This window comes from Streptomyces sp. NPDC090127, assembly GCF_044746945.1.
GTDB lineage: Bacteria > Actinomycetota > Actinomycetes > Streptomycetales > Streptomycetaceae > Streptomyces.
This window is the reverse complement of sequence record NZ_JBIVDE010000009.1, coordinates 261,050-317,531: the sequence shown is the minus strand read 5'-3', so window position 1 is coordinate 317,531 and position 56,482 is coordinate 261,050. Positions and strand designations below refer to the sequence as shown.

Here is a 56,482-nt window from a genome sequence, read left to right as displayed (position 1 = left end):
CCGCTCGCTACTCGCCAAGCACGGCACGATCCTGGCCCGCGTCGAGTACACCAAGACCTCCGGCGCCCGCCCGGTCGCCGTCACCCACGCGGGCGTGCAGGTGGCCACCCGTACCGTCTACGACCCCGTCTCCTGGCCGCTGCGCGTCCTCGCGTACGACTCCGAGGGCCGCCCGCGCACCGGGGAGGAGACCGTCCAGGACGTGGCCGGGCCCGCCTGCTTCGCCGGGGACCTGCTGGCCACGGCCCGCTCGCTGCCGCTGCTGCGGCCGGCCGACATCGTGGCGGTGCCGGACACCGGGGCGTACTACTTCGCCCACCCCTACGCGTACAACAGCCTGCCGCGGCCGGCCGTCCACGGCTTCACCACGGACGCGCCGGACGCCGAGGGCGCGGTGACGTTCTCGACCGTACGGAGGGCCCAGACGCTCGACGAGATCGTCGCGGAGGCGGGCGGTGGGATGCCGGACGCCCTGCTGGGCTGACACCACGGGCGGGTGTCCGACCCCGGTGCTTCCATGGAGCCATGGCCATGAAGAGCATCGTCGTCGAGCGCCGGATCCAGGCCCCTCCCGGTCCGGTCTGGGAAGCGATCACGGACCTGGAGGGCATGGAGCGGATGCTCAGCGGGGTGGAGCGGGTCGAGGTGCTCACCGAGGGCGTCTTCGGCGTGGGCACCCGCTGGCGCGAGACCCGGCGGATGATGGGCAAGGAGGCCACGGAGGAGATGACCGTGACCGAGGCCGAGCCGCCGGACCGCTACGTGACGGTGGCGGACTCGCACGGCATGCACTACGTCTCCGAGGTCGCGCTGCGCCCGGACGGCGAGGGGGCGACGGTGGTCCGGATGACGTTCTCCGGGGGCCCGGCGGAGGGAAACCGGCTGGGGTTCCTCGCCCGGCTGCTGAGCGGCCTCGGGGCCAAGGCGGCGAGCAGGGCGCTCGCCAAGGACCTGGACGACGTGGCGGCCGCGGTGGAACGACGCATGTGACGCGGGGAGGACGGCGGGGCGGACGGGGGAGGACGGCGGACGGGGGAGGACGGCGGACGGGGGAGGACGGCGGGCGGGGGAGGACGGCGGACGGGGAGGCGGCCTCGTCCCGGACGAGCGCCCGCGCCTCATCCCGCACAGCCGCCGTGGCAGCCTCGCCCCGTACGGCCACCCGTGGACGCCTCGTCCCGTACGGCCGCATCCACCCCTCCCCGCACACCTGTTCGCTCGAACGAGTGATGGCGACGGGGGCATCACGTGACGCTCACCAGGGCAGTCGTTTCCTGACGCCAGGGGAGGCCCCATGACAACAGCACCGCGGTCCGAACAGCCCGCAGACGAGCCGGGTTCCGGGCAGCCCGCGCTGAAACGGGCCATCGGGCCCAAGCTGCTGATCCTCTTCGTGATCGGCGACATCCTCGGCACCGGCATCTACGCGACGACCGGCAAGGTGGCGGGCAAGGTCGGCGGCGCGCTCTGGCTGCCGTTCGCGATCGGGTTCGTCGTCGCGCTGCTGACCGCCGCGTCGTACGTGGAGCTGGTCGGCAAGTACCCGAAGGCGGCCGGCGCGGCGCTCTACACGCAGAAGGCGTTCAAGGTCCCCTTCCTCACCTTCATCGTCGCCTTCATGGTGATGTGCTCGGGCCTCTCCTCCGCGAGCGCCGCCGCCCGCGCCTTCAGCGGGGACTACTTCCAGGAGTTCACCGACGCCGTCCCGGCCACGCTCATCGCGGTCGTCTTCGTCCTCGCCCTCGCCTGCCTGGCGCTGCGCGGGGTGTCGGAGTCGGTGAAGACGAACGTGGTGCTCACCCTCGTCGAGCTCACCGGCCTGCTGGTCATCCTCGGGATCGGCGCGTGGGCCGTCTTCGGGGGCGAGGGGGAGCCGTCGCGGCTGGGCGAGTTCCAGGCGTCGGGCACCGGATTCGCGCTGATCACGAGCGTGCTGGGGGCCACGGCCCTGGGCTTCTTCGCCTTCGTCGGCTTCGAGGACTCGGTCAACATGGCGGAGGAGACGCAGAATCCGTCCCGCACCTTCCCCCGCGCCATCTTCACGGGAGTCGCCGTCACCGGCACGGTCTACGTCCTGGTCGCCCTGATCTCCTCGCTCCTGGTCGACCACCGCACCCTGGAGCAGTCGAGCGGACCGCTCCTGGAGGTCGTCAAGGCCGGCGGGGTCGACTTCCCGCCGAAACTCTTCGCGCTGATCGCCCTCTTCGCGGTCACCAACTCCGCGCTCATCAACATCATGATGGCCTCCCGGCTCTGCTACGGCCTCGCCAACGAGCGGGTCCTGCCGAGCGTGATGGGCAAGGTCCTGAAGAACCGCCGCACACCGATCACCGGCATCGTCTTCGCCACGATCCTCACCCTCGGCCTCGTCACCACCGGAGAGATCGAGGGCCTCGGCGACACCACCGCCTTCCTGCTCCTGTGCGTCTTCGCCGTGGTCAACATCGCCGTCCTGGTGCTGCGCAAGGACCGCGTGGAGCACGCCCACTTCCGTGCGCCGACGGTGCTCCCCGTCCTCGGCGCCGTCACCGCCCTCGTCCTGGCGAGCCCCCTCGCCGACCGCGACGCGGACGTCTACGTCCGGGCCGGTGTGCTGCTCGCCCTCGGGATCGGGCTGTGGGTGGTCAACAAGATCGCCCTGCGCGTTCGCGGCGAGGACTGACCGCGCGGGGGCGAATTCAAGCAAGCCGAGGGCATGTTCCGATGGAAAATGCCAGAACTCCTGCCCGGGACGGAAACGTTGAGTAGCGTCACGGTCACTGCCGTACGCCTGCGCGCCGCATCGGGAGGGGAACCCGCGTGCCCGGAATCGACGAGTGCCTGTTGGAGGCCATGAGCCTGCCGGGCGCGCGCGGAGCCTGGCTGGTCGACTGGACCAGCGGGCTCGCCCTCGGCGCGGCGGGCGAATCGCCGGTCGGAGACCACGAGACGACCGCCGCGGAGGCCGCCGAACTGGCCCGCGCCGCAGCGGAGTACGACTCCTTCGCGGGCACGGCCCCGCCACCGAGACCGGTCGCCGACCCCGTCGTCCCGCCCGGTCCGCCGACCGCCGATCCCGTCCCGCCGCCGAGACCGATCACCGGGCCCGTCCCGCCCGCGCCCACCCGGCCGCCCCTCACCCCGCCCGCGAGCCAGGCCCCGACCGCAGGGGCGGCCGTCCCCGCCCAGGGCACGGGCCCGGCCGCGGGCGGCCCCAGCGCCTCCCGCACGGGATCCCGGGCCGCCTCGCGCACGGCAGCGCGCCCCAGCACGGAGATAGCGCTGCGCCCCGGCACCGAGGTCGTGCTCCGCGAGCGGGTGCCCAAGGGGCCGCCCGTCGAGGACCTGATCGTCACGACCCGCGGCGGCTACCACGTCCTCCGCTTCGTCGAGACCTCCTTCGACAGCAGCGTCTTCCTCCACCTGTGGCTCGACCGGGACACCGGCAACCTCGCGCTGGCCCGGATGCGGCTGCGCGACCTCGCGGAGAAGCTGGTGCTCGGATGACCGTCTCCCCCATGCTCGTCCGCCTCGCCGCCGAGCGCGCCACCGGCGCCCTGCTCCGCGACCACGGCACGCTCTACCTCGTCGACGGCCGCGTCACGCACGCCGAGAGCCCCGCCGCGCCCGGGCTCGACGTCCTCCTGACCGCCGGCGGGCGGCTGGCCCGCGAGCGCTGGGACGAGGCCGTCGACCGGGCCGGGGCGCGGCGCGAGGTCGGCAGGTTCCTGGTGGAGAGCGGCCGGCTGCGCGACGGCGAGCTGGAGATCTGCCACCTCGGCGCGGTCTACGACGCCGCGTTCTTCGCGCTCGCCCCCGCCACCGGCCCGACCCGCTTCCGGTACGGCGTCGCCCACTGGTTCGGTTCGGTACGGCCGGTCTCGACCGAGGCCGTCGAGCGCGAGACCGTACGCCGCCGTGAACTGCTCGACAGCGTCTGGCCGTACGGCTCCGTGGACACCGCCCCCGTCGTGCCGCGCGCCCCCGCACCGGGGCAGACGGTGAGCCTGCGTCAGCGGGCGCTCCTCGCCGCCGCCGACGGGGTCCGTACACCGGCGGACATCGCACGGGTGCTGGGCCGGCCGGCCTTCCACACGCTCCTCGAGGTCCGCCGCCTCGCCGCCGCCGGCCTCGTGGAGACCCCGCCCGAACTCGTGGCGGCCGCACCGCCTCCCGTCCCCACCTGGGTCGGCGAGATCGCACCCGACCCGGACATCGCCCTGCTGCGCCGGCTCCGCGACGCCCTGGAGGCAAGTCTGTGATGAGGCGTGCCCTGCGCCTGCGCGCCGAGAGGAGATTACTGATGTCCGCAGAAGCCGAGGTGCTCGGCGAGCTGAGACGGCTGCGGGCCCGACTGCCCCAGCTCACCGGGGCGCTCGCGGCCAGCGCGGACGGCCTGGTCCTCGCCCACGACACCGCGGACGCCGAGGCGGAAGGGGTGGCCGCGCTGACGGCGGCGGCCCTCGGTGTCGCCCAGCGGCTGACCGAGTCCACGGGCCAGGGCGGCTTCCGCGAGCTGCTGGTGCGGGGCGACGACGGCTATGTCGCCACGTACGCGGCCGGCGGCGCCGCCGTCCTGACCCTGCTCGCCGAGCCCCGGATCAACGTGGGCCGGCTGCATCTGGAGGCCCGGCGTTCGAGCGCCCGGATCGGCGACCTCGTCGACGGGGCGCTGGAGCGCAAGGACCTGAAAGACCTGAACAGAAACCCCTCGTAGCTCAGACCGACGCTCGACCCGAAACCGAAAAGGAAGTGCGACACCCATGGCGAACACCGAGACCGCTCTCAAGGAAGCCGCGACCATCGACGGCGCCATCGGCGCCGCGCTGGTCGACTACACCAGCGGCATGGCCCTCGGCACGATCGGCGGCGGCAAGGAACTCGACCTCACCGTCGCGGCGGCGGGCAACACGGACGTGGTCCGCGCCAAGGTCAGGACGATGGAGATGCTCGGCCTCCAGGAGGACATCGAGGACATCCTGATCACCCTCGGCACCCAGTACCACCTGATCCGGCTGCTGAAGGGACGCGGGACGAACGGCCTGTTCCTCTACCTGGCGCTGAGCAAGGACCGGGCGAACCTGGCGATGGCCCGCCACCAGCTGAAGAAGATCGAGGCCGAACTGGAGATCTGAGCCCGCCCCCGGCCCCCGCCCGGGTCCTCGGCCCCGCTCTCCGCCTACTCCACGAACAGGCCGCGCGCCGCCGCCTTGGTGTCGAACTCCTCCAACCGTGCCTGTGCGTCGGGGAGTTCGTCGGCCATCGCCTCCAGGAGCACCCGGCCGAGCAGCATCGGCGCACAGGCCGTGTCGAAGGCGAGCCCGGTGCCGACGGCGGCCGGGATCAGCAGGTCGCTGTGGGCGGCGACCGGCGCGAACGCCGACTCGGCGACCGTGACCACGGTGAGCCCGGCGCCCCTGGCGTACTCCAGGGCCTCCACGACCTCGCGGGGGTGGCGGGGCAGCGCGAAGCAGAGCACGGCCGTGGCCCCGGCCCGTACCGACGCGTCGATACGGTCGGCCAGCATCGAGCCGCCCTCGTCGAGGAGGCGGACGTCGGGATGGACCTTGGCGGCGAAGTACGCGAAGCCGCGCGCCTGTGAGGAGGCGGCCCGCAGTCCGAGCACGGGCAGCGGGCGGGAGGCGGCCAGCAGCCGCCCGGCGCGCTCGACGGGTGCGGGGTCGGCGAGCAGTTCGGCGAGATGGCGGAGGTTCTCGATCTCGGCGAGGACGGCCTGCTGGTACTCGTTGTGCTCGCCTGCCTCGCCCGCGGCCTCGCCCGCGGGGGCGACCTCGCGCAGGTGGCGGCGGAGCGCCGGGTAGCCGTCGAAGCCGAGGGCGACGGCGAAGCGGGTGACGGAGGGCTGGCTGACTCCGGCGAGCTCGGCCAGCTCCACGCTGGACAGGAACGCCACGTCACCGGCGCGGCGCACCATGCAGTGCGCGATCCGCCGCTGTGTCGGTGTCAGCCGGTGCCCCTCGAAGAGCGCCTGCAGCCGCCCGGCCGGGCTGTCACTCACGCCGTCCCCCTCCGCTCGTCCCGCCTGCCTATTCATCCACATCGAACTCTGCATGAAGATATGCAGCAGGGCAAGAAAAGCCGGGGGCTAGCCCTACCGACGTGGGGAGCCGTGGCTCTCTACGGTGGCGAGCATGGACGAGCTCAAGAGCGAACTGGACGCCACCCTGCAGGCCCGCCGTGAGCTGGGCACGGAGTACGAGGCAGCCCTCGTCGACTCCTTCCTCGGCAAGGTGGAGCAGAGCCTGGACACGGCGATCGACCGGCAGGTCCGGCGACGGCTGGGCGAGCAGCAGGTGGCGAGCGCCCGCGGCGTCCGCCCCCGCGGTCCGGGGGCCGAGGGCTTCGGCGCGCGGTTCGGCTTCGGGATCATCTCGCTGGTCCTGGCGGTCCCGCTCTCCGCGATCGCCGCCGCGCACGCCGGTCTGGCGGGCCTGGTGGTGGCCTGGCTCGGCATCGTGGGCGTGAACGCGGTCCACGCCTTCCGGGACCGGCTGCCGCTGTCACCACGCGACGAGGACAGGCACTGAGAGCAGGGCCGACCGGACGGGGCCCAGCTCGGCGACCGGGGCCGTAGCCCGGGCCCCGCTCGGCGGGGCCTGAGAAGAAGGTGTGGCGCGGGGACCGCCGCACCCCCGGTGAACCGGGGGGCGGGACGACGGCGGTCCCCGCGGGGGACACGGGCCCGGGTCAGGGCCGGTCTCCGCGTCCGTGGCGTCGCGAGGAGGTCCGGGAGCCGCTCCGTAGTCCTTGACGCCGACAACCACCACTGTGGCGGACGCGTGTTAAGCGGGTGCTGCGCGGACGTGTCGCGCTCGTACCGTTTGCGCGAACGCCCGCTCGAAGACCGTTCGGGCTACGTGACGACGTTCACCGCGCCGCCCCGCACCCCGCCGTTCGCGAGGAAGGCGAGCAGGTCCTGGCGGCTGACGACACCCGTCGGCTTGCCCTCCACCAGCACGATCGCCGCGTCCGCCGCCTCACCGAGCACGGACATCAGGTCGGCGACCGGCTCGCCGGAGCCGACCTGCGGCAGCGGCGCGCTCATGTGGCGCTCCAGCGGGTCCTCCAGCGAGGCGCGCTGGGTGAACAGGGCGTCGAGGAGCTCCCGCTCGACGACCGAGCCGACGATCTCCGCCGCCATCACGTCCGGGTGACCGGCGCCCGGCTTGACGATCGGCATCTGGGAGACGCCGTACTCGCGCAGCACCTCGATCGCCTCCCCGACCGTCTCCTCCGGGTGCATGTGGACGAGGGAGGGCAGCACGCCCTCCTTGTGGCGCAGGACGTCGGCGACGGTGGCGGTGGAGGTGTCCTCCAGGAAGCCGTAGTCGGCCATCCACTCGTCGTTGAAGATCTTCGAGAGGTAGCCGCGGCCGGAGTCCGGCAGGAGGACGACGACGACGTCGTCCGGGCCCAGCTCCCTGGCGACCTCCAGGGCCGCGACGACCGCCATGCCGCAGGAGCCGCCCACCAGGAGACCCTCCTCCTTGGCGAGGCGGCGGGTCATCTGGAAGGAGTCCTTGTCGGAGACGGCGACGATCCGGTCGGTGACGTCCCGGTCGTACGCGGTCGGCCAGAAGTCCTCGCCCACGCCCTCCACGAGGTACGGCCGGCCGGAGCCGCCGGAGTAGACCGAGCCCTCGGGGTCGGCGCCGACGACGGTGACCTTGCCGGAGCCGACCTCCTTCAGATACCGGCCGGTGCCGGAGATGGTGCCGCCGGTGCCGATGCCCGTGACGAAGTGGGTGATCTTCCCGTCCGTCTGCTCCCACAGCTCGGGACCGGTGGTCTCGTAGTGGGAGCGGGGGTTGTTCGGGTTGGAGTACTGGTCCGGCTTCCAGGCGCCCGGGGTCTCACGGACGAGCCGGTCGGAGACGTTGTAGTACGAGTCGGGGTGCTCGGGGTCGACGGCGGTGGGGCAGACGACGACCTCGGCGCCGTACGCCCGCAGCACGTTGATCTTGTCCGTGGACACCTTGTCCGGGCAGACGAAGATGCACTTGTAGCCCTTCTGCTGGGCCACGATCGCGAGGCCGACCCCGGTGTTCCCGGACGTGGGCTCCACGATCGTGCCGCCGGGCTTGAGCGCGCCGCTCTCCTCCGCCGCCTCGATCATGCGCAGGGCGATACGGTCCTTGACCGAGCCGCCGGGGTTGAAGTACTCGACCTTGGCCAGGACGGTGGCCTGGATGCCTGCCGTCACGTTGTTGAGCTTCACCAGCGGGGTGTTGCCGACGAGGCTGATCATCGAGTCGTGGAATTGCACCGTAATCTCCGGGGTCTCCGTAATGGTGCGTCCAGCGTATGCGTAGTCGGAGCGGGTTACGGGGCAGTTAGATCCTGAACGGCTTGAAGGAGGTGACTGCCCCTATGTCGAGGGCGAGGGTGGCACGGCGGATCGCGGCGGGCGCGGCCTACGGCGGCGGCAGCATCGGGCTGCTCGGTGTGGCAGCGGTGGGTGTGGTCCTGGCCGAGGTGCAGCTGGCGAAGCGGAACGTGGGGGGCGGGGTCGCGCCCCTGCCGCCGGGGGCGGACGGGTTGTACGGACGCACCTTCGCGGCCTCGGAACCGGGTCCGGGCCCGCTGCGGCTGGCCCTTCTGGGTGATTCCACGGCGGCGGGCCAGGGGGTGCGTCGGGCGGGCCAGACGCCGGGGGCGCTGCTCGCCTCGGGGCTGGCGGCGGTGGCGGAGCGGCCGGTGGTGCTGCGGAACGTGGCGCTGCCGGGGGCGCGCTCGGACGATCTGGAGCGGCAGGTGTCGCTGCTGCTGTCGGCCCCGACGGGCCCGCCGGACGTCTGCGTGATCATGATCGGCGCCAACGACGTCACGCACCGGATGCCGGCCACGGAGTCGGTGCGGCTGCTCGCCGCGGCGGTGCGGCGGCTGCGGACGGCCGGGTCGGAGGTGGTCGTGGGGACCTGCCCGGATCTCGGGACGATCGAGCCGGTCTACCAGCCGCTGCGGTGGATGGCGCGGCGGGTGTCGCGGCAGCTGGCGGCGGCGCAGACGATCGTGGTGGTGGAGCAGGGCGGGCGGACGGTGTCGCTGGGGGATCTGCTGGGCCCCGAGTTCGCGGCGAACCCCCGGGAGATGTTCGGGGCGGACAACTACCACCCGTCGGCGGAGGGGTACGCGACGGCGGCGATGGCGGTCCTGCCGACGGTGTGCGCGGTCCTCGGCGTGTGGCCGGAGACGGACCGGCTGGAGCCGGACCGTCACGAGGACATGCTGCCGGTGGCGAAGGCGGCGGCGGAGGCGGCCCGCGAGGCCGGTACGGAGGTCACGGGCGCCCGCGCTCCGTGGGCCCTGCTGAAGCACCGCCGCCGTCGCCGCCTGACGGCCACGGAGCCCCCCGCTCCGGCGCCGTCCGACGCGGAGGAGACGGAGGAGGACGCGGCGCGCAGGACGTGAGGGGGCGCCGCGGAGGGAGTCGGGTGTTTCGGGGTGGGGTGAGGTGGGGGATCACCCCGGACGCGGGCCGAACTGAGCGCTCGCTTAGAAAAGAGGTCCGCGTCACACCGTCAAGGCGGTGACCCGTGCCGTACGTACAGGTAACTTCCCGTTCTGTCCGCCCTCTCCGCACCCCTTGGAGCCGTGATGCCCGAAGCCGTCATCGTCTCGACCGCCCGCTCCCCGATCGGCCGGGCCTTCAAGGGCTCGCTGAAGGACCTGCGGCCCGACGACCTCACCGCCACGATCATCCAGGCCGCGCTCGCCAAGGTCCCCGAGCTCGACCCGCGCGACATCGACGACCTGATGCTCGGCTGCGGCCTCCCCGGTGGCGAGCAGGGCAACAACCTGGGCCGGATCGTCGCCGTCCAGATGGGGATGGACCACCTCCCGGGCTGCACGGTCACCCGGTACTGCTCCTCCTCGCTGCAGACCTCCCGCATGGCGCTGCACGCCATCAAGGCCGGCGAGGGCGACGTCTTCATCTCGGCCGGCGTCGAGATGGTCTCCCGCTTCGTGAAGGGCAACTCCGACTCCCTGCCCGACACGCACAACCCCCTCTTCGCCGACGCCGAGGCCCGCACCGCCGCCGTCGCCGCGTCCGAGGGTTCCGCCTGGCACGACCCGCGCGAGGACGGCCTCGTCCCCGACGCGTACATCGCCATGGGCCAGACCGCCGAGAACCTGGCCCGCTGGAAGGGCGTCAGCCGTCAGGAGATGGACGCGTTCGGCGTACGGTCCCAGAACCTCGCCGAGCAGGCCATCAAGAACGGCTTCTGGGAGCGGGAGATCACCCCGGTCACGACCCCGGACGGCACCGTCGTCTCCGCGGACGACGGCCCGCGCGCCGGCGTCACCCTGGAGGGCGTGCAGGGCCTCAAGCCCGTCTTCCGCCCCGACGGCCTGGTCACCGCCGCCAACTGCTGCCCGCTCAACGACGGCGCCGCCGCGCTCGTGATCATGTCCGACACCAAGGCGGCCGAGCTCGGTCTCACCCCGCTCGCCCGCATCGTCTCCACCGGCGTCTCGGGCCTCTCCCCCGAGATCATGGGCCTCGGCCCGGTCGAGGCCTCCAAGCAGGCCCTCAAGCGCGCCGGCCTGACCGTCGGCGACATCGACCTGGCCGAGATCAACGAGGCCTTCGCCGCCCAGGTGATCCCGTCCTACCAGGACCTCGGCCTGGACCTGGACAAGGTCAACGTCAACGGCGGCGCCATCGCCGTCGGCCACCCCTTCGGCATGACCGGCGCCCGGATCACCGGCACGCTCATCAACAGCCTCCAGTTCCACGACAAGCAGTTCGGCCTGGAGACCATGTGCGTCGGCGGCGGCCAGGGCATGGCCATGGTCATCGAGCGCCTGAGCTGACCGGGCCCGGTCCGAGCCTCGCCAACCCCGTCGCGTCCCAGCCGTGACCGAATCTCCCCCAGGATGTGACCTATGTCCCGGGGGAGAGTCATAACCGCAGGTCATAGCCGGATTGGGACTAAACACCCGGCCAAAATACCTGTCCAATTCGTGACGTAATGCACTGACAGGACGCGCACCGTCGGGACAAGCTGATGTAGGAAGTCGGGGGATCGACTCGGAATCGGGAGTACGTCAGTGAGCGCCATGTCTCTTGCCCTGCTGGTGACCACGGCCGCCGCCACGGTCGTGGGCGCCGCCGCCCTGCGCGCTGCCCACGGTCTCCGTAAGCAGGTCGTCGCCCTGCGTGGCGAACTCGCCACCGCCCACGGGGTGTCCGTGCCGCACGCCCGCCAGACGCCCGCGGCCGAGATACGCGCCGCGGTCGCCGAGGCGCTGGCCGAGGAGCGCGAGCGTGAGCTCGCCGAGGCGCGCGCCTTCTGGGCGGCCCAGGAGGCCCGTGACGCGGCCGACGCCCCCTCCCTGCTCGGCAACCTCGGCGGGAGCGCCGATGACGGCCCCTTCTACGTGCCGCGCCAGGCCGACTTCGCGGGCCTGGAGGCCATGGCCCTGGAGGCGATGGAGGCCGAGGCGGCCGCGCTCGACGGCGCCGGTGTCGAAGGCGTCCTTGAGGAGTTCCCGGAGCTGACCGAGTACGCCGAGGACTCCCCCGAGCTCGCCGCGGCCCGCCGCCGCCACCCCTCGCACCCGGACTTCGTCCCGGTCCAGACACCCGTCGTCACCGACCATGAGCGCACGGTGGCCCGCCTGGAGGAGCTCGCCGACACGCGCACCGCGCTGACCGACGTGCGCCCCGGCCCGCTCGGCACGCTCGACGTGTACGTCTTCGCCGACGGCACCACGCTCTGCATGACTCCGGGCCACCGCGAGACCGCGGAGCGCCTCGCGGAGGCCCTGCGCTCCGGCCGTACGCCGGTCCTGCTCGGCGGCTCGGGCGTCTCGGGGGCGTACGCCCTGACGTTCTCGTTCGGCGAGGCGGACGACGAGAACGTCTACATCCTCGCCGACCGCGTGATCGCCTCCCTCTGACCGGGAGACGCGGTCCGGGGCCCCTAGTTCCCTAGGCCCCTAGACCCCCGACCGCGCCGCGCTCTCGCGTACCAGCCTCACGGCCTCGCCCAGTTCCCGCTCACGCGGACCGGCCGGGGCCGTTCGCAGCGCTTCAGCCAGATCGGTTCCGGCGACGAGGAGTTGGTCGGCGACGGCGAACACCCCGGCGTCCGGCATGACCCGTCCGCCCGACTCCCCCTCCAGGCCCTCGATCCGCTGCGCCAGGAGCGCCAACTCCCTGGCCAGCGCCAGCCCTTCGGCGGCGGCGCCGCGCTGGAGGCGGCTCTGCGGGGCCGACCGCAGCCGGTCGGCGAACCGCTCGACGGCGGCGCTCAGTTCACTCGTATCAAGCACTCCGCGACCCTACGCGCCGGTCCGGCACTGTTGCCAACGGGCCGACGGTCAGGCACGGTGCAGGGAAGGAGCACACGGCAACACGCGTCCGGAGGCGCCGATGTCCCACGTATTCTCCGAAGAGACCCACCGCAACCTGCTCGCCCGCATCCCGCACTGCACCGGTCGTGAAGTCTCCGACTGGCTCCGCACCGTCGAGGAGGGCCCCTCCCTCGTCCGGTTCGAGGAGAAGGTCAGCTGGCTCCGGGGCGAACACGAGCTCGCCTACGGCCACGCGAAGGCGATCGTCCACGAGTACGACCTCCGCCGGGCCGCCCGCAGACTGCTCTGACGCTCACCCGGGTAGAGTGGGAGAACGATGGTTCTCCCACCTCCGGGGGTGAGCGACGATGGACACCGACACCGCCGAGCAGCGGCTCCTCGAAGCCGCGGAGACGCTGTTCGACGAACGCGGGGTACAGGCGGTCGGCATGGACGCGATCCGCACCGCGTCCGGCGTCTCGCTCAAACGCCTCTACCAGCTCTACCCCTCCAAGGACCATCTGGTCTGGGCCGTCCTCAACCGCCGCGACAGCGCCGTACGGGAGGCCATCGCCGCCCACGGTGCCGCGCACGCCACCACGCCGTACGACCGCGCCCTCGCGGTCTTCGACTACCTCGGCGCCTGGTTCGCGGACCCCGGCTTCCGCGGCTGCGCCTTCATCAACACCTTCGGGGAGATGGGTGGCATCTCCCCGGACGTCGCGACCATCGCCCGCGGGCACAAGCAGGCCCTGCGGGAGTACTTCGCCGAGCAGACCGCCGCCCTCGGAGCGTCCGGGGAGCTGGCCGACCAGCTGGCGCTGCTCGCCAACGGCGCGATGGCCGTCGCCGGCATCGACGGCTCCCCCGAGCCCGCCACCCGGGCGAAGGACGCGGCACGGGTCCTCCTGGACGCTGCGCTCCAGGCGTAGGGAAGGCGGAAGGGCCCGCCCGGCGGAAGCCGGACGGGCCCTTCGTCACCCGGGTGCGTCACGCGGAGGCGTCACGCAGGGGTCGTGCGTCAGTCGTTGCCCTGGAGGATCGACAGCACTCGCAGCATCTCCAGGTAGATCCACACCAGCGTCAGGGTGAGGCCGAAGGCCGCCAGCCAGGACTCCTCGCGCGGAGCGCCGTACCTCACGCCGTCCTCGACCTGCTTGAAGTCGAGGGCGAGGAAGCAGGCGCCGAGGATGATGCCGATGACACCGAAGAGGATGCCGAGGCCGCCGCTGCGGAAGCCCAGGCCGTCACCGGCGCCGTCGAACAGTGAGAACAACAGGTTGACCGCCATGAGCAGCACGAAGCCGATCGCGGCCGCCATCACGAAGCCGTAGAAACGGCGGGTGACACGGATCCAGCGCATCTTGTAGGCGATCAGCACGCCGGCGAAGACCGCCATCGTGCCGAGGACCGCCTGCGCGACCACACCGGGCGAGATGTAGGTCGAGACCGTGGCCGAGATGACGCCGAGGAAGACACCCTCGAACGCCGCGTAGGCCAGGATCAGCGCGGGCGAGGCCTTGCGCTTGAAGGACTGCACCATGGCCAGGACGAAGGCCACCAGGGCGGCGCCGATGGCGATGCCGTACGACGTGCCGAGGTTCGCCTCGTCGACCGGCAGCAGGAACCAGGACAGCGCGGCGGTGATCACGACCGTGCCGAGCGTCATGGCCGTACGGCTCACGACGTCGTCGATCGTCATCACGTCGCCACGGGCCTGCTGCGGGGCTCCGAGCTGGGTGTCCTGCGCGTACGGGTTCGTCGCGTAGGGGTTCGTGGTGCCTTCGGCGTACGGGTTGGTTCCGACGGCGGGGCCCCCGGCCTGCGGCTGCTGCGCGTTGTAGCCGGCTTCGCCGTTGTCGCGGCTGAACCCCCGTCGCGAGAAGACCGGGTTGCTGCTCCTCATCTCACTCCTCCATGGCCGCACTGCGCGGCCTTGCGTCAAGAGTAATGCGGAAGCAAAAGAAACTCCCTAGTGCTCGGGGAGGATCTTTCCGAGATCGTCAGGGAGGACACCACGGGCCGGCGGCCGGCGACGGGTGAGTTGTGCCCGGAACCGGACTCGAACCGGCACGGCCCGAAGGCCAGCGAGGTTTAAGCTCGCCGTGTCTGCATTCCACCATCCGGGCATGGCGCGCGGCTCCGCGTTGGCACATGAGCCTATCGGGGCGCTTCGCCCGTTCAGCGGAACGATGGCCCGATGTTGTCTTATTTTATTGACGTCTGAGGGTGCGTCAGTGCAGGTGGGGCCTGTTTCGACGAACTGTGACGCGGGTCGCGCCCGCAAAGCCGCGCACACCGGAATGACGGAAAGTCGCCGCACCGACACCGCCGGACCGGGCAATCCCCCCGGGGGTACCGCGTCTCAGGGATCCCGTCATACCTCAGGAGGAGGGCCGGACTCCCCGGTCCGACTCCAGTCGCCCCCGGGAACGGGCATGTGGGCGGACGACCCGGGCCTCAACGCTCGACACGATGGAGTGGTTCCCGAACGTCCCGCAGTGACAGGAGTCCCCTCGTGACCACCACCCCCACCGTGTCCCGCGCCACCGCGGTGGCCGCCCGCGCCACGGATCTCTCGAAGGTCTACGGACAGGGTGAGACCCAGGTGGTCGCCCTGGACAAGGTCACCGTGGACTTCCGGCAGGGCGAGTTCACCGCGATCATGGGCCCGTCCGGGTCCGGCAAGTCGACCCTGATGCACTGCGTGGCCGGCCTGGACTCCTTCAGCTCCGGCTCGGTGCGCCTGGGCGACACCGAGCTCGGCGCCCTCAAGGACAAGCAGCTGACCCAGCTGCGCCGGGACAAGATCGGCTTCATCTTCCAGGCCTTCAACCTGCTGCCGACCCTGACGGCGCTGGAGAACATCACGCTGCCGATGGACATCGCGGGCCGCAAGCCCGACAAGCAGTGGGTGGAGAAGGTCATCGACATGATCGGCCTCTCCGGCCGGCTGAGCCACCGCCCCACCCAGCTCTCCGGCGGCCAGCAGCAGCGCGTCGCCGTGGCCCGCGCGCTGGCCTCCCGCCCCGAGATCATCTTCGGCGACGAGCCGACCGGAAACCTGGACTCGCGCTCGGGCGCCGAGGTCCTGGGCTTCCTGCGCAACTCCGTCCGCGAGCTGGGCCAGACGGTCGTCATGGTCACCCACGACCCGGTCGCCGCCTCCTACGCGGACCGTGTCATCTTCCTCGCCGACGGCCGGATCGTCGACGAGATGCTCGACCCGACGGCGGACGGCGTCCTCGACCGGATGAAGGCCTTCGACGCCAAGGGCCGCACGAGCTGAGGCACCCCGGGGCTCCGCCCCGGTCCACGGCCCTTCGACGTTCAGCCCCCGACCGGGGGCTCCCACTCCAGGACACACCCATGTTCCGTACCGCCTTGCGCAACGTGCTCGCGCACAAGGCCAGGCTGCTGATGACCGTCCTCGCCGTGATGCTCGGCGTGGCCTTCGTCTCCGGCACCCTGGTCTTCACCGACACCCTCTCCCAGGCCTTCCGCAACCAGTCGGCGAAGAGCTACGACGACGTCGCCGTCGCCGTCAGCATGTACCCGAGCCCCGAGGAGGCCGCCAAGACCCCCGGCCTCTCCCAGGCCGTCATCGACCGCATCGGCGAACTCGACGGCGTCGCCTCCGTCACCGGACGGGTCGACGGCTTCGCCGGCGTGCCCGACAAGGACGGCAAGCTGATCGGCGTCGGCTGGTCCAACAAGGGCACCAACTTCGCCCCAGGCCCCGACGGCAAGGACCGGGCCTACGCCTTCGCCCAGGGCGCGGGGCCGCTCCAGGACGGGCAGATCGCGCTCGACAAGGACACCGCGGCCAAGGGCGGCTACCAGGTCGGCGACACCGTCCGCGTCGCCACCAACGGCCCGGTGAAGGAGTACGCCCTCTCCGGCGTCTTCACCACCGACGACGGAGCCGTCAGCGCCGGCGGCAGCCTGGTCCTCTTCGACACCTCCGTCGCGCAGCAGCAGTACGTGAAGGCGGGCTTCTACCGGGACGCCACCGTCGTCGCCGCTCCCGGCACCGACGCGAACAAGCTGCTCGACGCGGTCCTGAAGGTCGTCCCGAAGGACGCCACCGCCCAGACCGGCCAGGCGCTCGCCGACCGGCAAGCCGAGGACATCGAGTCCGGGCTCGGCGCGCTGAAGCAGGTGCTGCTCGGCTTCGCCGGCATCGCCCTCTTCGTCGGCGTCTTCCTCATCGCCAACACCTTCACCATGTTGGTCGCCCAGCGCACCAGGGAGCTCGCGCTGATGCGCGCCGTCGGTGCCTCGCGCAAGCAGATCACCCGCTCCGTCCTCGCCGAGGCCGGTCTGGTCGGCCTGATCGCCTCGGTGGTCGGCTACGGCCTGGGCGTCGCGCTCGCCGTCGGGCTGCGTTCCGGCATGAACGCCTTCGACCTGAAGGTGCCGGGCGGCCCGCTGGTCCTCTCCGCCACCCCGGTCGTCGCCGCGCTCTCCGTCGGCGTCCTGATCACGATGTTCGCCGCCTGGCTGCCCGGCCGCCGCGCCGCGAAGATCCCGCCGGTCGCGGCGATGAGCAGCGTCCACGCGGCGGCGACGACCAAGTCGCTGGTGGTCCGCAACTCCATCGGCGCGGCGATCACCGCCCTCGGCGCGGTCCTCATCGTGCTCGGTGCCGGCAAGGGCGGCGAGGACGGCCGGATGCTCATCGCGGGCGGCGCCTTCACCACCCTCATCGGTGTGATCGTGCTGATCCCGCTGCTCTCCCGCCCGGTGATCGCCCTGATCCGGCCGCTCTTCGTGGGTGTCTTCGGGGTCTCCGGCAAGCTCGCCGGTCTCAACGCGGTCCGTAACCCGCGCCGTACCGGCGCCACCGCCTCCGCGCTCGCCATCGGTCTGACCCTGGTCACCGGCCTCACCGTGCTCGGCACGACGGTCGGCGCGGCGCTGGACAAGATGACGACGGACCAGATCCGCGCGGACTACATGATCTCCATGGCCAGCGGCGACGGCATGAACGAGGAGGCGCTGGCCGCGATCGAGAAGACCCCGGGCGCCACGGCCGTCTCGCCGCAGCTGGCCGGCTGGATGACGCTGAAGGGCAAGGACGTCTCGGCCTCCGGCGTCACCCCGGGGGACATCGAGAAGCTGATCAAGCTCGACACGGTGAACGGCTCGCTCGGCTCGCTCGGCGAGGGTCGGATCGCGATCGCCGAGAAGACGGCGACCAAGCAGGGCTGGAAGGTCGGCGACACGCTGCCGGTCGAGTACGGCGACAAGAAGAAGGGGAAGCTGACGGTCGGCGCGATCTTCGAGGACAGCGAGTTCGTCTCGCCGGTCGTCGTCGACGCGGAGATCATCACCGCCCACGAGCAGCAGTCCTACATCCCGCAGATCTTCGTCGCGATGGACGGCGGCGCCTCGGCGGCCGGCGAGAAGGCGCTCGCGAAGGCGATGGGCGACAATCCGGCCGTCACCGTCATGGACAAGAAGGACATCCGTGACCTGTTCGGCGGGCAGATCAACCTGCTCCTGAACATCATGTACGGCCTGCTGGCGATGGCCCTGATCATCGCGATCCTGGGCGTCGTGAACACCCTGGCCATGTCCGTCTTCGAGCGCCAGCAGGAGATCGGCATGTTGCGGGCGATCGGTCTGGACCGGCGCCGCGTCAAGCGGATGGTCCGTCTGGAGGCCGTGGTCATCTCGCTCTTCGGCGCGGTGGTCGGCATCGGTCTCGGCGCGTTCCTCGGCTGGGCGATCGGCGAGACGTTCAAGAGCACCCTGCCGGGCTACGCCCTGGTCCTGCCCTGGGACCGGATCGGGATCTTCGTGGTCCTGGCCGGACTCGTCGGTGTGCTCGCGTCCCTGTGGCCGGCCCGCTCCGCGGCCAGGCTGAACATGCTCACCGCCATCAAGACCGAGTAACGGCGGTACGGACACGGCGAAGGGCCGGACTCCCCACGCGGGGAGCCCGGCCCTTTCCCGTACCCGGGTCCGTCGGCTACTCGTTCCAGACCCGCGTGCGCAGCGGCAGGCCCGCGTCCCCGGTCTGCCGGGTCTTCACGGCGAGGAACTGGTTGACGCCGATCCGGTTGCGCTCGAAGGAGACCGCCGACGCGGCCATGTAGAGCCGCCAGATCCGCGCGCGGCCGGGCGAGGTGAGCCGGACGGCCCGGTCCCAGTCGGCCTCCAGATTGGCCACCCAGCGGCGCAGCGTCAGGGCGTAGTGCTCGCGGATCGCCTCCACGTCACGGACCTCGAAGCCGGCGTCCTCCAGTGTCGTCAGCGTGCGGCCCATCGGGGCGAGTTCGCCGTCGGGGAAGACGTAGGAGTCGATGAACGGGTCCACCTCGTAGGCGGCCTCGTTCGGCTCGGGGCGGCGCGAGATCTGGTGGTTGAGCAGCCGGCCGCCGGGCTTGAGCAGGGCGTGCAGTATGTCGGCGTACTCGCGGTAGCGGACCTCGCCCACGTGCTCGGCCATGCCGATGGAGGAAATCGCGTCGTACGGACCGTCCTTGACGTCCCGGTAGTCCTGCACCCGGATCTCGATCCGGTCGGTCAGGCCCTCCTCGGCGATCCGCTTGCGGGCGAACGCGGCCTGCTCGCGGGAGAGGGTGATGCCGACGACCTGGGCGCCGTACTCGCGGGCCGCGTGGATGGCCATGGAGCCCCAGCCGCAGCCGACGTCGAGGAGGCGCTCGCCCTCCGTCAGGTGCAGCTTGCGGGCGATCAGGTCCAGCTTGTCGCGCTGCGCGTCCTCCAGGGTCCCGCCGTCCGTCCAGTACGCGCAGGAGTAGACCATCGAGGGGCCGAGGACGAGTGCGTAGAAGTCGTTGCCCACGTCGTAGTGGTGGCTGATGGCCTGTCTGTCGCGGCGCTTGCTGTGCCGGGAGCCGGTGCGGCGGCGCATCTCCTCGGCGGGCGGCGCGGGCGGCGGGTAGGGCCCGGCCAGCTTCGCCAGCGCGGCGGCCGCGGCGCGCAGTCGCGGGTCGCGTACGGCCTCCAGGGCGCTCCTGGTCTCCTCGCCGCGGTCCCAGAAGACGCCCGCGAGCCGGTCCAGGACCGCGTACAGGTCGCCCTCGACGTCGACCTCGCCGGCCACCCACGCCCGGGCCAGGCCGAGTTCGCCCGGCTTCCACAGCAGCCGGCGCAGGGCACGGCGCTGCCGGACGATCAGGACCGGGGCGTCCGGGGGTCCTGCTTCGCTGCCGTCCCAGGCGCGCAGCCGCACCGGGAGCGGGGCCCCCAGCAGGTCCTCCGCGAGAGTGGTCAGCCGCGATGCGGCGTCGGCCATGGTGCACACCTCCGTGATGTCGTGCCCCAGATTTGCTCGTCACCACGTAAACACCCTCTGTAGGCGTTTTTCGTCCCGTCGGCGCGCAACGACTCGGCAAAACACCCGGGCGGACATGCCGAAGGGCCGTCCGCACCACGGATGGCGGACGGCCCTTACGGGAACAGCGGGGGTGGAACTAGGAGGCCTTGGCCTTCTCCTGGCTCGCGGCGGCGGGCGCCGGAGCGGGCTTGGCGGCCTCGTAGAACTCCTCGCGGGGGGTCTCCATCGCACCGAGGGAGACGACCTCGCGCTTGAGGAACATCGCGAGGGTCCAGTCGGCGAAGACGCGGATCTTGCGGTTCCAGGTCGGCACGGCCATGCCGTGGTAGCCACGGTGCATGTACCAGGCGAGCCGGCCCTTGAGCTTGATCTTCATCTTGCCCATGACGATCATCGCGACGCCCTTGTGGAGGCCGAGGCCCGCCACAGCACCCTTGTTGGAGTGCGCGTACTCCTTCTGCGGGAAGCCCCGCATGCCGGAGACCACGTTGTCGCCGAGGACCTTCGCCTGACGCAGCGCGTGCTGGGCGTTCGGCGGGCACCAGGCGTTCTCCACACCGGCCTTGCGGGCGGCGAGGTCCGGGACCTGGGCGTTGTCGCCGGCGGTCCAGATGTAGTCGGTGCCGGTGACCTGGAGGGTCGGCTGGGCGTCCACGTGGCCGCGCGGGCCGAGCGGGAGGCCGAAGCGGGCGAGCGCCGGGTTGGGCTTGACGCCCGCGGTCCACACGATGGTGTTGGAGTCGACCTCGAGGCCGTTCTTCAGCACGACGTGGCCGTCGACGCAGGAGTCCATGGACGTCGAGAGGTAGATCTCGACACCGCGGCTCTCGAGGTGCTCCTTGCCCCAGCGGCCCAGCTCCGGGCCGACCTCGGGGAGGATCTTGTCGGCGGCGTCGACCAGGATGAAGCGCATGTCCTCGCGCTTCACGTTGGTGTAGTACTTCGCCGCGTCGCGGGCCATGTCCTCGACCTCGCCGATGGTCTCCGCGCCGGCGAAGCCGCCGCCCACGAAGACGAAGGTCAGCGCCTTGCGGCGGACCTCCTCGTTGGTGGTCGAGTCGGCCTTGTCGAGCTGCTCCAGGACGTGGTTGCGGAGGCCGATGGCCTCCTCCACGCCCTTCATGCCGATGCCCTGCTCGGCGAGGCCGGGGATCGGGAAGGTACGGGAGACCGCGCCCATCGCGACGACCAGGTAGTCGAACGGCAGGTCGTACGCCTCGCCGACGAGCGGCGCGATCGTGGCGACCTTGCGGTCCTGGTCGATGGTGGTGACGCGACCGGTGAGCACCTCGGCTCCGCGCACGACGCGTCGCAGCGGGACGACGACGTGGCGCGGGGAGATGCTGCCTGCGGCGGCTTCGGGGAGGAAGGGCTGGTACGTCATGTACGAGCGCGGGTCGACGACCGTGACGGTCGCTTCCGCATAACGCATCTTCTTGAGAATGCGTCGTGCTGCGTACAGGCCTACGTACCCACCGCCTACTACGAGGATCCTGGGACGCTCCGTGGTGCTCATGCATCCGAGTATCCACCCCTCCCAGGGGGGTCGCTCGTGCGCCCCTTCACAAGGTTGTGGACCACCTCTGCTACACTCCGCCGCCCACGTGACCCAGGTCATGGTCGTGCAAAGGAACCACGATGCGGGGGTGAACGTTGTTCACCCCTACTGAACTGGCCCGGAGAGGGTCCGGTAACCCCGAACCACGGGGTGCGTTCACACGATGGAAACAACGAACGAACCGGGGCCTCGGCCTACGAAAGAGCCCCGACAGGGGCGTTGGAGGCCCAGATGGCCCTCCTCGACCCCCCTCAGGGCCCATTTCCTTGTGAAGAACTTCACGAACTTTCCCGACGCCGTGTCGCGGGCGGCGTCGGGGTGTGCCCGTTATGCCACCGAGAGTGCGATTCCGTCGAGGATGTCGTGCTCGCTGACCACGACCTCGCGGGCCCCGGTCCGCGCCATGATCTCCCGCAGGACGAGCGCCCCGGCGACGATGACGTCGACCCGCCCGGGGTGCATCACGGGGATCGCGGCGCGCTCGTCGTGGGTGGACGCGACGAGCGTGTCGACGATCTCCCGCACCTTCGCGTACGGGACACGGGAGTGGTGGATCTTCGCGGAGTCGTACTCCTGGAGCCCCAGCGCGATGGCGGCGACCGTGGTGACCGAGCCCGCGAGCCCGACCAGGGTCTCGGCCTCGCCCAGCGGCACGGTCTCCTCGGCCAGGTCGAGGGCGGCCCGGACGTCGGCGCGGATCGCGGCGACCTCCGCGGCGGTCGGCGGGTCGCTGCGCACATGACGCTCGGTGAGCCGGACGCAGCCGATGTCGACGGAGCGGGCGGCCTCGACGTGCCGGTTGCCGACGACGAACTCGGTGGAGCCGCCGCCGATGTCCACGACGAGGTACTTCTCGGTGCCGTGCAGCTCGCCGGTGGCGCCGGTGAAGGAGAGCTCGGCCTCCTGGTCGCCGGAGATCACCTCGGGCTCGACGCCCAGGATCTCCTGGACACCGCGCACGAAGTCGTCGCGGTTCTCGGCGTCCCGGGAGGCGGAGGTGGCCACGAAGCGGAGCCTCTCGGCGCCCAGTTCCTCGATGACGGCCGCGTACTCGCGGCAGGCGGCGAAGGTCCGCTCCAGCGCCTCGGGCGCGAGGCGGCCGGTCCTGTCGACGCCCTGCCCGAGCCGGACGATCGTCATCCGCCGGTCCAGCTCGGTCAGCTCGCCGGTCTCGGGGTGGACGTCGGCGACGAGGAGCCGGATGGAGTTCGTACCGCAGTCGATACCGGCGACCCGGGTCACGCGGCGCCCCCCTCTTCCTCGGCGTCCTCGTCCTTCTCCGCGCACGGGGTGACGCACGGGCCCTTGGCCCACCACTCGGGCAGCATCGCGAGGGCCTCGTCGCCGAACGGGTTCACGCCCGGTCCGGCCACCAGCGAGTGGCCGACGAGGACGTGCAGGCACTTGACCCGGTCCGGCATGCCACCGGCGCTCGGGAAGCCCTCCAGGACCTCGATGGCGTCGCGGCGGGCGAGGTAGTCCTCGTGCGCGGCCCGGTAGGCGGCGGCCAGCTCCGGGTCGGTGGCGAGCCTGGCCTGCATCTCCTTCATGACCCCGTTGGCCTCCAGGGTGCCGATCGCGGAGGCCGCGCGGGGGCACGTCAGGTAGTACGTGGTGGGGAACGGGGTGCCGTCCGGGAGCCGCGGCGCGGTCTCGACGACGTCCGGGTTGCCGCACGGGCAGCGGTGCGCGATGGCGCGCAGTCCCCGGGGCGGGCGGCCGAGCTGTGCCTCGAACGCGGCGACGTCCGCCTCGGTCGGCTCGGTGCGGGCGGTCTGCGGAGGGGGCGTTTCCATGCCTGCGTCTGTCTTCTCGTCGGGAGCGGTCTGCTTCGGATGGTGGATCGGTGGGGCCGACGGCCCCGGTGGGCCTGGGGTCCTGTGGTCCCGCGGCCCGGTGGGCCCGGAGCTCATTGGGCCTGGGCCCATCATCTCGTGGCGCCGCGTCAGCGGCCGGTGTCGGCGCGGTCGACGCCGTCCCAGAGGTCGGAGTACCAGGGGCGTTCGGCCTCGCCCTGCTCGGTGCGGCGGGCGCGCTCGGCCTCGGGGTCGTTCACGGTGAAGCCGGTCTCGCCGGGCATCAGGTAGTGCAGGTGCTCGCGGGCGAGCCGGCGGACGTACGCGGGGTCCTGGAGCCGGGCCTTCTCGTCCCGCAGCTCCTCCACGCGCTCCGCGGCCTCGGCGGCCTGGCGCTCCTGCTCGGCGATCTCGCCGCGCTGGGAGACGTACTGACGCATGGGGTACGCGAGGGCGACGACCAGCGAACAGACGACCAGGGCGAGGAAGGCCGCGCGGCCGGTGAGCCGGGAGCGCCGGGCCTGGCGACGGGTCTGGGAGCGGTACACGCGTGCGGCGGTCTGCTCGCCGAGCAACTTGATCCTGGTCGCGGTCGAGAACCGGTCCCGGGCCATGTGCGCGCCTCCCCTTTACGTACGGACGTCCCCGCACACGGTACGGGACCGGGTGCGGGGACGTCCGTAACCGAGGGTGACGCGGGGTCAGCCCTTGGCGTGTCGATCAGTTCGCGGTGCGGAACCGCGGGAAGGCGCTGCGACCGGCGTAGACGGCCGCGTCGTCGAGGATCTCCTCGATGCGCAGGAGCTGGTTGTACTTGGCGACGCGCTCGGAGCGGGCCGGGGCGCCGGTCTTGATCTGGCCGCAGTTGGTGGCGACGGCGAGGTCGGCGATGGTGACGTCCTCGGTCTCGCCGGAGCGGTGGGACATCATGCACTTGAAGCCGTTGCGCTGGGCCAGCTCGACGGCGTCCAGGGTCTCGGTCAGCGAACCGATCTGGTTGACCTTGACCAGCAGGGCGTTGGCGGCGCCGTCCTCGATGCCGCGGGCCAGGCGCTCCGGGTTGGTGACGAACAGGTCGTCGCCGACGATCTGGACCTTGGCGCCCAGCTTGTCGGTGAGGACCTTCCAGCCGTCCCAGTCGTCCTCGAACAGCGGGTCCTCGATGGAGACCAGCGGGTACGCGGCGACGAGCTCCTCGTAGTACTCGGTCATCTCGGCGGCCGAGCGGGACTTGCCCTCGAACGCGTACGAGCCGTCCTTGTAGAACTCGGACGCGGCGACGTCGAGCGCCAGCGCGATGTCCTTGCCCGGGACGTAGCCGGCCTGCTTGATGGCCTCCAGGATGAGGTCGAGCGCCTCACGGTTGGAGTCCAGGTTCGGGGCGAAGCCGCCCTCGTCGCCGAGGCCGGTGGACAGGCCCTTGGTCTTCAGGACGGACTTGAGGGTGTGGTAGACCTCGGTGCCCCAGCGCAGGGCCTCGGAGAAGGACTCCGCGCCGATCGGGGCGATCATGAACTCCTGGATGTCCACGTTGGAGTCGGCGTGCGACCCGCCGTTCAGGATGTTCATCATCGGAACGGGCAGCAGGTGCGCGTTCGGACCGCCGAGGTAGCGGAAGAGCGGGAGGTCGGAGGCCTCGGACGCGGCGTGCGCGACGGCGAGGGAGACGCCGAGGATGGCGTTGGCGCCGAGGGAGGCCTTGTTGTCCGTGGCGTCCAGGTCGAACATGGCCTGGTCGATGAGGCGCTGCTCGGTGGCGTCGTAGCCGACGAGCTCCGGGCCGATCTGCTCGATCACGGCGAGGACGGCCTTCTCGACGCCCTTGCCCAGGTAGCGGTTCTTGTCTCCGTCACGGAGCTCAATGGCCTCGAACGCACCGGTGGAGGCACCGGACGGAACAGCAGCACGGCCGGTGCTGCCGTCGTCGAGGCCGACCTCGACCTCGACCGTGGGGTTGCCTCGGGAGTCCAGGATTTCCCGGGCTACGACGACGTCGATGGACGGCACGAGCATCTCCTTCTGGGATGTGACGCTAGATGTGACGCTTGCGGTGCAGGGTCGCTTCGGCCTTGCGACAAGAGCCTAACCGGCTCCGGGGCTCCAGCCCGCCGGGCGCCCGCCCCCTGGGACGAAAAAGGACCCGAGGGCACGCATTCAGGCCCAAAGGCCCTCAGATCTACTCGACGGTAACCAGGGTCCGGGCCCCGGGGCGGCCCGCGGCGGGGGCCCCGGACGCGCGGAACCCCGGTCCGGAGCGCACGGGGGAAGGGCGCTCCGGACCGGGGTGGTCACCGCGGGAGGGTCGTGGGACTCGCGCGAGCCGCCGGACTCACGCGAGCCGCCGGGCTCACTTCAGGTGAAGCTGCTGGCCCGGGTAGATCAGGTCGGCGTCCTCGACGACGTCCTTGTTGAGCTCGAAGAGCTTCGCCCAGCCGCCCTTGACGTCCTGCGCGGCCGCGATCTTGCTCAGGGTGTCGCCGCCGACGACCTTGTACTCGCCGTCGCCCTTCTTGACCTTCTTGCCGGTCGGGGTGGTGACGGTCTTCTTCGACTCGGTCTTGGGGGCGGTCCGCTGCTCGCTGCGGGTCGTCGGCTGCTCGGCCTGACGCTCCTGCTTCGGGGCGGCCTGCGGGGCGGGCGCCTCCTCGACGGCACCGGTGTTCGGCGAGGCGGAGGAGAGGCCGACGCCGCAGCTCGGCCAGGCACCCTTGCCCTGGCCGGCGAGGACCTTCTCGGCGACCGCGATCTGCTGCGACTTGGAGGCCTGGTCGGCGCTGGCCGCGTAGGCGGTGCCACCGAAGGCGGCCCAGGTGGAGTTCGAGAACTGCAGGCCGCCGTAGTAGCCGTTGCCGGTGTTGATGGACCAGTCGCCGCCGGACTCGCACTGGGCGACCTTGTCCCACTCGGAGACGGTGGCGGCCGAGGCGGTGCCGGCGCCCATCAGCGGGGCGGCGACGGCGACACCGGCGACACCGGCGAGGGCGACGGCGCGGGTGGCCTTGGAGGGACGACGGTGTTTGCCCTTGGCGGAAAACAGCATGGGACTTCTCCTCACCGACGCCTACGAGGTGAGCTGTCGGGTTCGGGCCCTGTGAGTTGCCCGGCCGCGCGACCTTGCGCGCGGCTTCACCCCAAGCCGCTCTCGGCCGTCTGTCTCAACGGCCGGGGGCGGCGCTTACCTTGGGTCCCCCGCTCCTGCCTTCGGCGCATGACGCGACGACTGTTCCCATCGGCCGACGGCAGGATTCGGCGTTTCGGTCGACGGGGCCCGCGGTGGCGAGCGGTGACGACCGTAGACACAGACCCGGGGGAAGTTCAAAGACGTCCATGCGGGACAAAACGCCCCTACTTGCCTCGGGACGAAGGGTATTTACGCAGGTGAGAGGTGACGGAAGCAGAGTTTGCGGACGAGACACGCCAGTTGAGGCGAAGAGACCCTTGTCTCACTTGCGCAGAACCGGACATTCAGCCCCGAACTACCCGCGCCCCGCCGCCGCCCCGTCGGGCTGACCGACCGTGAGATCCAGGCTCTGGCCAGGGAGGATGAGGTCCGGGTCGACACCCACCGTCGTGCGGTTGGCGTCATAGAGGGCGCCCCAGCCGCCCGGCAGCGCGTTCTCCCGAGCGATGGCGGTGAGGTTGTCGCCGGGCTTGACGGTGTATTCGCCGATAGTGTCAGCGATGCCCTTTGCGGGCGGGTTGTCCGAAGTGTCCCCGGTGGGCTGCTTGTCGGCGTCGGCACCCGGTGTCGGCGCGTCGGACGGCGAGGCATGGCGGCCCGCTTCAGGGGCCTTGTCCGTATTGCCCGTCTCTTCCGGGGCTGCTCCGCCCCGGTGCTTGCCGGTGCCGGAGGTGGTCGGCGCCGGCGGCGTGGTGGACGCGTCGGGAGCGGAGGACTCGGGGCCGGATGCCCCGGGGGCGGGCGCCTCGGAGGCGGTCGTGGACGGCGCCGAGGGGGCGGAGGGCGCGGACGAGGTCTCGGACGGCGCGAGGGCCTCGGGCGGGGTGTCGACGGTCGGCAGCCCGACGGTCCGGCTGGACTCCGGGCTCGGGCCGATCGGCTCGCTCGGCCGGAAGGCCGGGCCGGGATCGATGTCGGGCTTGGTGCCGTCGTTGGTCAGACCGGCGATCGGGGCACAGGTCGCCCACTGCGTGTCGCCGGCGGCAAGGGCCCTTTCGGCCACGACGATCTGCTGCCCACGGCTGGCGAGGTCCGCGCTCGGTGCGTAGGCGAGACCGCCGTGCCGCTCCCAGCTCTCCTGGCTGAACTGGAGTCCGCCGTAGAGCCCGTTCCCGAAGTGGGCGCTCCACTGGCCGCCCGACTCGCACTCGGCGACCCGGTCCCAGGTCGCCGCGTCGGCGGCGGAGGCGGAGCCCGCTCCGAGGAGGGGCAGCGCGAGGGCCGATCCCGTCACGCCTGCGGCGACGACGATGGCGGGGGCCTGGCGGGGTCTGCGGTGTCGTCCGTTCCCGGAGCGCATGCGGAGCTGCCTTTCGCGTGACTGCTGAGGTGACGGTGAACGTAGCGGCATTCGAACGTCAGTCACAAGTCGATGCAGCGGAGATCACGTAAAAGTCACAGTCTTGACGGCTCGTCAGTTCGCGTGGGGGTGGGAAAGGGGGGAGAACTCCACCGGAAGCGTGCGCAATCCCCTCATGATGAGCCCGCCGCGCCAGCGCAGCTCGGCAGGATCGGCGCCAAGTCGCAGGTCCGGCAGGCGAGTCAGCAGCGTCGCCAGCGCGATCTGCCCTTCGAGCCGGGCGAGCGGCGCGCCGATGCAGTAGTGGATGCCGTGCCCGTAGCCGAGGTGCTGGTTGTCGCGGCGGGACAGGTCGAGCGTGTCGGGCTCGTGAAAGCGCGCCGGGTCGCGGTCGGCGGCGGCGAGCACGACGAGGACCGGGTCGCCCGCCGGGATCTCCTGGCCGCCGATCGTCAGCGGCTCCATGGCGTACCGCCAGGTCGCCAGCTCCACCGGCCCGTCGTAGCGCAGCAGCTCCTCGACACCGGTCTCCAGCAGGTCCCGTTCCCCGGCGGCGATCGAGGCCTGGAGCCGGGCCCGCTCCTCGGGGTGACGCAGCAGGGCGTACAGCCCGTTGCCGACCAGGTTGACGGTGGTCTCGAAGCCGGCGAAGAGAAGGATGAAGGCCATCGCGGCGGCTTCGTTCTCGGTGAGGTGCTCGCCGTGGTCGGAGGCCTTGATGAGCCCCGAGATCAGGTCGTCGCCGGGGTCGAGCCGCTTGCGGTGGATCAGCTCCGCGAGATAGCCGCGCATCTTCTTGACCGACCGCGCCACCCCGCCACGCGGCCCCCCGCCGTGCCGGATCATCATCCCGGCCCAGTCCCGGAAGTCGTCCTGGTCCTCCTCCGGCACCCCGAGGAGGTCGCAGATCGCGTAGATGGGCAGCGGGAAGGCGAACTCGTGGATGAGGTCGGCCTCCCCCTTCGCCGCGAAGGAGTCGATGAGCCGGTCGGTCAGCTCCTGCACCCGGGGCGCGAACTCGGCGACCCGGCGCGGGGTGAACGCCTTGGAGACGAGCCGGCGCAGCCGGGTGTGGTCGGGTGGGTCGATATTGAGCAGATGGGTCATCAGCTCGGCCTTGCGCTCGCCCGGGATCCCCGTCCTGCCCTTGGCGTGCGCGGACTCGGCGTGGTGCTCCGGGTTCTTCGACAGCCGCTGGTCGGCGAGGGCCTGCCGGGCGTCCGCGTACCGCGTCACCAGCCAGGCCTCGACCCCGCTCGGCAGCGTGGCCCGGTGCACGGGGGCGTGCTCGCGCAGCCAGGCGTAGGCGGGGTACGGGTCGGTCGCGAACTCCCAGGTGAAGAGCTCGGGGGCGGGGGGCTCGGCGGGGGTGGTGCTCACCCTGAGACGGTACAAGGTCGCGGTCGCACCGGCCCGCGGGCCACCTGCCACCCCGGATGTGATCGTCCTGTGAAGAGGCGTGGCCTAGATTCTCCCGCGTGGATGCCCAGTTGCTCAGAAGCACGTTCGCCGTCGTCGAGAGACGGGCCGAACATGCCGTCGCCTTCTTCTACTCCCATCTGTTCTGGCACCACCCGGGCGTCCGCGAGCTCTTCCCCGAGGACCTGCGGGCCCAGCGCGACCGGCTCTTCGCCGCGCTCACCCACGTCGTGACCCGCCTGGAGGACCCCGGGCTCGCGGAGTACCTCGCCCATCTGGGCCGCGACCACCGTAAGTTCCTGGCCACCCCCGCGCTCTACGCGGCCGTCGGCACCAGCCTGACCGCCGCCTTCGCGCACGCCGCCGGGGCCGCCTGGAGCGTCGAGGCCGAGAAGGCGTGGACCGAGGCGTACGGGCACGTCGCCGAGCTCATGCTGCGGGGCGCCGAGCAGGCCGAGGCGGAGGGCGAGCCGCCCTGGTGGGACGCCGTCGTCGTACGGCACGAACGGCTCGACGAGGACCTGGCGGTGCTCACCCTGAAGCCGCGCCGGCCCTTCGCGTACCGGCCGGGGCAGTACGCCGGCGTCAGCTCGCTCCGGGTCCCCCGGGTGTGGCGGACGTACTCCCTGGCGAACGCGGTCCGCGCGGACGGGACGGTGGACCTGCATGTGAGCCGCGTGGCCGGCGGGGCGATGAGCACGGCGCTGGTCGAGGCGGTACGGGAGGGAGAGCCGCTCCGGCTGAGCGCGGCGGGCGGCGCGCTGACCGCCCGGACCGCGCCCGGCGTCCCGCGGACCTACATCGCCGCCGGAACCGGCTGGGCGCCGGTCAAGGCGCTCCTGGAGGAGGTGGCGGAGGGCCCGGAGGGCGTCGAGGCGCGGCTGTTCCTGGTGGCGCGGGCGAAGGAGTACCTCTACGGGAGGCGGGACGCGGAGCGGCTGCGCGAGCGGATACCCGGGCTGAGGATCACGTACATCGCCTCGGCACCGGAGCACCCGCGCGACCAGGCGACGGAGCGGCTGCTCCTGGCGCTGCGGGCCTGCGGCCACTGGGCCTCGCACGACGTCTACCTCGCCGGCCCGCACGCCCTGCTCGCGGAGGCCGTCCCGGCCCTGGAGGACCTCGGCGCACCCCACATCCACCACGACCGCCTACCGGAGCCGGATGCCTCCTTACGTCCGCTCGGCACGGCCGAATGGTTCCTGTCCCGCCCGGACCCCCACTGGCACGACCCGGCGGCCAGAGCGCCGCGGGAGGCTTGAGCGGCTACCGCCCCCGGTCGGTCCCGCAGCCTGACCGCAGTGGCCGACGACCGGCCCACCCGGCCCGGGGCGGGGCCGGAGGCCCAGACCGGAGTGGCGGCCCCGGTCGGTCCTGCGGCCCTGACGAACAACCGGCCGGTGAGCACCCACCCGGCTCGTGACGGGGCCGACTGAGCGGTAACCGGTCCCGACGGCCACCGGCCCCGGTCGGGCCGGCAACCCCGGTCGGGTTACCGCCCCTCGCCGGGGCGCTGGCTCTCCGCCGTGTGGATCGCGTCGCGGTAGGCGCGGGCCGCCGCGCGGAGGGCGGCTTCCGGGTCGGTGCCGGAGGCCTCCGCCTCCGCCGCCAGCGCCAGCAGCTCGTAGCCGATGCCGTCGCCCTTCGGGAGGTCGACGTCCAGGCCCGCCGTGCGGGCGCGGCCCGCCAGCTTCGCGGCGAGCGCCAGGCCGGGCTGGCCGAGCGGCACGCCCTCGGTGACCGAGACGCGCTGCTTCTCGATCGCCTTGGTGCGCAGCCAGTGCGCCTTGACCTCTTCCGGGGTCTCCGCCGTCGCGTCGCCGAAGACGTGCGGGTGGCGGTGGATCAGCTTCTCCACGATCGTCGCGGCGACGTCGTCGAGGGAGAACGGCTCCGTCTCGTCCTCCTCCGCGATCCTGGCGTGGAACACGACCTGGAGGAGAACGTCCCCGAGCTCCTCGCGCAGCTCGTCCCGGTCGCCGTCCTCGATCGCCTCGACGAGTTCGTACGCCTCCTCGATGCCGTACTTGGCGAGCCCCTGGTGCGTCTGGAGCGAGGACCACGGGCACTCGCGGCGGATCCGGTCCATGACCTGCACCAGGTCCAGGAGGCGGGCGCCGGGCAGGTCGTACGAGCCCGGCAGCAGCTCCAGGTCGGGCATCGTGACGCGGCCGGAGCCGGCGAGCCGGGCCAGCCCGTCGGTCAGCGCCTGGTCGCCCTCGCCGCCGGGCAGCACCACGACGGTCCGGCCGCCGGCGCACGCCTCGACGAGGTCCCGCGCCTGCGGGCTCGCGTGCTCGACGGTGACGCCGGCCTCGCGCAGGTACGGCAGCTGGGGGTGGTCCGCGTCGGCGCACAGCACCCGGTCGGCGCCGTGCAGCGCCTGCCACGCGGGCCAGGACAGCAGCCCGGGCGCGACGCGGTGGCTGGCGGTGAGCAGGACGATCCGGCCCGGGTCGACGGCGTCGACGACGTCGACGGCGTCGACGAGGCCACCGGGCTCGGCTGGCGCTGCGGCCGCGACGGGCTCGGCGGACGCGACGGACTCGGCGGGCGCTGCGGAAGCGACCGGCTCGGCGGGCGCTGCGGCCGCGACCGGCTCGGCGGACGCGACGGACTCGGCGGGCGCTGCGGAAGCGACCGGCTCGGCGGGCGCTGCGGGCTCGGCGTGCGGGGCTCGCGCTGTGGGCTCAACGGGTGATTCGGCGTTCACCCTTCCGACCTTACGTGGCGCTACGCGCCCGCCTCCACGGCCGCCGGTTCCTGGCTGATCTGACGCAGCCACGGCGCCGTGAACGTCCCCAGCTGGATCTTGGCGTCGTCCCACGCCCCGAAGCGCGGGTTCACGTCGATGTCCAGCTCCTTGGACGCGGCCGTGAAGACGTCCATGAGCTTCTTCTGGCCGTCGGGGGTGTTCGCGATCGACAGCTTGGCGGCGATCTTGTTCATCAGGACCGTGCGGCGGACGACCCCGTCGATCTGGTCGGGCGCGACACCCTGCTGCTGGAGCAGGGTCGCGGCGAGCTGCTCCGCGCCGCCGCTCTGCTTCGTGAACTCGTCCCGCGTCTGCTGGATCTCGCCGCGCGAGGCCGTGATCCCGTTCTCCTCGGCGACCTTGTCGACCACCCGGTCGAAGATCATCACGTTGAGCTTCTCCCGGGAGAGGTCACCGGTCGCCTGGATCAGCTGCGCGGCCTGCGGCGACGCCTCCTGCGCGGACCGCACGTCCCGCACCTGCGCCTGGAGGCTGGACACCTCGATCCGTTCGCCGCCGACGACGGCCGCCGCCCCGGGGTGGGGCTCGGCGCCGCAGGCGGCGAGCAGCGGGGCCGCTGCGAGGAGCGCGGCGGAGACGGAGAGCGCGGTGCGGCGGTGCAAAGGAGCCTCCCGGCGTGGGTCGTGCGTCAGCGTGAACGACCTTGCGGTGATCGATGGTAGGCAGTCGCCGTGGCCGGGGCCACTACTTCGACGTGACTGTCTCGATCAACGACTCACGCATTCGGGTGGTGGCGGCCGGGCGCCCCGGATCGTCCATGTTCGTCGCCTTCACCAGGAAGTGCGGCCGCCGCTTCACCTCGTAGTAGATGCGGCCGACGTACTCGCCGACGAGCCCGAGCATGACCATCTGGACCCCGGCCAGCGCCGTGACGATGACGAGCAGGGTCACGTACCCGGGCGTGTCGACGCCGTTGACCAGTGCGTCACCGACGATCCAGGCCGCGTAGGCGAGCGCCACCGAGACCAGGACCATGCCCAGATAGACGGCGGCCCGGAGCGGCTTGTTGTTGAAGGAGAGCAGCCCGTCGAGTCCGTAGTTGAGCAGCTTTCCGAAGGTCCATTTCGAGCGGCCCTCCTCGCGCACCGCGTTCTCGTACTCGAAGGTGGTCGTGCGGAATCCGACCCAGGCGAAAAGACCCTTGGAGAAACGGTTGTACTCGGTGAGTTCGAGGATCGCGTCGACGGTGCGGCGCGAGAGCAGCCGGAAGTCGCCGACACCGTCCACCAGCTCGACGTCCACCAGCCGGTTGATCGCCCAGTAGTAGGCGCGGGCGGTCAGGGTGCGGGTGACCCGGTCGCCCTTGCGGGTGCGGCGGGCGATGACCTGGTCGTACCCCTCGGAGTGCAGCGCCAGCATGCGGTGCACGAGCTCCGGCGGGTGCTGGAGGTCTGCGTCCATGATGACGACGGCGTCGCCCCTGGCGTGCCGCAGGCCGGCCAGCATCGCGGCCTCCTTGCCGAAGTTCCGGCTGAAGGAGACGTAACGGGCGCGGGGGTCGGATGCGGCGATCTCCTCCAGGAGCGGGAGGGTCCGGTCACGACTTCCGTCGTCGACGTAGACCAGCTCGAATTCCCCGTCGAAGCGGGAGAGTTCCGAGGTGACATGGTCGTGGAAACGACCGATGATCTCCTCTTCGTTGAAACACGGGACCACGATCGAGAGCAGCACGAAGGACACGACAACCGACGTGGATGTCGTCGGCCGATTCGACACATGACCGACAGGCGACCATTGCGTGAACTGGGCCCGCTGGATCACATTTTCGGGTTCCGTACTGGCATATTCGCACCATCATGCCTGCTCAGACGTCACCGGCCGCCATGACCCGTGCCGCCGGGCGCGCCGCCTCGCTCGCCGCCCTTCTCACCCTGCTCGCGGTGTGCGCCGGGGACGCCGTCGCCCGCACCTTCCCCTTCGGGCCGAAGCACCGCGGCGTCAACGACCTGGCCAACCAGTTCGTGCCGTACCACGCCCATCTCTGGGACCTGCTGCACGGGCGCGCGGACGGCGGGCTGCTGCTCAACTGGCAGTCCGGCTGGGGCAGCAGCTTCCTGCCCGACCTCGGGACGTACCTGGGCAGCCCGTTCGCGCTCCTGGTGGCGCTCTTCCCGCGCGACGACATCGAGTACGCGGTCTACGTCGTCACGCTCCTGAAGACGGCCGCCGCCGCGGCCGCCATGACCCTGGCGCTGCTGCGGCTGCGGCCCGGCCCATGGTGGGCGGCGGCGGTGCTCGGCGCGTCGTACGGGCTGTGCGGCTGGTCGGTCCTCGAGGCCACGTACAACCCGATGTGGCTGGACGGGCTGATCGCCTTCCCGCTGCTGGTCCTGGTCGGCGAGTGGGTACGGCAGGGGCGCCGGCCCCTGCTCGGCCCGCTGGTGGTCGCGGTGTGCTGGGTCGGCAACTTCTACACCGCGTACATGGCGACGATCGGCGCCGCGCTGGTCCTGCTCGTCCGGCTCGCGGCCGCCCACGAGCTGCGGCTCCGGGTCGTCGCACGGGCGGTGGCGACCGTGCTGCTCGGCATCGGGCTCGCCGCCCCGGTCCTGGTACCGGTGTTCCTCGGCTCCACGCACGCGTACCCGGGCGTGGTCCGGGACTTCCAGCCCGCGCCCCTGCCGGACGCCCTCGCCCGGCTGCTTCCGGCGACGTACAGCTTCTCCACCCCGGCCGCGTTCCTGGGCACCGGGACGCTGCTGCTCGCCGCCGCCCTGGCCTTCCACCGGAAGGTGCCGCGGCGGGAGCGGTGGCTGTGGACCGGGTTCGCGCTCGCGGTCGCGGTGTCGCTCCAGTTCGAGCCGACGCACCTCGTGTGGCACGTCTTCGCCACCCCCAACGGCAGCCCGTACCGGCAGACGTTCGTCCTGTCCGGGGTCCTCGTCCTCGCCGCGTGGGTGGCCCTCTCCCACGGGCTGCCCGGGCGGCGTGCGCTGCTCGGCGGCGCGGGCGTGCTCGTGGCGGTCGCGGCGGTCGCGGGCGCCGGCGACCTGGTGACCGGCTGGTCGTACCCGCTGTTCGCGCTCGGTCTCGCGGCGGCCTGCGGCGCGCTGTGGCTGGCGGGCCGGGGGCGACGGCAGGTGGTCGTGGCGGCGGTGCTCCTCTCGGCCGCGCTGGTCGGACAGGCGGCCGCGACGACGGCGTACGGGGACCGGGCCCGGCTGCGCCTCGACGACTACCCGGCCTGGGGCGCCGGGCACGACCGGCGGACGGCGGCGCTCGCGGCGGCCGACGCCTGGCCCGCGTACCGCACCGACTCGGGCCGGCCGCGGATCACCGGCAACGAGCCGCTGCTCTTCGGCGGCCAGGGCGCCGCGTACTACAGCAGCCACACGCCGGCCGTGCTCACGAACACCCTGGCCGCCCTCGGCGGCGGCTGGACCTCGCGCGGACGCAACCTGCAGAGCCTCGACAACCCGGTGACGGACGCCCTGTTCGGCGTCGGGGCGCGGTGGCGCGGCGACTCCGTGGTGCGCACGGGGCCGGTGCTTCCGCTGGTGACGGTACGTCCCGAGGGGGCCGCCGCGCCCCGGTACGGCGCCTCCCCGTTCCGTAACCAGGAGATGCTGCTGGGCGCGTCGGTGTGGGCGCTGCCCGCCGACGGCGCGTGCCCGGTCGGCAGCGAGGTCTTCCTGTGGGCCCCGAACGTGAAGGGGACGGCCCGGCTCGGCGCGGGCGGCGCGCCGGTGCGGCTGGAGGGCGGGATGCCGAAGTGGCGGGCCGCGCTGACCTCCCTGGGCGTGCAGCGGACGGCGGGCACGCGACCCGTGGTCGACGCGCGCCCGGAGAACGAGGTCGGCTGCCTGGACCGCGCCCGCCTCGACACGGCGGTCGCGGGCCTGAAGGCCACGGCGCCGCCGACGATCGAGGTGACGGACAGCGGCATCCGCGCGCACCTGCGCCCGGGCACGAGGGGCACGGTCGTGCTCGCCGCCCCGAGGATCGCGGGCTGGACGTGCGAGGGACGCCCGGCGGACGCGTACGGCGGGCTGGTGGCACTCCGGACGGACGGCACCCGCACGACGGTGTCCTGCGACTTCCGACCCCCGGGGCTGCGGGCGGGGCTCGGTCTGGGCGGCTGCGCGGCGGTACTGCTCACGATGTGGCTGCTGGGGGCGGGGCGAAGGCGCCGGAAACCGTCGGCAGGCATGAGGCCGACCCCCTCTTCTGCGCGATACCGAGCCGACGAAACCCCCGTTCCTGGGTGAGAAGGGACACGACAGTCGGGCTGTGAACTCGCTGTTCGCCTTCTGTACGGTCTTGCCGGACCAACTCATTCACCCGGGAAGGCCGCAATCGATGCCCGGCACCATGGGGGCCAAAAGCGGCGGAGAGCCGGCGAACCGTCTCTTCGCTCTCGACGGAATCCGGATCACAGCAGCCCTGATCGTGGTCCTCTACCACTACATCGGTCTCAATTCCGCTTGGGGCACGAACACCTCCGAACTCTTTCCCGTACTGCGCCCTTTCGCGGTGTACGGATGGCTCGGCGTCGAGATCTTCTTCGTCGTCAGCGGGTTCGTCATCTGCATGAGCGTCTGGGGACGCACGGTCGGCGACTTCGCCGTGTCACGGGTGTCCCGGCTCTTCCCGGCCTACTGGGCGGGCATCGTCCTGACGACGCTCGTGCTGCTGCTCCTGCCCGAGGTGGGCCGGCTGCACGACGCGGAGCAATGGAGCGACATCCTGATCAACCTGACCATGATGCAGGGCGGTCTCGGCGTCGAGCACGTGGATCATTCGTACTGGACGCTGTTCGCGGAACTGAAGTTCTACGCACTCTTCGCGCTCGTCGTACTCCGCGGGGTCACGTATCGCAATTGTGTTCTCTTCTGCGGGATCTGGACGCTGGCGGCGGTCACGGCTCCGACCACCGATCTCCGGCTGCTCAATTTCCTCTCGATGCCGCAGTACGCGCCGTATTTCATCGCCGGCATCGCCTTCTACCTGATGCGCCGATTCCGTCCCACCATGCTGCTCTGGGGCATTGTCGGAGTGCAGTTCCTGCTGGCCCAGCACTATGTGCGCGGGCGCATGGAGACGAACCTCGGGCTCCGTCTCGCGGATCAGCTGCCGACCTGGCCCGCACGTCTGGTCATCGCCTTCGGCTTCCTCGCGATCGCGGCCGTGGCGCTCGGTCTCCTCGACAGCGTCCGGTGGGGCTGGCTGAAGACGGCGGGGGCGCTCACGTACCCGCTGTACGTGATCCACATGGGGATCGGCATCACGGTGATCCACGCTCTGCGCGACCGGGTCGAGCCGGTCCCCCTGGTCGTGTCCGTGACGGCCGCCATGCTGGCGCTCGCCTGGCTGATCCACGTCTTCGTGGAGCGCCCGCTGTCGAAGCGGCTGCGGTCGGGGATGCGGAGCGGAGTCCAGGAGATCCGCCTCCACACACCGGCTGCCGTGCCTTCGTCCCCCGCCGACGTGGCCGCACTGCCCGCACCTCCCGTGCCCGAGCCCCCCTTGCCCGAGCAGCTCGCACCGGAGCACGCCGTACCCGAACACCTCGTACCCGAGCCCCCCTTGCCCGAGCACCCCGTGCCCGAGCACGCCGAGCCTCCCGTACGCGAACCGGCGCTGCCTCGCGCGGTCGGTCTCAGCAGCCTCAGCCGCTGACCGCCGGGCGCCGACCGCTGGGGGCCAGGCGCTGGGCGCTGGAGGCTGGGCGCTGGGCGCTGGAGGCTGGGCGCTGGGCGCTGGGCGCTGGAGGCTGGGCGCTGGGCGCCCGTCACTCGAAGCCGCTCCTACGCCACCGTCAGCCGCCACAGCACCTCGCCGTCCTGCCGCGGCGTCCCCACCACCCAGGCGACCTCGGCACTCGCGTCGTCGTGCCGGACGGTGGCCTGGACGGTCCCGACGAGACACCCCGCGTCCGTCTCGCGCACGACCCAGTGGCACCAGGAGACGCCGGGCCCGGGCGCCCCGGCGGTCTGCCGCTCGTAACGCGCCCGCAGCGCCGCCACGGTGGGCGGCTCATCCCCGATGAAGACGTACAGCGCCGGGTCGCCGAGTACCCCGGCCATCTCCTCGGCGTGCTCGACGGCGAGCGGGAGGAGGGCGAGGCGGGGGGTGCGGATGGGATCGGCCTGGATCGTGGTCACGCGCCCAGCACGAGCCCGGCCCGGGCGGGGTGGGAACATCTGTCCAGGACATCAGGGACGGGGTCGGGGCGACGGGTCGGCTCTGGGACCAGGTCACGGGGACCGCGTACCCGGACCGCGGGGTCGCGCCGCTGCCGGCGGCGGAGCTGCGGGCCGCGCTGCTCGCCGTCGGCCCCGCGGACGTGCCGTTCCGCGTCCGCGAGATCCGCCACGGTCCGGCGCGGACGTGCCCAGGAAGGCGTAGAGGCCGGAACCCGCCGGGTCCGGCCCCTACTTCTTCTTAGAACGCGCCGTTACTTGACGGGGTTCAGGCAGAGCACGAACTTGTCCGCGTCCAGCTGCTGGGCGAGGGCCACCTCGCTGAGCGTGCCGCACTTCTCGACGTCGAAGGTGTCGTCGATGACCTTCACGACCTTGTAGAGGTCGGGGACCTTCTCGCCGCACGGCTTGCTGGTGACCTCGGGGTCGTTCTCCGGGCCGGTCACCGTCACGCACTCGCCCGCCTTGGCGTGGACGGGCGCCTCGCCGGTCAGGTAGGGGAGGCCGAGCCTCCAGAACAGGATCGCCGCGATGGCCACGACGATGCTGATGAGCGTCTTGCCTATGCTGCGCTTCTTCTTCGCCGGCTTGGTGGGCGCGGGCACGGGCTCGGGCGCGAGGGGCTGCTCGGGGGTGGCGGGCGACTGCGTCGTCATGAAGGGTTCCTTGGGGACGTGTGCATGATCAGACGCGCACCCTACATCGCACGGAATACGCAAATCGGACCCGGAAGATCCTGTTCGCCAACCAGTTGCGGACTCGTGATCCTGGCGCTCCGTCAGGCGAAGCGGCCCATCTGCTGCTGGCGGGCCAGGGCGCGGCGCAGATCCGTCGGGAGGGCGTGGTACGGCCCGTACGCGCGCTCCGTGTCGTAGAGGAGGCCCTGGAGCTGCTGGTGGGCCGCCGTGTGGTCGCCCATCGACAGCAGCAGGTTGCCGATCCGGCGCCGGACGTCGAAGAACCGGGCCTGGTCCGCGCCGTGTTCGAGGAACGGGAGCAGGACGCGGTACTCCGCCAGCGCGGCCGCCGTCTCCCCCAGCTGCTCCAGGCACTGCGCCGCCTCGTAGCGGAACTGCAGGGTCTGCGGGTCCGCCGGGCCCGCCTCCCGCGCCCGGTCCTCGGCGAGGCGGCGCAGCTCCGGCAGGGCGCGGCGGTACTGCCCGTCGTCCATCAGGGTCGTCGCGTACTGCTTGCGCAGGATGCGCACGACGGGCGAGTGCTCGCCGTGCTCGGCGGCGGCCGCCGGCAGGATCGAGCCGAGCAGGTCCACGGCCTGGGTCAGCGAGCCCTCCCCCAGGAGCCGCTTGACCTCGTCCACCGTGGCCGCCACGTTCGGGCGGGGCGCGACCGGTGGCGCCACCGGCGGGGGCGGGGCGGACGCGCGGTCCGGCCACGGGGCGTGCGGGCGCAGGAAGGGGCGGGTCGGATCGAGCGGCCCGGCCGGGGCCCCGCGCGCGGGGAGCAGCGGCAGCAGCGCCTCGTACACCTCGTGCGCCCCCGAGGGGCGGTGCTGCGGGTCCTTGGAGAGCAGCCGCAGCACGAGCGCCTCCAGGGCCTCCGGCACCTCGGGGCGCAGCTGGCGGACCGGCAGCGGCGGCTCGTACAGATGCCGGTGCAGGACTCCGAGCGCGGTGGACCCGGCGAAGGGGACGTTCCCGCTGAGCAGTTCGTGCAGCAGCACACCGAGCGCGTACAGGTCCGTGAACGGGCCGACCGCGCCCCCCATGGCCTGCTCGGGCGCCATGTACGCGGGGCTGCCGATCGGTGAACCGGTGTGCGTCAGACGGGTGGTGTCGGTGTCGAGGACGGAGGCGACACCGAGGTCGAGCACGGTGACGGAGCCGTCGGAGCGGACCATCACGTTGCGCGGCTTCAGGTCGCGGTGGACGATCGGCACCGCGTGCACGGCGGCGAGCACCGCGCACAGCTGGGCGGCGACGGAGACCGCCCACTCCCACGGGTACGGGTCGTGCTCGGCGAGGTGGTCGGCGAGGTCCGCGCCGTCGACGTACTGCATCACGAGGTACAGGTCGTCCCCGTCGCTGCCGGCGTCGTGGACGGTGACCAGACCGGGGTGGTCGACCTGTGCGGTGACCCGGCACTCGCGCACGAAGCGCCGGCGCAGCTCCTCGGCGGCGGTCGCGGGGCCGGTCATGGTCGCGGGGCGGAGCAGCTTGACGGCGACGCGGCGGTCGAGCCGTCCGTCGTACGCCGTCCAGACCTGGCCCATGCCGCCCTGGCCGATGACCGTGGAGAGTTCGTACCGGCCGCCGATGACGCGTCCGTTCACTTCCCCTCGTCCTTACGGAGGAGGTTGCTGAGCTCGTCCAGCTCGGCGCGGACCTGGTCGATCCGGGGGTTGGCGGGGGTCGGCTGCGCGGGCGGCTGCGGCGGGACCACCGGCTGGGCCGGAATCGGCTGAGGGTGAGAGTGCGGCTGCGGGTGAGGGTGCGGGTGGGCCTGCGCCGGGGAGACGTGACCGGACTGGTGGCGCGGGACCGTCGCCGCGTACGGGTTGTACGGAGCGGCCGGACCCTGCCCGACGGCCCCGCCGAGGCGGATCCGGTCGTGCTTGATGTCGACGACCAGGAAGTACACGGTGAACGCGACCGCGTTGAGCAGGATCAGGCCCATCGCGATGTCCGCCTGCGTGGTCTCCACGTCGTCAGGCAGCAGGATCATGCCGGTGATCATGACCGCGGCGGAGACCCCGCACAGCACCCAGTCCCGCGCGCGCCTGGTCACGACGGCGAGCCGGATCATCGTTCCCCAGGTCAGGAAGCCGATGCTGAGCAGCGGCAGCAGCGCGAACAGCACGCGGAGCACGATCACCGACGCCGGGACGGCACGCGGTGAGGGCGGAGGCACAAAGCCGTGGCCGTACATTCCTGCTCCTGGGCACTGAGGTGGTGGCGCTGCGATCGTGCGATCGGTTGCGGGGACGAGCGTATACACCGACACGGACAAGGGCCTCAGGGTTGTACCGAACCGTTGCCGGACCGGTTCCGTCAGGGCGCCACCGTGCCGTCCGCGAGGCCGTCGTACAGCCCCTGGACGAGCTGCTCGCCGAGTCGGGCCGCGAGGCGCAGGGCGCCCTCGAACTCGGCCAGGGCGCGGAAGCGTTCGCCGTACCGCTGTTGTTCGGTGAGCGGCAGGCGGGGCAGTTGGAGGCGGCGGACGTCGAGCCGGGTCGCGGTCGAGGCGTAGCTGCTGGCCTGGCGGGTGTTGGCGGTGCCGCGCAGGAAGCCCGCGAGGAACCAGGGGTCGAGGGCGGCCGGGTCGGGGCGCAGGAGCTGGAGGTTGCGGCCGAGGGCGGCGCCCGCGGTGGCGGTGTCGACGACCCGGGCCAGGGAGCCGCCGCCGAGGACGGGGACGACGACGTCGCCCTGGACGAGCAGGACGGGCTCCTCGGGGGCGCCGTCGGGCAGGGCGCCGGAGGGCGGCTGGGCGGCGAAGACGTCGTTCTCCGTGAGGACCCGCACCGGGGCGCCGGTGAAGGAGGTCGTACCGGCGCCACCCGCGCGCAGTTCGAGCGCGCCGGTGCGGGCCAGTTCACCGACGGTGACACCGGTGAGCCGGGCGGCGGCCGCCGGGTCGGGGGCGGCGTCCGCGGGCAGGGCGGGCGGCGGGGTGAGCGCGACGGTACGGCCGAGGGTCTCGGCCAGCCGCTCGCGCACGGCGAGGAGTTCGGCCGCGCCGCCGCCCGCCGCGGGGGGTGGCAGATGGCGTGCGGGCGCCAGGTCGACGTCGTCGTCGAGGAGTTCGATGACGGGCACGGCGCGGCTCGCGCCGGGGGTCTCGGCGACCGTGCCGTGCCGGTCGAACGGCAGCCAGGCGTCCAGTACGGCGGTCTGGACGGCCTGCCAGTCGAGCTTGTCGCGGCCCGCCGCGCCGGTGTGGTCGCCGGTGGTGTCGACGAGCAGCAGCTCCGGTGAGGGGGTGACGCCGGCGGCCGGCTTGCGCAGCACCCAGAGGTGGAGCGGGATGCCGTACGGCGGGGCGGCGCCGGCGGGCAGGGCGACCACGGCCCGCAGGGCGCCCCTGCGCAGGAGGTCGGCGCGGATACGGCGGCCGGAGCGGCGGGAGGCGGCGGCGGGCGGCATGAGGAGGACGGCGGTGCCGCCGGGGCGGAGCCGGGCCAGGGCGTGCTGGACCCAGGCCAGTTCGGACTCCGTACGGGCCGGGAAGCCGTACTCCCAGCGCGGGTCGTAGGCCAGTTCGTCGTGGCCCCAGTTGCGCTCGTTGAACGGCGGGTGGCAGAGCACGCTGTCGGCCGTGAGGTGCGGGAAGGCGTCGGCGCGCAGGCTGTCGCCGGTCCGGACGCGGATGTCGGCGTCGGAGGCGAGCGCGAGGCGCAGGGCGGTGAGCGCCGCGAGGTCGGGGTCGGTGTCCTGGCCGTGCAGCGCGCCGGGGTGCTGGACGGCGCGGAGCAGCGTGCCGGTGCCGGAGGCCGGGTCGAGGACGGTGGGGCGGGGCCCGGCGGCGGGGGCGGCGAGGGCGGCCATCAGGGCGGCCGGGCCGGGCGGGGTCAGCGTGTACTGGCGCGGGTTGGCGTCGAGGTGCCGGCCGAGCAGGAACTCGAAGGCCTGACGGGCACCGGTCTCGGCGGCGAGGTCGGCGGCCCCGCGCGCCAGCGGCACGGAGGGTGCCAGTTCGCCCGGGGTGGGGGTACGGACGGCCCGCTCGACGCCGAGGCGTTCGGTGAGGACCTCCTCCAGGGCGACCGGCAGGGTCTCGGCGAGCCGTTCGTCGGAGACGGCGGCGAGCTTCGGCCAGGCGCTGGACCGGTCCCGGACGAGCAGCAGGACGCAGCCGGCGTGGGCGAGCGCGGTGACGGCGCCCGCCGGATGGCCGGCGACCTGCTGCCAGACGCGCTCGCGCAGCGGGACCTCGGCCAGCTTGCCCTGGGCGCGCAGCCAGCGTTCGACGTCGGCGAGGGCGAAGGAGGGGCTGGTCTCCGTGCCGCCCACGGGCCGCGGGAAGTCGGCGTGCCGGCGCCGCCAGTTGCTCACGGCGGCCCGCCCGACCCCGGCGAGCCGGGCGATCCCGGCGGCGGTCACCTCTGCTGCGTGCTCCGGCACCTGGCGCCTCCTGTGCGTTTTCCCGCTCGTCCCGTGGTGTGAGCCCAGATCTTACCGATGCGCGCAAGAGCCACCGCTTCACAGCGTGAGTCGACCAAGAACGTGTGAACCATGTTGACTCGGTTCACAGGCTCTGCTCTTATTGAGTCATCGTTCCACGGAATTCCGGCGGGGCACCGCTCACCACCGACACGTCAGTCCGGGAGGACACTCATGTCGTACGACACCCAGATCCCGCAGGCGCCGCAGGTGGCCATGCGTAACGGACTCGGCACCGCGGCGCTGATCCTCGGCATCATCGGTACGGTCTCCGGGCTCATCCCGCTCCTGTTCTGGCTGGCCGGCATCCTCGGCGTGATCGCCCTGATCCTGGGCCTGGTGGGCCGGGGCCGCGTGAAGCGCCACGAGGCCGACAACAAGGGCGTGACGACGACGGGCGCGGTCCTCGGCCTCGCGGCCCTGATCCTCTCGGTGGTCGGCGCGGTGATCACGTTCACGGCCGTCAGTGACGCGGTCGACGAGATCAACAAGGCCGTCGAGGATTCCGCCCCGAAGGACCCGTCGAGCGCGTCCACGGGCGACGCGGGCAAGGGTGGCGCGTCCAAGGACGGCGCGGGCGCCAAGGGCGACGTGGGCAAGGGCCTCGCGGCCGGTGACACCTCCGTCTACGACGACGAGCTGAAGGTCACGGTCTCCGAGGCGACGGCGTACAAGCCCAGCGAGTACGCGGCCGGCCACACCGAGGGCAACAAGGCGTACCAGGTCACCGTGGTCATCGAGAACGGCGGCAAGGAGAAGTTCGACGCCGCGCTGGTCACGCTGGACGCCCGCGCGGGCCAGGACGGCGTGACCGCCGAGCAGATCTTCGACGACAAGGTCGGCACCGGCTTCAGCGGCACGATCCTGCCCGGCAAGAAGTCCACGGTCGTCTACGCCTTCGACGCCCCGAAGGACGCGAAGAACCTGACGGTCGAGGTCAGCCCGGGCCTGGAGCACAACGCCTCCCAGTGGGAGCTGAAGGTCGGCTGACGCCGCCCCTTCCCGACCCGACTTCCTCCTCCGACCCGGGACTGACTCCCCTACCCGGACCGGCTCCCCCGGTCGGCCTCCCTCCCCCGGGACCGGCTCCCCCGGCCGGCCCGGCCACCCCTCCCGCACGACGCCGCAGGCCCCGCACCCACACCCGTACGCCCCACACCAGCACCCGCACCCGCACCCGCACCAGCACCAGCACCAGCACCAGCACCAGCACCAGCACCCACACCCGTACACCCCGCACCGCCCGCCCTCCCACCCCCGGAGAACCCACGATGTCTGCCGCCCGCCGCCCGCTCCCCCGCCGCCCACTCGCCGCCACCCTCACCGCCGTCCTCTGCGCCGCCGTGGCGCTCGGGGCGACCGCCTGCGGCCCGCTGTCCGGCGACGCCAAGGCCTCCGGGCCCTTCGGGGACCTGAGCGGACCGCAGATCGTCAACAAGGCGATCGCCGCGACGAAGAAGGCCGACTCCCTGACCCTCGACCTCGCCACCAAGACGACCGACGGGCCGATGAAGGCCTACCTGGCGATGGACACCACCGGAAAGTGCGCCGGCACCCTGACGGTCGGCGCGACGGGCACGGCCGAGCTGATCAAGGCCGACGACAAGGACGTCTACCTCCGCTTCGACGAGGCGTTCCTGCGGGCGCAGGCGGAGGGCGAGCCGGCCGAGGTCCAGGAGGCGATCCTCAAGGAGCTCAAGGGCCGCTGGGTGAAGACGCCGGTGACCGACCCGGACGCCAAGGACAACCTCGAACTGTGCGACCTCAAGGCGCTGCTGGCCGAGTTCGAGCAGGGGATCAACTTCTCGGTCAAGGGCAAGGAGACCACCGTCGGCGGCAAGAAGGCGCTGACGCTCACCCAGAAGTCCGGCGGCGAGACGACGACGGTCTACGTGGCGACGGAGGGCGAGCCGGTCATCCTCAAGGTCGTGGCGGCGGGCGGCGAGGAGCCGGGGACGATGACGTTCACCGACTACGGCAAGCCGGTCGTGGCGAAGGTGCCCGCGGCCAAGGACGTCGTCGACGAGAAGAAGACCGGCTGACCCCCGCGAGCGCGCGGACGGGCAAGGGTGTGAGGGCCGCCGGAGGGGGGCGGCCCTCACACCCTCCGCACGTGGAATTGGCGCCGGAGTGGTTCACAGGCGGTGGCGGACCCATATGTTCGGCTCGACGTAGACCGCGTAGCCGCGCGAGACCTCGCAGTGCACGGGGACCAGAGCGCCGGGGACCTCCACCGGCCCGTCCGTGTCGAAGGGCAACCCGGTCCAGGCGCGCCACTGCTCCACCGAGGCCGCGACGGTCATCGACGCCGGGCAGACCGCCTCCACCGCACCGCCCGCCCGGACGTGGACGCGCAGCCAGGGGTCCTCGGGCAGCCCGTCCGACTCCCGCGTACGGAAGGCGTACTCGTGGATGGAGGACGCGGCCTCCAGGTGCTTGCCGTTGGGGCGCACCGGGGCGACGACCTCCGAGAAGCCCCGACGGCGGGCGTTGTCCCGCATCGCGCCGAGCATCCTCGCCGAGAGCCCCCGGCCGAGCACGCTCGTGTCGACGGTGACCTCGATCGCGCTCACGGTGTCGGGGACGCGCCCGTGCCGACGGTCGGAGAACGCCCACATCAGCACCTGGTCCCAGCCGGTGGCGGGCAGTTCGCCACGCCCCTCGACGCGAAGCGCGAAGGGCACGCTGAGCGCGCGGGCGACGACCGTACCCTCGGCGTCGGTGGCGACGAGGACGTACTCCGGCAGTTCGGCCACGATCCGGCCGTAGTGGGACCAGCCCACCGGGTCGTTGACCGTGAACTCCGGCCAGAGGTCCTTCATCGCCCACATCGCGCCCTGGAGTTCCGGGCGCTCGGCGAGGGTGGTGATCTCAAGATCCATGCGGCGGAGGCTAACGGTCGTTCGCGGCGACGCGGAAACGATTTACCGACGCCCCGTCGGCCCGACGCCCCGTCGGCCCGACGCCCGTCGGCCCGGCGCCCGTCGCCCGACACCCGTCGCCCGACGCCCGACGCCCGACGCCCGACGCCCCGGGACTACGGCAGCCGCTGGTCCGGGCAGCGGCCGAGGACCTTCCTCATCGCGTCCTGCTCGCCCCGGGTGACCCAGACCCCGTACTTCTTCTTCACCGCGACCTGCGCCGCCACGTACGTACAGCGGTACTCCTTGTTGGGCGGCAGCCAGGTCGCCGCGTCGCCGTCTGACTTGCGGCGGTTGGCGGACGCCTCGACGGCGAGCAGGTTGAGCGGGTCGTTGGCGAAGCGGCGCCGCTTCTCCGCGTCCCACTTCTGCGCGCCCTTCTGCCACGCGTCGGAGAGCGCGACGACATGGTCGATGTCGACCTTGCTGCGGCCCCGGACGTAGTCGACGCGGTTCCCGGTGTACGGGTCGTGGGCGAGGACGCCGGAGGCGACCTCGCAGCGGCCGTCCTGGAAGCGGACGTCCGCGAGGTCGCGTTTGAGGATGTCGTCGCGGGTCCCGCACCCGTTGCCGTCGACGTCCACCCAGGAGCGGCCGAACTGCTCCCGTTCGTAACCGGTCCTGGGCGCCCGGCCCTTCACCGTGAGCGCGTCCACGGCGACCAGCGCGGAGCCGCGCGCGCCGGGGGCGCCCTCGGGCGTGGAGCCGTCAGGGACCGTCGTACAGCCGGAGGTTATGAGGACGGTGGCCGCGAGCGCGGCGGCGAGGGCGGAGGTCCTGCGGTAGCTGGGCACGCGGGGATCCTAGCCAGGGCTCTCGTGGCCAGACCTTCAAGCCGTCGGCGCGCGGAAACACCGGGTGTCGCGTAGCGTCGAATGAGCGGTTTATCCCCTTTCAAAGGAGTCGCTCACATCATGGGGATCATGGACAAGCTCAAGGGCATGATGGGCCAGCACCCCGACAAGGCCCAGCAGGGCGTCGAACGCGGCGGCGACATGATCGACCGGAAGACCGGCGGCAAGCACGCCGACAAGGTCGACCAGGGTCAGCAGAAGGCGCAGGAGTACCTCGACAAGCAGCGGGGACAGGACCAGCCCCCGACACCCTGACGACTCCGCCGTACACCTTCGGCCGTGGGATGCGCCGTGCGCGCAGCCCACGGCCGAAGCTGTGTGCGTTCGTTCGCCCTCAGACCCTGGCCGTGTGCGTTCGTTCGCCCTCAGACCCTGGCCGTGTGCGTTCGTTCGCCCTCAGACCTTGTGCGTTCGTTCGCCCTCAGACCTTGCCGATGCCCAGGGTGTTCTCGGCCGGCAGCAGACCCGAGGCGAGCGCGGCGAGCCAGGGCTCGCCGAGGAGTTCGGCGAGGCGGGCCGTGGACTCGGGGCCGAGGGCCACCCAGGGGCCGGCGGCCAGTTCGTCCGTACGCCGTTCCACCTCCGCCCGCAGGGCGCGGCCGGCCTCGGTGGCCGCGCCGTCACCGGCGTCGAGGAGGCCTCGGGCGACCAGCCGGGCGCGGGCGGCGGACCAGTCGGCCGCGCTCCAGCCACGACTGGCGAAGGTCGCCTCGGAGGCCGCCCCGACGGCCGCGAAGGAGACCAGGGACTCGACCGGGTCGAGCCCGGCGGCGAGGAGCGCCGCGAGATGGCCGTCGCCACGGTGCTCGCGCAGGATCGTCGCGGCGTGCCAGAGGACCAGGTGCGGAGCGTCGGGCCAGGGCAGCTCGGCATGGGCGGCGGCGAGCGGGCGCCCGGCCGTCACGGCGGCCTCGGCGGCGCGCCGCGCGAGCCCGGCGGCCTCGGCGATCCCCGCACCCCCGACGAACCCCGGACCAGGACGGCGCCCGCCACCCCCGGCCCGGTCGCCTCCGGCCGGGTCGTCGACGGCCGGATCGCCGACGGCCGGGTCATCGACGGCCGGATCGCCGAGGGCCGCGCCCTTGCCCCCAGCCCAGTCGCCCCCGATCCCGCCACCCCCACCCCCGTCGCCACCGCCGGCCTCCGTCTCGCCGAGCACCGAGCGGTAGGTGCGGTCGACGGCGCGCAGCCGGGCGGCGAGGACGTCGGCGGGGGTGGCCGTCCGCCAGATCCCGGGCACGTACCGGGCCACCATCTCCGGGCTGAAGCTGTAGAACGCCGAGGCGATCCGCTCGGCCCCGGCCGTCCCGAGGGGCGCCGCGCGCCAGGCGAAGTACGAGGGCCAGCGCCCCGTGACGTCGTAGCCGAGCGCGCGGGCCTCGTCGAAGGCCTCGGGGGCGTAGTGGACGAGGGCGTGCAGGGGCTCGATCAGGTGCCACATCTGCCGTACACGGCCGGGCTCCACGGTTCCCGGGGCCTCCACGCTCACGCCCACGCTCGTCCCCGCGCTCATGTCCGCGCTCATCTCCGCCTCCTTCGCCGATGCTCATCTTGACGCCGACTAGATTGCTCTCGACCCACGAACTTGTCAATGCCTAGATTCGGCGTAGGCTGCTGCCCATGAGCAGTGGGCGCACCTATCACCACGGCGACCTGCGGCAGGCGGTCCTCACCGCCGCCGTCGACGTCATCGCCACCGACGGCCCGTCCGCGCTGAGCCTGCGCGACCTCGCGCGCCGCGCGGGCGTCTCCCACGCGGCGCCGGCCCATCACTTCAAGGACCGCGCCGGTCTCCTGACCGCCGTCGCCGCCGAGGGCTTCGACCTGCTCGCGGAGGCGCTCGGCGAGGCGGAGGACCTGAAGGACGCGGGGGTGCGTTACGTACGCTTCGCCACCGAACACCCGGCGCACTTCCAGGTGATGTTCCAGCCGGACCTGCACCGGCCCGACGACCCGGAGCTGCTCGCCGCCAAGGAACGGGCCGGGGACCGCCTCCGCGCGGGGGTCACCTCCGTGCCCGCCGGCGGCCGGGGGCCCGACCCGCGGCTGGCGGGCGTCGCGGCCTGGTCGCTCGCCCACGGCTTCGCGACGCTGCTGCTCGGCCACAACCTGGCGGGGCCGGTCGGCGACCGGGACCCCGAGGAGGTCTTCCGCACGCTGGCCGGCCTGCTGTTCGCGCCCGACACGACGCCCCCGCCCGCACCACGCGCGGAACAACCACGGGCTCCGTCCGATTGACTGCTCCCATGACGATCACGACCCGGCCCACGGCCACGCCCACCACGTCTCCGCGGCGCACGATCGTTGCCGCCCTGACGACGGTCGCCCTGGTCACCCTCCCCGCCGGCAGCTCCGTCGCGTCGGAGCACCGCTACGACGACGGGCCGTGGCGCGGCGCCTGGGCCGCCTCCCCGCAGGCCCCGACCGCGCCCTTCGGCGCCAACTGGTCCGAACAGGGGTTCGCGAACCACACCGTGCGCCAGGTCGTCCGGGTCACCACCGGCGGCACCACGGCCCGCATCGAACTCTCCAACCGTTACGGCGCCACCCCGCTGCGGATCACCGGCGCGACCGTCGCCCGCACCGCCAAGGGCGCCGCCGTCAGGGCCGGTTCGGTCCGGCAGCTGGCCTTCGCGGCGGGCCCCTCGGTGACGATCCCGGCCGGCGGCACGGCGCACAGCGACGCCGTTCCCTTCACGCTGCGGGCGCTGGAGTCGGTGACGGTCACCCTCCACCTGGCCACGCCCACCGGTCCGGCCACCTTCCACTCCTTCGCCGCCGCCACCAGCTACCGCGCCGACGGCGATCACCGCTCCGACCTGGAGGGGACGGCCTTCAAGGAGACCAGCACTTCCTGGTACTACCTCTCCGGCGTCGAGGTGACCGGCGGGCAGGCCCCGCGCAGGGACACCGTCGTGGCCTTCGGGGACTCGATCACCGACGGCTCCGGCGCCGGCCTCGACGCGGACAACCGCTACCCCGACGAGCTGGCCGAGCGCTTCGCCGCCGCCGGAAGGCCACGCGCCGTCCTCAATCACGGCATCGGCGGCAACCAGGTCACCAACGACACGGTCTGGGCGGGCGAGAAGGGCATCGAACGGTTCAAGAAGGACGTCCTGACCGAGCCGGACGTCCGCACGGTCATCCTCCTCGAAGGCATCAACGACTTCGGCGGCAGCCTCCCCAACGGCATCGCCGACCCCACCCCCGAGGTCTCCGTCGAGCGTCTCGTCGCGGGCCACCGCGAGCTGATCCGACAGGCCCACGCCCGGGGCATCAAGGTCGTCGGCGCGACCCTGACCCCCGTCGGCGGCTCCTTCTACGACGACCCGGCCGTCGAGGCCAAGCGGGACGCCTTCAACCACTGGGTCCGCACCTCGGGCGCGTACGACGCCGTCGCCGACTTCGACCACGCCGTCGCCGACCCGGCCGACCCGGACCGCCTCCTGCCCGCGTACGACTCGGGCGACCACCTGCACCCCGGTGACGCCGGATACCGGGCGATGGCGGAGGTTCTGGACCTCGACGCGCTGTGAGCAGCGGGCCGGCGCGAAGAGGGGCAGCGGGAAACAGGGCGGCGCGAAGAGGCGGCCGCTCCCAGCCGACCGGGCCCCTCCCCCTGCGGCGCCGGCCCCTCCCCGTTCCACCCGCTCCGTCCCCTCCGCTACCCCAGGATCGTCGTCAGGAACTCGCCCGTCCACGCCAGCAGTTCGCGTCCCACCACCGGCTTCCCGCCGATCTTCCCGCTCGTCGGACGCGGGACCAGGATCTGGTGGACAGCCGGCTTGATGACCGTGCGCGGGTGGAGCCGCTTCAGGCGCAGCTCCTGCGACTCGCGCAACTCCACCGGCGCGAAGCGGATGTTCGGGCCCTGGAGGACGATCTCGCCGACACCGCAGGCGCGCGCCAGCATGCGCAGGCCGGCGACCAGCAGCAGGTTCTCGACCGGCTCGGGCAGCTTGCCGTAGCGGTCGGTGAGCTCCTCCCGTACCGCCGTGATGTCCTCCTCCGTGTTGGCGGAGGCGATCGCGCGGTACGCCTGGAGGCGCAGCCGCTCGCCCGGCGCGTAGTCGTGCGGGACGTGCGCGTCGACCGGCAGCTCGATCTTGACCTCCAGCGGCGGCTCCTCCTCGACCCCGCCGTCCAGGGAGGCGCGGTAGTCGGCGACCGCCTCGCCCACCATCCGTACGTACAGGTCGAAGCCGACGCCCGCGATGTGACCGGACTGCTCGCCGCCGAGCAGGTTGCCCGCGCCGCGGATCTCCAGGTCCTTCATCGCCACGTACATGCCCGCGCCCATCTCGGTGTGCTGGGCGATCGTCGCGAGCCGCTCGTGCGCGGTCTCCGTCAGCGGCTTCTCCGGCGGGTACAGGAAGTACGCGTAGCCGCGCTCACGGCCACGGCCCACCCGGCCGCGCAGCTGGTGCAGCTGCGACAGGCCGAAGTTGTCGCCGCGCTCCACGATCAGGGTGTTGGCGTTGGAGATGTCGATGCCGGACTCGACGATCGTCGTGGAGACGAGGACGTCGAACTTCTTCTCCCAGAAGTCGACCACGACCTGCTCCAGCGCCGACTCCGACATCTGACCGTGCGCGGTCGCGATCCGCGCCTCCGGGACGATGTCCCGCAGCCGCGCCGCCGCCCGGTCGATCGACTCGACGCGGTTGTGGATGTAGAAGACCTGGCCCTCGCGCAGCAGTTCGCGGCGGATGGCCGCGCCGATCTGCTTCTCCTCGTACGGCCCGACGAAGGTGAGGACCGGGTGCCGCTCCTCCGGCGGGGTGGTGATCGTGGACATCTCGCGGATGCCGGTCACGGCCATCTCGAGCGTACGGGGGATGGGGGTCGCGGACATCGTCAGGACGTCGACGTTGGCGCGGAGCTTCTTCAGCTGCTCCTTGTGCTCGACGCCGAAGCGCTGCTCCTCGTCGACGATGACCAGGCCCAGGTCCTTGAACTTGGTCTCGGAGGAGAACAGCCGGTGCGTGCCGATGACGATGTCGACCGAGCCGTCCCGCAGCCCCTCCAGCGTCGCCTTCGACTCGGTCTCCGTCTGGAAGCGGGAGAGCGCGCGGGTGACGACGGGGAACTGCGAGTACCGCTCCGAGAACGTGCCGAAGTGCTGCTGCACGAGCAGCGTGGTCGGTACGAGGACGGCGACCTGCTTGCCGTCCTGGACGGCCTTGAAGGCGGCGCGGACCGCGATCTCCGTCTTGCCGTAGCCGACGTCGCCGCAGATCAGGCGGTCCATCGGGACCGTCTTCTCCATGTCCTCCTTCACCTCGGCGATGGTGGACAGCTGGTCGGGCGTCTCCACGTACGGGAAGGCGTCCTCCAGCTCGCGCTGCCAGGGGGTGTCGGGGCCGAAGGCGTGGCCGGGCGCCGCCATCCGCGCCGAGTACAGCTTGATCAGGTCGGCGGCGATCTCCTTGACGGCCTTCTTCGCGCGCGCCTTCGTCTTCGTCCAGTCCGCGCCGCCGAGCCGGTGCAGCGTGGGCGCCTCGCCGCCGACGTACTTGGTGACCTGCTCCAGCTGGTCGGTCGGGATGTAGAGCCGGTCGCCGGGCTGGCCGCGCTTGGCGGGGGCGTACTCGACGAGGAGGTACTCGCGGGTGGCGCCCTGCACCGTCCGCTGGACCATCTCGACGTACCGTCCGACGCCGTGCTGCTCGTGCACGATGTAGTCGCCGACCTCCAGGGTCAGCGGGTCGATCGTCTTGCGTCGCTTGGCCGGCATCCGCTGGCCGTCCTTGCCGGCCGCCTTCTGGCCGGACAGGTCGGTCTCGGTGAGGACGGCGAGCTTGAGCCCCGGGTCGACGAAGCCGTAGTCGATGGAGCCGGTCGCCACGTGGACGACGGACGGGGAGATCTCCGTCAGGTCCGCGTCGAGGCGGGCCGCGATGCCCTCGCCGCCGAGGACCTCGACCGTGCGGGCCGCCGGGCCGTGCGCCTCGGTGACGTAGACCGTGCGCCAGCCGTCGGCCAGCCAGCCCTTGGTGTCCGCGAGCGCGCGGGCGGTGTCGCCGCGGTACGTCTCCGGGGCGTGCATGCCGAGCTTGACGGTGTCCGCGTCGACGGTCTCGTCGGCGGCGAACGGGGAGACCGACCACCACATCATGCCGAGCTCGCGCGCCCGGTCCCGGACGTCAGCGATCCCCCACAGGGAGGCCGCGCCGACGTCGATCGGCGCCTCGCCGCCACCGGCGGTGGCCGCCCAGGACGCCTGGAGGAACTCCTGGGACGTCGCGACGAGGTCGGTGGCGCGCGTCCGGACCCGCTCGGGGTCGCAGACGACGGCCATCGACCCCTTCGGCATGACGTCGAGCATCAGCTCCATGTCGTCGACCAGGACGGGGGCGAGGGACTCCATGCCCTCGACGGCGATCCCGTCGGCGATCTTGCCGAGCAGCTCGCCGAGCTCCGGGTGCGCCTGGGCGAGGACGGCGGCCCGCCCGCGCACCTCGGGCGTGAGGAGCAGCTCGCGGCAGGGCGGGGCCCACAGGCCGTGCTCGGCGACCTCCAGGGACCGCTGGTCGGCGACCTTGAAGTAACGGATCTCCTCGACGTCGTCGCCCCAGAACTCGATCCGGAGCGGGTGCTCCTCGGTCGGCGGGAAGACGTCCAGGATGCCGCCGCGGACCGCGAACTCGCCGCGCTTCTCGACCAGCTCGACACGGGAGTACGCGGCGGCCGCGAGGCCCTCCACGATCTCGTTCAGGTCCGCCGTCTGGCCGGTGCGCAGGGCCACGGGCTCCAGGTCGCCCAAGCCCTTGACCTGCGGCTGGAGCACGGAGCGCACGGGCGCGACGACGACGGAGACGGGGCCCGCGGCCGGGTCGTCGGGCGACGGGTGGGCGAGGCGGCGCAGCACGGCGAGGCGGCGGCCGACGGTGTCGGAGCGGGGCGAGAGCCGCTCGTGCGGGAGCGTCTCCCAGGAGGGGTAGTCGACGACCGTCTCGGGGTCCAGGAGGGTGCGCAGCGCGGCGGCCAGGTCCTCGGCCTCCCGCCCGGTCGCGGTGACGGCGAGGACGGTGCGCCCGGCGTCGCGCGCGAGCGCGGCGACGGCGAAGGGGCGGGCGGCGGGCGGCCCGACCAGGTCCACGTGCATGCGGTTGCCGTCGGACGCGGCCCTGACCGCTTCGGCGAGTGCGGCGTCCTTGACGACGACGTCGAGCAGACCGTGCAGGCTCATGGAGCTTTCCATCCCGGTGGTTACGGCGGCAGCGGGCAACGCGAACAGCCCGACACGTGACACGGGCCGGGGGATCCCGGCACGACGGCCGGGGGCTCCCCCAGCCTACGACGCCGCACGGACACCCGCTTCCGAACGGCACGCCACGCGGGCGTACCCCGTTCGCGCGCCCATACCCGCAACCCGCGCCCGTATCCGCACCCGCACCCGCACCCGCACCCGCACCCGCACCCGCACCCACTGCACGCACCCGCGCCCGTACCGCCGCGCCCCCTACTCCGTCGCGATCGCGTTCAGGACGTTCATCCGGCCCGCCCGGAACGCCGGGATCAGGGCCGCGAGGAGGCCCACGAAGGCCGAGGCGACGAAGACCGTCAGGATCGTCGGCCAGGGGATCTCCAGGACCCCGAGGCCCTCCAGGGCAAGGAGCTGCTGGGCCGAGGTGCCCCAGCCCATGCCGAGGGCGAGGCCCAGCAGGGCGCCGAAGAGGGCGATGACCACCGACTCCAGGCGGATCATCCGGCGCAGCTGGCGGCGCGAGAGCCCGATCGCCCGCATCAGGCCGATCTCCCGGGTCCGCTCGACCACCGACAGGGCGAGCGTGTTCACGACGCCGAGGACGGCGACGATGATCGCCAGCGCCAGCAGCCCGTAGACGATGTTGAGGAGCTGGCCGACCTGGTCCTTCAGGTCCTGCTTGTAGTCGGCCTGGTTCTGCACCCGGTACTGCGGGTAGGCGGCGAGCGACTCCTTCAGCGCCGCGTACGCCTCGGTCTCCTTGCCGTCCTGGGCCGTCGCGAAGAGGATCACGCTCTGCGGCATCCGGTCCGCCGGCAGGTACCGCTCCGCGGTGGTGATGTTGGTGTACATCACGCCCTTGTCGACGTTGTTCTCGTCGGACGTGATCGCCGCGACCCGCAGCTTCGCGCGCTCGCCGCCGTGGAAGGCGACGGTCAGCTCGTCGCCGACCTTCACTCCGTGCTCGTCGGCGTAGTCGGTGCCCACCGACATCGCGTTCGCGCCGTACGCGGCGGTCAGCTCACCGGCCGTGGTGTCGCGCCGCAGATCGCTCGCGTACGACGGCTCGGCGGCGACGAGGCCCTTCTTGACCGCCTTGCCCTTCGGGTCGGTGATGGTGGCCTCGACCCAGGTGTACTCGGTGACGTGCGTCAGGCCGGGCGTCTTCTCCAGGGCGGCCTGGGCCTGCGGCACGATCGGCTGCCCGTTGGCGGACTGCACGATGAAGTCCGCGCCCACCGAACGGTCCAGCTCCTCCGTCGCCGAGGCGACCATCGACGAGCCGACCACCGACAGGCAGGCCACCAGCGCGAGCCCGATCATCAGGGCGGCGCCGGTCGCTCCCGTACGGCGCGGGTTGCGCAGCGCGTTGCGCTCGGCCATCCGCCCCACCGGGCCGAAGACCCGCAGGACGAGGGCGCCGAGGACGCGGACGACACCGCCCGCGAGCAGCGGGCCGACGACGATGAAGCCGACCAGGGTCAGGACGACACCGAGGCCGAGCCAGAGCGAGCCGGGGCCGGCTTCGGCCGCCCGCGTCGACGTCCACAGCGCGGCCGCGCCGCCCAGCGTCAGCGCCAGCCCGAACCCGCCCCGTACCCGGCCCGCGCGACCGTCGGCCGGGGTGCCGGCGTCGCGCAGCGCGGCCATCGGGGAGACCTTGCCGGCCCGGCGGGCCGGGATGTACGCGGCGAGGACGGTGACGACGACGCCGAGGACGAGGCCGACCGCCGGGGTCGTCCACTTCACCGTCAGGTCCCCGGTGGACAGCTCCATGCCCATCGCGGACATCAGCTCCATCAGCCCGACGGCGACCCCGACACCGGCCGCGACGCCCGCGATCGAGCCGACGACGCCGAGGAGCAGGGCCTCGACGAGGACGGAACGGTTCACCTGACGGCGGCTGGCGCCGATGGCCCGCATGAGGCCGATCTCGCGGGTGCGCTGGGCGACCAGCATGGAGAAGGTGTTGACGATGAGGAAGATGCCGACGAGCAGGGCGATCCCGGCGAAGCCGAGCATCGCGTACTTCATCGGGGTGAGGAAGCCCTCGACGTCCTTGCGGCCCTCGTCGGCGGACTCGGCCTGGGTCAGCAGTTTGTACTCGCCGCCCACCGCCGCCGAGATGTTCCTCTTGACCCGGTCGTGGCTGAAGCCGTCTGCGGCGGTCACCTCGATGTTGGTGAACGCCCCTTCCTTGCCGAGGAGTTGGCGCTGCGCGGTGGCGGTGTCGAAGTAGACGACGGTGGCACCGGGGTTGGTGACCTTGAAGTCGACGATGCCGGAGATACGGGTGGTGAAGTCACCGGTCGCGGCGATCGTGCGGAGCTCGTCGCCGATCCTCAGCTTGTGCTTCCCGGCCGTACCGGCGTCCAGGAGCGCCTCCGTGGGGCCGCGGGGGGCGTGCCCGGAGGTGATCTCCATGGAACGCAGTTCCCTGGGGCTCCAGTTGACGGCGATGGTCGGGGCGCCGGTGGTGGACCCGAGGTTGTTGTTCCGCGCGTCGGCGACGGTCACGCTCAGGGAGATGACCTTGCCCTCGGCGGACCGCACGCCCTCGGCACCGGCGACCCGCTCGACGGCCGAGGC

The 56,482-nt window shown here is 72.3% G+C and carries 48 protein-coding genes, 1 tRNA gene, 1 pseudogene and 1 riboswitch (2 of these 51 cut by a window edge); of the genes and pseudogenes, 23 read left to right on the top strand and 27 right to left on the bottom strand.

The window, feature by feature from the left end:
* From ACIPPS_RS30010 to ACIPPS_RS29980, 7 genes and pseudogenes are all read left to right on the top strand, one after another.
* Positions 1-484: the end of a diaminopimelate decarboxylase gene (locus ACIPPS_RS30010; protein WP_401438431.1), read on the top strand. The gene continues 863 nt to the left of window position 1, outside the view; the window shows 484 of its 1,347 coding nt (coding positions 864-1,347); its start codon lies beyond the left edge, outside the window; it ends in the stop codon at positions 482-484.
* Between the two features lie 41 nt (positions 485-525).
* The gene (locus ACIPPS_RS30005) at positions 526-990 is read left to right on the top strand and encodes an SRPBCC family protein (protein ID WP_401438428.1); all 465 of its coding nucleotides are present in this window, start codon (positions 526-528) and stop codon (positions 988-990) included.
* A 304-nt stretch (positions 991-1,294) separates the two neighbouring features.
* A complete protein-coding gene (locus tag ACIPPS_RS30000; RefSeq protein WP_401438425.1) occupies positions 1,295-2,662 on the top strand; it encodes an APC family permease in 1,368 nt (455 codons plus the stop codon).
* A gap of 644 nt (positions 2,663-3,306) precedes the next feature.
* Positions 3,307-3,486: pseudogene (locus tag ACIPPS_RS29995) on the top strand (hypothetical protein); the annotation flags it as partial.
* A complete protein-coding gene (locus tag ACIPPS_RS29990; RefSeq protein WP_401438422.1) occupies positions 3,483-4,241 on the top strand; it encodes a transcriptional regulator in 759 nt (252 codons plus the stop codon). The pseudogene ACIPPS_RS29995 and the gene ACIPPS_RS29990, both read left to right, overlap by 4 nt.
* Complete coding sequence (locus ACIPPS_RS29985; protein ID WP_401438420.1) at positions 4,241-4,696, top strand: roadblock/LC7 domain-containing protein; 456 nt, start codon at positions 4,241-4,243, stop codon at positions 4,694-4,696. The genes ACIPPS_RS29990 and ACIPPS_RS29985 overlap by 1 nt, the downstream gene beginning before the upstream one ends.
* Positions 4,697-4,742: 46 nt before the next feature.
* Positions 4,743-5,114, top strand: coding sequence for a hypothetical protein (locus tag ACIPPS_RS29980; protein WP_401438417.1), 372 nt, complete (start codon positions 4,743-4,745; stop codon positions 5,112-5,114).
* A gap of 44 nt (positions 5,115-5,158) precedes the next feature.
* Here the strand turns inward: ACIPPS_RS29980 and ACIPPS_RS29975 are convergent, their stop codons facing one another.
* Entirely contained in the window at positions 5,159-5,998 is an 840-nt protein-coding gene (locus ACIPPS_RS29975) for a MurR/RpiR family transcriptional regulator (protein ID WP_401438414.1), read from the bottom strand.
* 133 nt (positions 5,999-6,131) lie between these two features.
* On the opposite strand from ACIPPS_RS29975, the gene ACIPPS_RS29970 reads away from it, so the two are divergent.
* Positions 6,132-6,527, top strand: coding sequence for a hypothetical protein (locus tag ACIPPS_RS29970; RefSeq protein WP_401438412.1), 396 nt, complete (start codon positions 6,132-6,134; stop codon positions 6,525-6,527).
* A 326-nt stretch (positions 6,528-6,853) separates the two neighbouring features.
* Here ACIPPS_RS29970 and ACIPPS_RS29965 read toward each other — a convergent pair whose 3' ends face one another.
* Positions 6,854-8,266 carry a cystathionine beta-synthase gene (locus ACIPPS_RS29965; protein ID WP_401438409.1) on the bottom strand — a complete coding sequence of 471 codons (1,413 nt, stop codon included), beginning with the start codon at positions 8,264-8,266 and terminating at the stop codon, positions 6,854-6,856.
* A 119-nt stretch (positions 8,267-8,385) separates the two neighbouring features.
* On the opposite strand from ACIPPS_RS29965, the gene ACIPPS_RS29960 reads away from it, so the two are divergent.
* The 3 genes from ACIPPS_RS29960 (at position 8,386) to ACIPPS_RS29950 (ending at position 11,907) form a co-directional block, all read left to right on the top strand.
* Positions 8,386-9,411, top strand: coding sequence for an SGNH/GDSL hydrolase family protein (locus ACIPPS_RS29960; RefSeq protein ID WP_401438608.1), 1,026 nt, complete (start codon positions 8,386-8,388; stop codon positions 9,409-9,411).
* A gap of 186 nt (positions 9,412-9,597) precedes the next feature.
* Complete coding sequence (locus ACIPPS_RS29955; protein ID WP_401438406.1) at positions 9,598-10,818, top strand: acetyl-CoA C-acetyltransferase; 1,221 nt, start codon at positions 9,598-9,600, stop codon at positions 10,816-10,818.
* A gap of 246 nt (positions 10,819-11,064) precedes the next feature.
* Positions 11,065-11,907 carry a hypothetical protein gene (locus ACIPPS_RS29950; protein WP_401438403.1) on the top strand — a complete coding sequence of 281 codons (843 nt, stop codon included), beginning with the start codon at positions 11,065-11,067 and terminating at the stop codon, positions 11,905-11,907.
* A 39-nt stretch (positions 11,908-11,946) separates the two neighbouring features.
* Here the strand turns inward: ACIPPS_RS29950 and ACIPPS_RS29945 are convergent, their stop codons facing one another.
* Positions 11,947-12,282, bottom strand: a complete 336-nt coding sequence (locus tag ACIPPS_RS29945) for a hypothetical protein (protein WP_401438400.1) — start codon at positions 12,280-12,282, stop codon at positions 11,947-11,949.
* Positions 12,283-12,382: 100 nt separating this feature from the next.
* Between ACIPPS_RS29945 and ACIPPS_RS29940 the strand changes: the two genes are divergently transcribed.
* Together ACIPPS_RS29940 and ACIPPS_RS29935 are read left to right on the top strand one after the other, a co-directional pair.
* Positions 12,383-12,613, top strand: a complete 231-nt coding sequence (locus tag ACIPPS_RS29940; protein WP_401438397.1) for a DUF4287 domain-containing protein — start codon at positions 12,383-12,385, stop codon at positions 12,611-12,613.
* 58 nt (positions 12,614-12,671) lie between these two features.
* On the top strand, positions 12,672-13,235 hold the full coding sequence (locus tag ACIPPS_RS29935; protein ID WP_401438394.1) for a TetR/AcrR family transcriptional regulator: 564 nt from the start codon (positions 12,672-12,674) through the stop codon (positions 13,233-13,235).
* 89 nt (positions 13,236-13,324) lie between these two features.
* Here the strand turns inward: ACIPPS_RS29935 and ACIPPS_RS29930 are convergent, their stop codons facing one another.
* Positions 13,325-14,209 (bottom strand): Bax inhibitor-1/YccA family protein, encoded by an 885-nt coding sequence (locus ACIPPS_RS29930; RefSeq protein WP_401438391.1) that lies wholly within the window; start codon positions 14,207-14,209, stop codon positions 13,325-13,327.
* Positions 14,210-14,350: 141 nt separating this feature from the next.
* A tRNA-Leu gene (locus tag ACIPPS_RS29925) sits at positions 14,351-14,432 on the bottom strand.
* A 389-nt stretch (positions 14,433-14,821) separates the two neighbouring features.
* On the opposite strand from ACIPPS_RS29925, the gene ACIPPS_RS29920 reads away from it, so the two are divergent.
* Together ACIPPS_RS29920 and ACIPPS_RS29915 are read left to right on the top strand one after the other, a co-directional pair.
* Positions 14,822-15,592 carry an ABC transporter ATP-binding protein gene (locus tag ACIPPS_RS29920; protein ID WP_401438388.1) on the top strand — a complete coding sequence of 257 codons (771 nt, stop codon included), beginning with the start codon at positions 14,822-14,824 and terminating at the stop codon, positions 15,590-15,592.
* Between the two features lie 80 nt (positions 15,593-15,672).
* The gene (locus ACIPPS_RS29915) at positions 15,673-18,204 is read left to right on the top strand and encodes an ABC transporter permease (RefSeq protein ID WP_401438385.1); all 2,532 of its coding nucleotides are present in this window, start codon (positions 15,673-15,675) and stop codon (positions 18,202-18,204) included.
* A gap of 76 nt (positions 18,205-18,280) precedes the next feature.
* Here ACIPPS_RS29915 and ACIPPS_RS29910 read toward each other — a convergent pair whose 3' ends face one another.
* From ACIPPS_RS29910 to ACIPPS_RS29870, 9 genes are all read right to left on the bottom strand, one after another.
* A complete protein-coding gene (locus ACIPPS_RS29910) occupies positions 18,281-19,573 on the bottom strand; it encodes a class I SAM-dependent methyltransferase (RefSeq protein WP_401438382.1) in 1,293 nt (430 codons plus the stop codon).
* Between the two features lie 178 nt (positions 19,574-19,751).
* Positions 19,752-21,131, bottom strand: a complete 1,380-nt coding sequence (locus tag ACIPPS_RS29905; protein WP_401438380.1) for an NAD(P)/FAD-dependent oxidoreductase — start codon at positions 21,129-21,131, stop codon at positions 19,752-19,754.
* A 369-nt stretch (positions 21,132-21,500) separates the two neighbouring features.
* Positions 21,501-22,415 carry an exopolyphosphatase gene (locus tag ACIPPS_RS29900; RefSeq protein WP_401438377.1) on the bottom strand — a complete coding sequence of 305 codons (915 nt, stop codon included), beginning with the start codon at positions 22,413-22,415 and terminating at the stop codon, positions 21,501-21,503.
* Positions 22,412-22,969 carry a DUF501 domain-containing protein gene (locus ACIPPS_RS29895; protein WP_401438374.1) on the bottom strand — a complete coding sequence of 186 codons (558 nt, stop codon included), beginning with the start codon at positions 22,967-22,969 and terminating at the stop codon, positions 22,412-22,414. The genes ACIPPS_RS29900 and ACIPPS_RS29895 overlap by 4 nt, the downstream gene beginning before the upstream one ends.
* A gap of 149 nt (positions 22,970-23,118) precedes the next feature.
* The gene (locus tag ACIPPS_RS29890; RefSeq protein WP_401438371.1) at positions 23,119-23,583 is read right to left on the bottom strand and encodes a septum formation initiator family protein; all 465 of its coding nucleotides are present in this window, start codon (positions 23,581-23,583) and stop codon (positions 23,119-23,121) included.
* 106 nt (positions 23,584-23,689) lie between these two features.
* Entirely contained in the window at positions 23,690-24,982 is a 1,293-nt protein-coding gene (gene eno, locus ACIPPS_RS29885) for a phosphopyruvate hydratase (protein ID WP_401438368.1), read from the bottom strand.
* A gap of 334 nt (positions 24,983-25,316) precedes the next feature.
* Complete coding sequence (locus tag ACIPPS_RS29880; protein ID WP_401438367.1) at positions 25,317-26,009, bottom strand: transglycosylase family protein; 693 nt, start codon at positions 26,007-26,009, stop codon at positions 25,317-25,319.
* Between the two features lie 3 nt (positions 26,010-26,012).
* A riboswitch (cyclic di-AMP (ydaO/yuaA leader) is annotated at positions 26,013-26,186 on the bottom strand.
* A 259-nt stretch (positions 26,187-26,445) separates the two neighbouring features.
* Positions 26,446-27,450: a transglycosylase family protein gene (locus ACIPPS_RS29875; RefSeq protein ID WP_401438365.1), complete on the bottom strand. Its 1,005-nt coding sequence runs from the start codon at positions 27,448-27,450 to the stop codon at positions 26,446-26,448.
* A gap of 114 nt (positions 27,451-27,564) precedes the next feature.
* Complete coding sequence (locus ACIPPS_RS29870; protein WP_401438362.1) at positions 27,565-28,830, bottom strand: cytochrome P450; 1,266 nt, start codon at positions 28,828-28,830, stop codon at positions 27,565-27,567.
* A 98-nt stretch (positions 28,831-28,928) separates the two neighbouring features.
* On the opposite strand from ACIPPS_RS29870, the gene ACIPPS_RS29865 reads away from it, so the two are divergent.
* Entirely contained in the window at positions 28,929-30,131 is a 1,203-nt protein-coding gene (locus tag ACIPPS_RS29865; protein ID WP_401438359.1) for a globin domain-containing protein, read from the top strand.
* A 230-nt stretch (positions 30,132-30,361) separates the two neighbouring features.
* Here the strand turns inward: ACIPPS_RS29865 and ACIPPS_RS29860 are convergent, their stop codons facing one another.
* From ACIPPS_RS29860 to ACIPPS_RS29850, 3 genes are all read right to left on the bottom strand, one after another.
* On the bottom strand, positions 30,362-31,582 hold the full coding sequence (locus tag ACIPPS_RS29860) for a nucleoside triphosphate pyrophosphohydrolase (protein ID WP_401438356.1): 1,221 nt from the start codon (positions 31,580-31,582) through the stop codon (positions 30,362-30,364).
* Positions 31,583-31,602: 20 nt separating this feature from the next.
* Complete coding sequence (locus ACIPPS_RS29855; protein ID WP_401438353.1) at positions 31,603-32,247, bottom strand: SurA N-terminal domain-containing protein; 645 nt, start codon at positions 32,245-32,247, stop codon at positions 31,603-31,605.
* Between the two features lie 82 nt (positions 32,248-32,329).
* On the bottom strand, positions 32,330-33,316 hold the full coding sequence (locus tag ACIPPS_RS29850) for a glycosyltransferase family 2 protein (protein WP_401438605.1): 987 nt from the start codon (positions 33,314-33,316) through the stop codon (positions 32,330-32,332).
* A gap of 125 nt (positions 33,317-33,441) precedes the next feature.
* Between ACIPPS_RS29850 and ACIPPS_RS29845 the strand changes: the two genes are divergently transcribed.
* Entirely contained in the window at positions 33,442-35,853 is a 2,412-nt protein-coding gene (locus ACIPPS_RS29845) for a YfhO family protein (RefSeq protein ID WP_401438350.1), read from the top strand.
* 103 nt (positions 35,854-35,956) lie between these two features.
* On the top strand, positions 35,957-37,264 hold the full coding sequence (locus tag ACIPPS_RS29840; RefSeq protein ID WP_401438347.1) for an acyltransferase family protein: 1,308 nt from the start codon (positions 35,957-35,959) through the stop codon (positions 37,262-37,264).
* 128 nt (positions 37,265-37,392) lie between these two features.
* Here ACIPPS_RS29840 and ACIPPS_RS29835 read toward each other — a convergent pair whose 3' ends face one another.
* From ACIPPS_RS29835 to ACIPPS_RS29815, 5 genes are all read right to left on the bottom strand, one after another.
* Entirely contained in the window at positions 37,393-37,749 is a 357-nt protein-coding gene (locus tag ACIPPS_RS29835) for a GNAT family N-acetyltransferase (protein ID WP_401438345.1), read from the bottom strand.
* Between the two features lie 293 nt (positions 37,750-38,042).
* Complete coding sequence (locus tag ACIPPS_RS29830) at positions 38,043-38,444, bottom strand: hypothetical protein (protein ID WP_401438343.1); 402 nt, start codon at positions 38,442-38,444, stop codon at positions 38,043-38,045.
* Between the two features lie 122 nt (positions 38,445-38,566).
* Entirely contained in the window at positions 38,567-40,078 is a 1,512-nt protein-coding gene (locus tag ACIPPS_RS29825; RefSeq protein WP_401438340.1) for a protein kinase, read from the bottom strand.
* Positions 40,075-40,605 carry a hypothetical protein gene (locus ACIPPS_RS29820; RefSeq protein ID WP_401438338.1) on the bottom strand — a complete coding sequence of 177 codons (531 nt, stop codon included), beginning with the start codon at positions 40,603-40,605 and terminating at the stop codon, positions 40,075-40,077. The genes ACIPPS_RS29825 and ACIPPS_RS29820 overlap by 4 nt, the downstream gene beginning before the upstream one ends.
* 191 nt (positions 40,606-40,796) lie before the next feature.
* Entirely contained in the window at positions 40,797-42,869 is a 2,073-nt protein-coding gene (locus tag ACIPPS_RS29815; protein ID WP_401438336.1) for an N-6 DNA methylase, read from the bottom strand.
* Between the two features lie 213 nt (positions 42,870-43,082).
* On the opposite strand from ACIPPS_RS29815, the gene ACIPPS_RS29810 reads away from it, so the two are divergent.
* Together ACIPPS_RS29810 and ACIPPS_RS29805 are read left to right on the top strand one after the other, a co-directional pair.
* Positions 43,083-43,898, top strand: coding sequence for a DUF4190 domain-containing protein (locus tag ACIPPS_RS29810; RefSeq protein ID WP_401438333.1), 816 nt, complete (start codon positions 43,083-43,085; stop codon positions 43,896-43,898).
* Positions 43,899-44,179: 281 nt separating this feature from the next.
* Positions 44,180-44,950 (top strand): hypothetical protein, encoded by a 771-nt coding sequence (locus ACIPPS_RS29805; RefSeq protein WP_401438331.1) that lies wholly within the window; start codon positions 44,180-44,182, stop codon positions 44,948-44,950.
* A gap of 93 nt (positions 44,951-45,043) precedes the next feature.
* Here ACIPPS_RS29805 and ACIPPS_RS29800 read toward each other — a convergent pair whose 3' ends face one another.
* Both ACIPPS_RS29800 and ACIPPS_RS29795 read right to left on the bottom strand, forming a co-directional pair.
* A complete protein-coding gene (locus tag ACIPPS_RS29800) occupies positions 45,044-45,790 on the bottom strand; it encodes an N-acetyltransferase (protein WP_401438329.1) in 747 nt (248 codons plus the stop codon).
* Between the two features lie 155 nt (positions 45,791-45,945).
* Positions 45,946-46,623, bottom strand: coding sequence for an HNH endonuclease family protein (locus ACIPPS_RS29795; RefSeq protein ID WP_401438326.1), 678 nt, complete (start codon positions 46,621-46,623; stop codon positions 45,946-45,948).
* Positions 46,624-46,743: 120 nt separating this feature from the next.
* On the opposite strand from ACIPPS_RS29795, the gene ACIPPS_RS29790 reads away from it, so the two are divergent.
* Positions 46,744-46,938: an antitoxin gene (locus ACIPPS_RS29790; RefSeq protein ID WP_401438323.1), complete on the top strand. Its 195-nt coding sequence runs from the start codon at positions 46,744-46,746 to the stop codon at positions 46,936-46,938.
* Positions 46,939-47,104: 166 nt separating this feature from the next.
* On the opposite strand, the gene ACIPPS_RS29785 is transcribed toward ACIPPS_RS29790, so the two are convergent.
* Complete coding sequence (locus ACIPPS_RS29785; RefSeq protein ID WP_401438602.1) at positions 47,105-48,124, bottom strand: hypothetical protein; 1,020 nt, start codon at positions 48,122-48,124, stop codon at positions 47,105-47,107.
* A gap of 179 nt (positions 48,125-48,303) precedes the next feature.
* On the opposite strand from ACIPPS_RS29785, the gene ACIPPS_RS29780 reads away from it, so the two are divergent.
* Positions 48,304-48,921: a TetR/AcrR family transcriptional regulator gene (locus ACIPPS_RS29780; RefSeq protein ID WP_401438320.1), complete on the top strand. Its 618-nt coding sequence runs from the start codon at positions 48,304-48,306 to the stop codon at positions 48,919-48,921.
* 8 nt (positions 48,922-48,929) lie between these two features.
* On the top strand, positions 48,930-50,219 hold the full coding sequence (locus ACIPPS_RS29775; RefSeq protein WP_401438317.1) for an SGNH/GDSL hydrolase family protein: 1,290 nt from the start codon (positions 48,930-48,932) through the stop codon (positions 50,217-50,219).
* A gap of 128 nt (positions 50,220-50,347) precedes the next feature.
* On the opposite strand, the gene mfd is transcribed toward ACIPPS_RS29775, so the two are convergent.
* Together mfd and ACIPPS_RS29765 are read right to left on the bottom strand one after the other, a co-directional pair.
* The gene (mfd, locus tag ACIPPS_RS29770) at positions 50,348-53,875 is read right to left on the bottom strand and encodes a transcription-repair coupling factor (RefSeq protein ID WP_401438314.1); all 3,528 of its coding nucleotides are present in this window, start codon (positions 53,873-53,875) and stop codon (positions 50,348-50,350) included.
* Between the two features lie 273 nt (positions 53,876-54,148).
* A protein-coding gene (locus tag ACIPPS_RS29765) for an ABC transporter permease (RefSeq protein WP_401438312.1) crosses the window boundary here: on the bottom strand, positions 54,149-56,482 show its 3' portion. Its footprint extends 240 nt past the window's final position; the window shows 2,334 of its 2,574 coding nt (coding positions 241-2,574); its start codon lies off the right edge, out of view; its stop codon occupies positions 54,149-54,151.

What these genes read in the sequence shown, in the direction of transcription:
- ACIPPS_RS30005 (WP_401438428.1), top strand. Translation starts at nt 526, where the DNA reads ATGGCCATGAAGAGCATCGTCGTCGAGCGCCGGATCCAGGCCCCTCCC.
- ACIPPS_RS30000 (WP_401438425.1), top strand. Translation starts at nt 1,295, where the DNA reads ATGACAACAGCACCGCGGTCCGAACAGCCCGCAGACGAGCCGGGTTCC.
- ACIPPS_RS29990 (WP_401438422.1), top strand. Translation starts at nt 3,483, where the DNA reads ATGACCGTCTCCCCCATGCTCGTCCGCCTCGCCGCCGAGCGCGCCACC.
- ACIPPS_RS29985 (WP_401438420.1), top strand. Translation starts at nt 4,241, where the DNA reads ATGAGGCGTGCCCTGCGCCTGCGCGCCGAGAGGAGATTACTGATGTCC.
- ACIPPS_RS29980 (WP_401438417.1), top strand. Translation starts at nt 4,743, where the DNA reads ATGGCGAACACCGAGACCGCTCTCAAGGAAGCCGCGACCATCGACGGC.
- ACIPPS_RS29970 (WP_401438412.1), top strand. Translation starts at nt 6,132, where the DNA reads ATGGACGAGCTCAAGAGCGAACTGGACGCCACCCTGCAGGCCCGCCGT.
- ACIPPS_RS29955 (WP_401438406.1), top strand. Translation starts at nt 9,598, where the DNA reads ATGCCCGAAGCCGTCATCGTCTCGACCGCCCGCTCCCCGATCGGCCGG.
- ACIPPS_RS29950 (WP_401438403.1), top strand. Translation starts at nt 11,065, where the DNA reads ATGTCTCTTGCCCTGCTGGTGACCACGGCCGCCGCCACGGTCGTGGGC.
- ACIPPS_RS29940 (WP_401438397.1), top strand. Translation starts at nt 12,383, where the DNA reads ATGTCCCACGTATTCTCCGAAGAGACCCACCGCAACCTGCTCGCCCGC.
- ACIPPS_RS29935 (WP_401438394.1), top strand. Translation starts at nt 12,672, where the DNA reads ATGGACACCGACACCGCCGAGCAGCGGCTCCTCGAAGCCGCGGAGACG.
- ACIPPS_RS29930 (WP_401438391.1), bottom strand. Translation starts at nt 14,209, where the DNA reads ATGAGGAGCAGCAACCCGGTCTTCTCGCGACGGGGGTTCAGCCGCGAC.
- ACIPPS_RS29915 (WP_401438385.1), top strand. Translation starts at nt 15,673, where the DNA reads ATGTTCCGTACCGCCTTGCGCAACGTGCTCGCGCACAAGGCCAGGCTG.
- ACIPPS_RS29910 (WP_401438382.1), bottom strand. Translation starts at nt 19,573, where the DNA reads ATGGCCGACGCCGCATCGCGGCTGACCACTCTCGCGGAGGACCTGCTG.
- ACIPPS_RS29905 (WP_401438380.1), bottom strand. Translation starts at nt 21,131, where the DNA reads ATGAGCACCACGGAGCGTCCCAGGATCCTCGTAGTAGGCGGTGGGTAC.
- ACIPPS_RS29895 (WP_401438374.1), bottom strand. Translation starts at nt 22,969, where the DNA reads ATGGAAACGCCCCCTCCGCAGACCGCCCGCACCGAGCCGACCGAGGCG.
- ACIPPS_RS29890 (WP_401438371.1), bottom strand. Translation starts at nt 23,583, where the DNA reads ATGGCCCGGGACCGGTTCTCGACCGCGACCAGGATCAAGTTGCTCGGC.
- eno (WP_401438368.1), bottom strand. Translation starts at nt 24,982, where the DNA reads ATGCTCGTGCCGTCCATCGACGTCGTCGTAGCCCGGGAAATCCTGGAC.
- ACIPPS_RS29880 (WP_401438367.1), bottom strand. Translation starts at nt 26,009, where the DNA reads ATGCTGTTTTCCGCCAAGGGCAAACACCGTCGTCCCTCCAAGGCCACC.
- ACIPPS_RS29875 (WP_401438365.1), bottom strand. Translation starts at nt 27,450, where the DNA reads ATGCGCTCCGGGAACGGACGACACCGCAGACCCCGCCAGGCCCCCGCC.
- ACIPPS_RS29845 (WP_401438350.1), top strand. Translation starts at nt 33,442, where the DNA reads ATGCCTGCTCAGACGTCACCGGCCGCCATGACCCGTGCCGCCGGGCGC.
- ACIPPS_RS29840 (WP_401438347.1), top strand. Translation starts at nt 35,957, where the DNA reads ATGGGGGCCAAAAGCGGCGGAGAGCCGGCGAACCGTCTCTTCGCTCTC.
- ACIPPS_RS29830 (WP_401438343.1), bottom strand. Translation starts at nt 38,444, where the DNA reads ATGACGACGCAGTCGCCCGCCACCCCCGAGCAGCCCCTCGCGCCCGAG.
- ACIPPS_RS29810 (WP_401438333.1), top strand. Translation starts at nt 43,083, where the DNA reads ATGTCGTACGACACCCAGATCCCGCAGGCGCCGCAGGTGGCCATGCGT.
- ACIPPS_RS29805 (WP_401438331.1), top strand. Translation starts at nt 44,180, where the DNA reads ATGTCTGCCGCCCGCCGCCCGCTCCCCCGCCGCCCACTCGCCGCCACC.
- ACIPPS_RS29800 (WP_401438329.1), bottom strand. Translation starts at nt 45,790, where the DNA reads ATGGATCTTGAGATCACCACCCTCGCCGAGCGCCCGGAACTCCAGGGC.
- ACIPPS_RS29790 (WP_401438323.1), top strand. Translation starts at nt 46,744, where the DNA reads ATGGGGATCATGGACAAGCTCAAGGGCATGATGGGCCAGCACCCCGAC.
- ACIPPS_RS29785 (WP_401438602.1), bottom strand. Translation starts at nt 48,124, where the DNA reads ATGTGGCACCTGATCGAGCCCCTGCACGCCCTCGTCCACTACGCCCCC.
- ACIPPS_RS29780 (WP_401438320.1), top strand. Translation starts at nt 48,304, where the DNA reads ATGAGCAGTGGGCGCACCTATCACCACGGCGACCTGCGGCAGGCGGTC.
- ACIPPS_RS29775 (WP_401438317.1), top strand. Translation starts at nt 48,930, where the DNA reads ATGACGATCACGACCCGGCCCACGGCCACGCCCACCACGTCTCCGCGG.
- mfd (WP_401438314.1), bottom strand. Translation starts at nt 53,875, where the DNA reads ATGAGCCTGCACGGTCTGCTCGACGTCGTCGTCAAGGACGCCGCACTC.